Origin of the sequence: Novacetimonas cocois, from assembly GCF_003311635.1 — a bacterium.
Classification (GTDB): Bacteria; Pseudomonadota; Alphaproteobacteria; order Acetobacterales; family Acetobacteraceae; genus Novacetimonas; species Novacetimonas cocois.
In genome coordinates, this window is sequence record NZ_QEXL01000002.1 from 227,722 (window position 1) to 282,962 (window position 55,241).

The following is a 55,241-nucleotide window of genomic DNA, read 5'->3' on the forward strand; positions in this document are numbered from 1 at the left end:
CATCATCAGCCAGTCGGGAATGTTGTTGCCCAGCGGACAGTGCACCGAACAGAAGGGCACCCCGCACTGCGAACAGCGCGAGGACTGGGTCTGCGCCTGCGTGAGGGGCAGTTCGTCATAGATTTCATTGAAATCCCGGCGCCGTGCCTCGGCAGGCCGCTTTTCAGGCTGCTCCTGCGCAACAGAGACGAATTTCAGCATGCGCTCGGTCATCGGGCTGCCCCTCGGGTCTGGAAATCATGCGAACGCACCCCTGTGCGCCTTTTGTGCGTCACACCTACGCAAGGCGGGGGAGGAATAAAAGACAGTATTGCTGTCGTTTTTACGGAAAATACACAAAATGGCGCTGCATGGCTTCTGAAATATCCTCAACCCGACCGAAAACGCGCCAGATATTGCGCAGCCATCATTTCCAGTGACACGGGCGTGATCCCCAGCAGGTCGAAGCCGCGCATCCCCTCCGCCACCACATTGTCGGAACAGAGCATCGAAAGCTGATCGCGCGTCAGCACCCGGCCGGGCAGGCGTTCAAGGAACAGCGCCTGGATCCGCGCCAGCCACATCGGCACCGGCAGCACGGGACGCGGATGTCCTGCAGCGCCCGCGATCCATCGCACCATGTCCTCCATGCGCCATATGCGCGGGCCGCCAAGCTCGAAGATATCGCCCGCCGTGTGGCTGTCGCGCGCGATGCGGCGAATCGCCTCGGCCACGTCGCCCACGTACACCGGCTGGAAACGCGTCGCGGCGCCATAGACCGGCAGGACCGGAAGATAGCGCGCCATGCGCCCGAACATGTTGGTGAAATGATCCTCCGCCCCGAAGATGATGGAGGGACGCACGATCACGGCCTCTGCCATGTGGCGGACGACCTCCGCCTCCCCCAGTCCCTTGCTGCGGCCATAGGCGGAAACGGCCCCCGGCGCCGCGCCGATGGCCGACATGTGGATCAGCGCCCCCACCCCGGCGGACGCGCACAGGCGCGCGACGCGCCCGGCGCCCTCGACATGCACGGCGGTGAACGAGGCATGGCGCCCGGGGGCAAGGATACCGACCAGATTGACCACCAGATCGCTTCCCTCGATGGCTGCCACGCTCGAACGTTCCTCCAGCACGGAGGCATAGATGGGAACGATCTGCCCCACATCGCCCATCGGGCGCATCTGCGCCGCGCGGTCCGGGCGGCGCGACGCGACGCGCACCACGTAACCATCGCGCGCCAGCCGACCGACCAGATGCCGTCCCACAAATCCGGTCCCGCCAAAGACCGTTGCGACCCTGCGAATCCCCATCTGGCGCCTCTCCTACCTGTTTTCCGCCCCGGCGTTCCACTCCGGCTTTTCAGGCCGGATTTCCGTGCCGGTCCGCGATCATGACGCACCCGCGCCGTGCATGCACCTCATTCCGGCGGGATCGTCCGTCGTGCCGTAAAAAGGCCGTCCGCCGCGGGTGCGCAAAAAAAACGTCATCGAATTCAAAAAAATACACCAATCCCTGTTGACCGCGCGATGGGCTCAGACTAGAAACCGCTTCACACCACCCCGGCAACGGGGAGCCTCTGAGCCCAGATGGCGGAATTGGTAGACGCGCAGGTTTCAGGTACCTGTGGCCGCAAGGTCGTGGAAGTTCGAGTCTTCTTCTGGGCACCAGCTTTTTTCCAAAAAAGTCAGACTGAAAATCCTACCGGACTGTTGTCCGGCCGGATTTCCCGGTTCGCCGGATGGCCAATGCAGCCAAATAGTGGCGCATTCGCATCAATCCCCCCTGTTCCCGATACGAATTTGGTGTAAACCGCGACAATGTTCACACCGTCGGCATATCGCCGTCTGGATGCTGGCAAAGTGGCATGGTGCGCGCCCCGGTCTGGATTTCCCTGTCCCGACCGTGTGGAATCGTCTTTTGTATCCTGTCGCTCCATACCACATGCCACGGACCGACACCGTTACGGAGCATGACGCACGATGCCTGAGACCGCCGTACCCGACACAATCCATTTCCATCGCGGCGACCTGCCCGCCGATGTGAGCTTTTCGGGCATGGTGGCCGTCGATACGGAGACAATGGGCCTCAACCCGCATCGCGACCGCCTGTGCCTGGTGCAGCTGTCGGGCGGTGACGGGCATGCCCATCTGGTACAGATCCCCGCAGGGGCGAAAGCGGCGGATTTCCCCAACCTGATCCGCGTGCTGTGCGATGCGACGGTGCCGAAACTGATGCATTTCGCCCGCTTTGACGTCGGCATCCTGCAATATACCTTCAACATCACGGTCGCACCCGTCATCTGCACCAAGATCGCCTCGAAGCTCGTGCGGACCTATACCGACCGTCACGGGCTTGCGAACCTGTGCCGGGAACTTCTGGGCATCGAACTGAGCAAGCAGCAGCAGAGTTCCGACTGGGGCGCGCCGTGCCTGACCCCGCAGCAGCAGATCTATGCCGCCTCCGACGTGCTGTACCTGCATGCGCTGTGGGCGAAGCTGGAGGCACTGCTTGTGCGCGAGGGACGCCGCGAACTGGCGCAGGCGTGCTATGACTTCATGCCCACGCGCGCGCGTCTGGATATCCTTGGCTACGATGAACCGGACCTGTTCGCCCATCGGGCGGCGTGACCCCTCCTTGTCCCACCCGTTTCCCGGCATGCGCGGGAACACTTTCATAACGATACAGAAAAAACCGGCATGACCCACAGCCTTCCGTCCCTTTCAAACGCGTGTCCCGTCACCGCGGATCAGGCTGCCATGATCGAAGGCGCCTGCAAGGTGCTGCAGACCGAACGCAACGGCCTGACGCTGCTGATGGAGGCGCTGCGCCAGGCGCTGGGGAACACGGGGGATGCCGCTGTCGCGGCCTCGGGGCTGGGGGATGCCTTCATCCGCACGATAGAGGTCCTTTCCACCCCGGCGCGGCGCGTCGTCGTGACGGGAATGGGGAAATCGGGCCATATCGGGCGCAAGATCCAGTCCACGCTGGCCTCGACCGGCACGCCGTCGATTTTCGTGCATCCCGCCGAGGCCTCGCATGGGGATCTGGGCATGCTCCAGCCCGGGGATGCGATCCTTGCGCTATCGAATTCGGGCGAGACGTCGGAACTGGCGGACATCGTCTCGCACGCGCGGCGCTTCGGGCTGCTGCTGATCGCCATGACCGCGCATGCCGAATCGACGCTGGCGCGCGCCGCCGACATCTCTCTGGTCCTTCCCCACGCGCCAGAGGCCTGCCCCATGGGGCTGGCGCCGACCACCAGTTCGACCATGCAGCTTGCGCTGGGCGACGCGCTGGCCATCGTGCTGCTGACGCGCCGTGGTTTCGGGGCGGACGATTTCGGCGTCTTTCACCCCGGCGGCCGGCTGGGCGCGCAACTGCGCAGCGTGCGTGAACTGATGCATACCGGACCGGGCATGCCCCTGGGCGCGCCCGACCTGCCGCTGCGTCAGGTCATCATGGAAATGACGCGCAAGGCCTTTGGCTGCATGGGGGTGGTGGGGCCCGATGGCGCGCTGGTGGGCCTGATTACCGATGGCGACCTGCGCCGCGCGCTGGAACAGGATATCGACGGGACCCGCGCTGCCGACATCATGAATACGAATCCGCAGACCATCCGCCCCGACGCGCTGGCCGTAGATGCGCTGCGGATCATGAATGATCGTCCGCGCCCCATCACAAGCCTGTTTGTCCTTGATGCGGAACACCATCCCATCGGCATCCTGCATATCCATGACCTGCTGCGTGCCGGGGTTGCATGACCGGAATAGCGCCAGACGATCCGGCCTTCCCCCCTTCGGATGACGACGATCAGCGCGACCGGCCCGTACAGCGCGAGGATTATGCCCGTTCGGCCGAGGATGTCGCACGTCAGCGCAGCATCTTTAACAACCGCACCATCCGGCAGCGGCTGCTGCCCAATGAAAACGACCTGGCGCGACGGCGCGCGATCATGCGGTCGGCCAAATGGGCGCTTCCGCTGACGGCGCTGGTCCTGCTGGGCTCCATCGCCGCATGGCCCGCGGTGGAACGCGCGGTCATCATGCATCGCGGCACGATGGCGCAGATGTCGCGCGTACACGTCAAGAGCGGCAGCATGCTCAACGCGACCTATCGCGGGCTGGACGATCACGGCCATCCCTTCATGGTCACCGCCGATGAGGCCCGCCAGATTTCCCCCGAACGCATCGACCTGACCACGCCACAGGCCGACAGCCTGCTGGGACCGGGCAACTGGGTCTATGTCACCGCCCGCAATGGCGTCTATATCCAGCACAGCCAGCTTCTGGACCTGACACAGGACGTGATGCTTTATCGTAGTGACGGAACCACCATGTACAGCCCAACCGCGGATATCGACATGAAACACGGCATCATCGTGTCGGACAGCTGGATCCATTCCGAAGGTCCGTTCGGCGTACTGGACGCGCAGGGCACGATGCTGCTGATCCGTGACGGCATCATGCAGTTCCGGGGACCGGGGCGGATGCTCCTCAATACCGGCCATGATGGACAGACGGGCGCGCCATCGCCTTCCCCCGCCGCCATGTCGGGGGGGAAACGCTGATGCGCAGGCATGTATCCGCCCTCCTGCTGCTGACGGGGGGGATAACCGGCGTTACCTGTCACCACGATGCCCGCGCGCAGGGGCTGGACATGTCGCAGGGCGGTCAGGTGAGCGTGACGGCGGCAGGCGGTTTCGACTGGGACCAGAACAGCCAGACCGTCACGGCCTATGACCGGGCGCAGGCCGTGCGCGGGAATGTCACGGTCCGCGCGGACAGGCTGATCGCCTATTACCGCAAGAAAAATCCCACGACGCACCCCGCGCCATCCGCCCCGCCATCCGCCTCCGGGAATGCCCCCGCCGCGCCGCAGGCTGCGGCACGGCAGGGGGCGGCCGCTCCGGTCGCGGCTTCCACCGCGACGCCTGCGCCCCCGCCTGCCACACAGTCACAGGCCGCCGACACGGTCCCGGATGCCTCGATACAGGCGCCACGCACGCCACCTGCAAAAGCGGGGGGAGCTTCCACGCCGTCGTCCCAGCCTGTTGCCCAATCCACCGTCCAGTCCACTACGCAGGCCGCCACGGGCAAGCCCGCGCCTTCCCCTGTCGCGACGACCCCTCCGCCAGTTCCCACTCCGGCGGCCGCCCCTTCCGCACCGTCATCCCCGCCTGCCAAAGCGCCGGCCACACCGACGGTGACAGCAGCAGCCGGGGGCGATCCGGACGTGGATACAAGCCTTGCGACCCATTCAGATACCCTGCCCGAGGATCTGCCGCCGCCTGACCGGCCCATGCCGCAGTCATCGGGCCATGCGGCCGGACCGGGCGGCGAGGGATCTGGGGGCAATGGCGGAAGCGAGGTCTATCGGCTCGAAGCGGTGGGTCATGTCCACATCTTCACCAACACCGATCAAGCATGGGGGGACCGTGCCGTTTACGACATGGACCAGGCCGTCCTTGTGATGACCGGCACGAACATGAAGATGACCACCCCGCAGGACATCCTGACAGCGCGTGACACCATGGAGTACCATTCGCGCGAACACATGTCCGTCAGCCGGGGCAATGCCACCCTGACCACCAATGATGGACGCCAGATGCGCGCGGATATCCTGGTGGGATACGACAGGCCGAAGAATTCCCGCACGCCCCGGTCCGCGGCCGGGCATGACGCCAGTCCCGGCGCGGGGGCGATCGATCGCGTCGATGCCTTTGGCCACATCCTGATCCGCACACAAAGCGAGGCCGTAACAGGTGATCGTGGCGTATATGTTCCCGACAGCGCGATCGCGCGGATTGTGGGCAATGTCCACATTTCGCGTGGCCTGAACCAGATCAGCGGCGCCGCCGCGATCGTGAACATGCGCACGGGAATCGCCACCCTGACCGATACGCCGGGATCGCGCGTCAGTGGGCTTGTCGTGCCCAACCAGGCCGGAAACGGCAACAAGGGAACCACGAAATGAATACGTCTGCCGTCCCAACGGACGCATCCGTGCAAAAGCCCCCCGCAGCCGGACCGGCAACGGGCGGCCTGATCGCCAGCGGCATCGGCAAGAGCTATCGCAAGCGCTCGGTCGTGCGTGATGTCTCGCTTCAGGTGCAGCGGGGCGAGGCCGTGGGCCTGCTGGGCCCCAATGGCGCGGGCAAGACCACCAGCTTTTACATGATCGTGGGGCTGGTGCGGCCCGACATCGGCACCATCACCCTGGATGGCGCGGATATCACGCAGTTGCCGATGTATCGCCGCGCGCGCATGGGCATCGGTTACCTGCCGCAGGAATCCAGTATTTTCCGTGGCCTCAATGTCGAACAGAACATCATGGCCGCGCTGGAAATCGTGGAACCGGACGCGGACCGCCGCCAGACGATGCTTGACGGGCTTTTGGGGGAATTCGGGATTACGCGGCTGCGCCATTCCCCCTCCCTCGCCCTGTCGGGCGGTGAGCGGCGACGCCTTGAAATCGCGCGCGCACTGGCCAGCCAGCCGCATTACATCCTGCTCGACGAACCGCTGGCGGGGATCGATCCCATCGCGGTGGGCGAAATCCGCGACCTTGTCGCCCATCTCAAGGATCGTGGCATCGGGGTGCTGATCACCGACCATAACGTGCGTGAGACGCTGGAGGTGATCGACCGCGCCTACATCATGCACAGCGGGCAGGTCCTGACGGAGGGACGGCCCGAGGAAATCGTCGCCAACGAGGACGTGCGCCGCGTCTATCTGGGTGAGAAATTCACCCTCTGACGCCCCCTTCCGCCACATGCGGAAGGTTGCATGGAAAATGCTGATGCCCTTCATGCAAAGAAGGAATGGACAGAAGCGGCCCAAGCATGTCCAATGGTCTTTCCGGCTTCCCGTGGGGGGCCGGAACTGGTGCAACAGAGTGAACCTGAAGCCACAGCAGGCCGTGCATGCGGAACGGGGCAATTCCTGACCTCAGACGATAATGGCCCATCGCTTCCGTCATTGCGCACGGCTCCTTTGGCGATAAGAAGGAGTGGTCCCTTATGCACATCAGCGTTTCCGGCAAGCAGCTTGACCTGTCCGATGCCCTGAAATACCGCGTGACCGATCATCTGGACCGCATTTCGGAAAAATATTTCGGACAGGCGATGGAGGCACGCGTCACCTTTGGACGCGCACGTTCCTTTTTTACCTGTGACATCAACCTCCATGCCTCACGCGGGCTGACCCTGCGTGGCGAGGGCGAGGCTGCCGATGCCCACGGCGCGTTCGACGATGCCGCCGAACATATCGCCAAGCGGCTGCGCCGCTATCACCGCAAGGCCACCAACCACGGCCATCTGCGCGGCGCCCGCGCCGTCCCGACCGAAACCGGCCGCAGCTATGTCCTGCGCCCCGGAAGCGACATGCCGGAACGCGATACCGCGCCGTCCCCGTCACAGGCGGCCGCCACCGACGGAATGGACGAGGATGCGGACCCCGCCATACCGGAGGCCGGTCCCTATGCCACCGTCATTGCCGAACGTCCCGCGGATATCGCGACACTGAGCGTGAGCGAGGCCGTCATGCGGCTTGACCTGGCGAATACGGCGCTGATGATGTTCCGCAACAGCTGCAATGACGAAATCAACGTCATCTATCGCCGCGACGACGGCAATATCGGGTGGCTTGACCCGTCGCCACGGCCCTGAAAACACGCCCCCGGAAAAACCGGAAAACAGAGACACCAGATAAAAAAACCGCCCCGTCAACAAACGGGGCGGCCATCAGGTGGGGCGGAACGGCCTTGCGCGCGTTCCTGTTCAGCAAAACAGGGTTCAGTGGGCCAAGGTTCAGTGGACCAAGGCCGGCACCATTTCATGTTCCAGCACGGCGGTGATCGCCATGTCACGATCCGGTGTCAGGGCCATGGGCGTGCCATCGGCGGCATGGATGGCGAATGCCTCCTCCCCATCGACCACGACCTCCTTGATATAGGCCACATATTCCATTCCCAGCGCACGCATCTGGCTGTCGCTCAGCGCGTGCACATCCATCGGCAGGCTGTTGCCCGGCTCGCATGGCACAATCCGACCGTTACGGAGTGTTGTCCTCAATTGCATGCCCTCCAGCAGCCGGGAGATGCGCCCACAGGGACGTCTCCCGCATTCGTATGATAACATGGGTGGGCGGCATTCCCCCTATTCGTCATCGATGACCCTGACGACATGCTGCTTGCGCATGCCGGGAACATCGACGACCGGGGCCGCGCGATCGCGGATCGACGGTCCTTTCGTAATCTCGATCTTGCGCACGCGCACTTCGGGCTGGGGCCGGTGCAGTTCTATGTGCAGCAGGCCGTTATCCATCCATGCGCCGCCAATCTCGATCCCTTCGGCCATGACAAAGGCCTTCTGGAACTGTCGCGCGGCGATACCGCGATGCAGGAACACCCGTCCCTGTCCGTCGTCGTTCTGGCGACCCCGGATCACAAGCTGGTTGTCCTCCTGCGTGATATGCAGGTCTTCCATCATGAACCCTGCCACCGCCAGCGTGATGCGCAGTGTCGTGGGGCTGACCTGTTCTATGTTGTATGGCGGATACCCGTCGGACGCATTCTTTGATGCGCGTTCCAGCATCTGTTCCAGATGATCAAAACCAAGAAACATGGGGGATCCGAACACTCTTCCCGACACTCAGGCCTCCTCAATTCTCGAGCGAGACGACAATGAAAGGCGGACCCGTCATGGCATCCGCCCCCGTTGACGATATGGGACATTGGCCGCAATACGCAAGGGAACCCCTGTCCGCCCGCATGGCGCAGCGATCGCCAGAAGCAGGGAAAATGGCACGCGGAAGGTAAAAAACACGTACCCCGACGCACGGAACCTCTGGCATCCGGGGCGCAGGATCGCTAAATCGCGAACATGATTGATCAAGACGTCATTTCCACGGCCACCCCGCTGCCGATCCTTGTCGCCCCGCAGGCGATCCTGCGTCAGAAAACGCGCCTTGTCCGTCCCGAGGATGTCGCCGGACTGCGTGAAACCATCCCGCGCATGTTCGCGGCGATGTACAAGGCCCCCGGAATCGGGCTGGCCGCGCCGCAGGTGGGTCTTGGCCTGCGTTTCGCCATCATCGATGTCGCCGACAAGGACGAGGCCCGCAACCCGATGGTGCTGATCAATCCCGACGTCATCGCGGAAACGGAGACCATGTCCGTAAGGGAGGAAGGCTGCCTGTCGCTTCCCAACCAGTATGCCGAGGTCGTGCGCCCTGAAAGCGTCCGGGTGCGTTATCAGGACCTTGAGGGCAAGCGTCACGAGATCGAGGTCGATGGCCTGCTGGCGACCTGCATCCAGCATGAAATCGACCATCTGGAGGGGATTCTCTTCGTCGATCACCTCTCCGCGCTCAAGCGCAACATGATCATGCGCCGGCTGGCCAAGGAACAGCGCCAGAAACACTGATCTGCAGCCACACCTGTCCCTGCCGTCCATGAAGCCCGCGGGGACAGGAGGCACGCTCCTCCCCCAATGCCATCGCGCGCCCGTGGGCTGTTTCCGTGCCCGGCGCGCCCCATTCCCGACGGACCGACATCATGCGCCTTGCCTTCATGGGAACGCCCGACTTTTCCGTACCGGCCCTTCATGCCCTGCATGAAGCGGGGCATGAGATCGCCGTCGTCTATACACAGCCCCCGCGTCCTGCCGGACGGGGCAAGGCCCTGCGTCTCTCCCCCGTGCAGGTCGCGGCGCAGGAACTGGGGATCGAGGTCCGCACCCCGCTTTCCCTGCGTCGCAACACGGCGGAACATGAATATTTCGCGGGCCTGAAACTCGATGCCGCGGTGGTCGCCGCCTATGGGCTGATCCTGCCTTCGGCCATGCTCGATGCCCCGGCGCATGGCTGCCTGAACATCCATGCCAGCCTGCTGCCACGCTGGCGCGGCGCGGCGCCGATCCAGGCCGCGATACTGGCGGGCGACAGCGAAAGCGGCGTGACCATCATGCAGATGGATGCGGGGCTGGACACAGGCGCGATGCTGACGCGCGATCGTGTCGCCATCACGCCCCGCACCACGGCATCAAGCCTGCATGACGACCTTGCCGCCATGGGCGCGCGCCTGATTGTCGAAACCCTGCGTGACATCCCGCCCCCCCGTCCACAGCCAGAGGAGGGGGTGACCTATGCCGCGCGCCTGACGCGGGAGGACGGACGTCTGGACTGGAACCGGACGGCCGACGCGCTCGACCGGCAGGTACGCGCCATGACGCCATGGCCCGGCACGTTCACCATGCTTGGCGGGCAGACGATCAAGGTCGGGGCGGTCGCGGTGGAGGCCGCAGGCAGCGCCGCCGTGGCTGGCAGCATGCTGGATGACCGTCTGCTTGTGGCATGCGGGAACGGCACGGCGCTGCGCATCATCCGCCTGCAGCGTCCCGGTCGCGGAATGATGGAGGCCGAAGCCTTCCTGCGGGGCCAGCCCGTGCCGGCCGGAACCCGATTCGACGTGGCCGGGGCATGATCGGCGGCCTGCCCCCCGGCGTGGTGCCCCCACATGCCGAAGCCCCGAAAAACATACGTCGCTGGGCCGTCAGGATCGAATATGACGGGCGCGGCTTTGTCGGCTGGCAACGTCAGGCGACGGGCCTGGTCTCGGTCCAGAGCGTGCTGGAGGCCGCGGCGACACGCCTGACGGGTGGCCGCCCCGTCAGCAGCATCACCGCCGGACGCACCGATTCCGGCGTGCATGCGACCGGACAGGTCGCCCACCTTGATTTCCCCGATGACATTCCGCTCAGCAGTTCGGCCGTCCGCGATGCGCTGAATTACCATATGAAGCCACATCGGGTGGCGATCCTGATCGCGCGGCCCGTCCTGCCGACATGGAGCGCGCGCTTTTCCGCCGTTCGCCGGTCCTACCGCTACCGCATCCTGAACCGTCCCGCGCGCCCGACACTCGACGAGGGACGCGTGTGGCATGTCCGCCAGCCGCTGGATGTCGAGCTGATGCAGAAGGCCGCGCAATGCCTGCTGGGACGCCACGACTTCACCACCTTCCGTGCCTCCGCCTGTCAGGCCAGAAGCCCTGTCCGCACGCTCGACCGGCTGGATATCCATCGGGAGGGCGATGAAATCGTGCTTGTCACCGAAGCCCGCGCCTTCCTGCACCATCAGGTGCGCAACATGACCGGAACACTGAAGATGGTCGGGGAAGGCAGCTGGTCCGTCGAACGGGTGGCGCAGGCGCTGGCGGCATGCGACCGCCGCGCCGGTGGCCCCACCGCCCCGTCGGAAGGCCTTTACCTGACGGGCGTCGGCTATAACGAGGACCCGTTCATCAAATAAAGGGCGGCTTGACCTGGCCAGCCTTCAGAAAGAGCTGAAAAATCAGGAAATTTCAGGAAAGGCCGCCTTTTTTCAAAAAGGCGGCCCCCGGAAACTTCTGTCATTTTTATCACGGGGCAGTTTTCAGATACTCCCCTGCGCGTCCTGCCCGGCATGACAGGACGCGGGGATCAATGTTTTGCCGCGGGTCCTGATCCCGGCAGGGACATGAAATCGTGCCATGCCACGTAATGCGGCGGCAGAAGGGCGGTGATTTCCGCCATGAGCGCGAGGCTGGCCAGCACCGCGCCAACCAGTATCAGCGCACGTCCCGACCGCAGCCCCAGCCCGATGCGTGCGATGAACCACGTCATCCACAGGCTGTAGGCAAAGCCGACCACATTGACGATCAGGCCGCCATAAAACGTTTCAAGCAGCGCGGGCGATCCCAGCGCCATCAGCAGCGCCACCCCCAGCATGACGAAAGGCGAAAGCCAGTCCGTCCACCAGGCCGCCGTGATATAGCGGTACCACAATGCCGCGCGCTCCCACCGTTTCGCCAGCGCATAGGTCACCGCCGCGGGCAGCAGGATCATGCACAGCGAAAACAGCAGGCGTGTCACGCTGGTGGTATCGGGCGCATGCAGGCAGGTCAGAAGCCCCCCCACCAGCCACAGCGCGATACGCGGCGCCAGCGCCGTAAGGACCGCATCGCGCGTATTGCCGAAACAGGCGATCCCTTCGGCCCGCCCCCGTCCCAGCAACAGCATCCCGCGAATGATATTGCCGAACCCGGCGGGCGAGGATCGGGGCGTCATGCCGTTATCCGCCATCAGCCCATCAGCCTTTCCAGAAATGAGTCATAAATCCGCGTCAGCTGCATCAGATCCGCAACCGCCACATGTTCGTCCACCTTGTGCATGCTGGCCCCCACCAGACCGAATTCCGCAACCGGGCAATAGCGGCTGATGAAACGGGCGTCGGACGTGCCGCCCCCCGTATCCAGCCGTGGCACATGTCCCGTCACGTCGGCAACCGCCTGACGCAGTGCCTCCACCCCCGCCGTGGGCTGCGTCAGGAAGGATTCGCCACTGATATTGACGCTGACCTCCGCCCCCGGGGCATGCCGGGCGCACACGGTGCGTATCCAGCCCGCCAGATCGGCACCCGAATGCAGGTCGTTGAAGCGGATGTTCAGCCGCGCCCGGGCCGTTGCGGGGATGACGTTCGTCGCCATGTTCCCCACGTCGATGCTGGTGACCTGAAGGCTGGAGGGTTCGAACCAGTCGCTGCCCGCATCCAGCGGACTGGCGGTCAGTTCATGCAGGATCGCCAGCAGGCGATGCACCGGATTGTCGGCCCGGTGGGGATAGGCCACATGTCCCTGCACCCCGTTGACCGAAATCGTGGCATTCAGGCTGCCGCGCCGCCCGATCTTGATGACCTCGCCCATCGTCTGGGGATTCGTCGGCTCCCCCACCACGCAGAAATCGGGGATCTGCGCGTGTTCGTGCATCCATTGCAGCACGCGCACCGTGCCGTTCGTCGCCGGGCCTTCCTCGTCGCCTGTAATCAGCAGGCTGATCGATCCCCCGGGCGCGCCCTGATGACGCGCGAGATGGGAACGGACCGCCGCGACAAAGGCGGCAATCCCCCCCTTCATGTCACACGCCCCGCGTCCGTACAGAATTCCCTCACGCACCTGCGCGGCAAAGGGATCGCTGCTCCACGCGCCCTCGCCCACCGGCACGACATCGGTATGGCCGGCGAAACAGACATGCGGATGCGTCGTGCCCAGACGCGCGAACAGGTTCGGGGTGCGGGTGCTCCCCTCCCCGAACGGCAGGGGTGTGACCGTAAACCCCATCCGCCGCAGCACGTCCGCCAGCACGTCGATCGCACAGCCATCATCGGGCGTGACCGAAGGACAGCGGATCAGGTCCCGCGCCAGTGCTACGGCCCCCCCGGCATCATCCTGCCCCCCGAGGGTTGCGTCGCCGTGGGGTGCGTCAGTCATGTCCCCGCGCCTCAGCCGCGCAGCAGGTCGTTGATGGAGGTCTTGGAACGCGTGCGCTCGTCCACGCGCTTGACGATCACGGCGCAGTCCAGCGACGGCAGCGGCCGTCCCTCTGCCGAGGTCGCCTGACGCGGCGGCAGCGTGCCGGGCACCACGACGGAATAGGCGGGAACGCGGCCCATGAACACCTCGCCGGTCGCGCGGTCCACGATCTTGGTCGAGGCGCCAAGGAAGACGCCCATCGACAGCACGCTGCCGCGTTCGACCACGACGCCTTCAGCCACTTCGGAACGCGCGCCGATGAAACAGCCGTCCTCGATAATGACGGGCGCGGCCTGCAACGGCTCAAGCACGCCGCCGATGCCGACGCCACCGCTGATATGGCAGTTCTTGCCAATCTGCGCACAGCTGCCGATCGTGACCCACGTATCGACCATCGTGCCGCTGTCGACATACGCGCCCGCGTTGACGAAGCTCGGCATCAGGACCACGCCCGACGCGATATGGGCGGAACGGCGCACGATGGCGCCCGGGACCGCGCGGAAGCCCGCCTGCGTGAAGGCGGCTTCGTCCCAGCCGGAGAATTTCAGGGGCACCTTGTCAAAGGCCGGTGCGCCCGCACCGCCGCCAGGGACGATGCGATTGTCATTGAGGCGGAAGGACAGCAGGACCGCCTTCTTCAGCCATTCATTGACCACCCATCCATCCGCGCCCGGCGTCGCCACGCGCAGGCGACCGGCATCGAGTTCGGACAGTGCGGCATCAACCGGCGCGCGCTCGGCCGCGCCGGACGCGGGGGACAGCGTATCGCGCCGTTCCCACAGGGCCTCGATCTGGCTCTGGAGGGTTGTATCAGTCATGAATTCCAAATCCTGTTGCGGATCACGTCATCGCCCCGGCATCCGGGGACGGCGACAGCACGAAAGGGGGACGATCGCGGACCATGCGGGGGATGCTCGCCCATGTCAACGCATCCCCTCAACGCATCCCCGATCCCTACCCGTTCGGGCAGGACGCCTCATTCTCCGCGGATCAGCGTGCCCAGCCCGGCCTCGGTAAACAGTTCCAGCAGGCAGGCATGCGGCACGCGGCCATCCAGGATGACGGCGGCCTTAGCACCCGCCTTCACCGCCGCAAGGCAGGTTTCCACCTTCGGGATCATGCCGCCCGAGATCATACCACTTGCGATGCCGCGACGCGCGTCTTCCGCCGTCAGTTCGGGGATAAGGTTGCCGTTTTCATCCAGCACCCCCGGCACGTCCGTCAGCATCAGCAGGCGACTGGCATTGACCGCGCCCGCGATCGCGCCCGCCGCCGTATCGGCGTTGATGTTATAGGTCTCGCCATGTTCGCCACTGCCCACCGGGGCGATGACCGGGATCAGGCCCGATCCCGACAGGGCATAAATCACGCGCGCGTCGATGCGCGTGGGCTCCCCGACGAAGCCCAGATCCAGAAGGCGGTCGGTCTCCACCCCGTTTTCACGGGCGCGACGCTCCAGCCGCCGGGCGGAAATCAGGCCGCCATCCATGCCCGAAATCCCGACCGCCAGCGCGCCGGCGCGGTTGATCAGGCCCGCGACCTGCTTGTTCACCTTGCCCGCCAGCACCATCTCGATCACGTCGATCATGGCGGCATCGGTCACGCGTAGCCCGTCGATGAAGGTCGATTCGATCTGCAGGCGCCGCAGCATCGCGCTGATCTGCGGACCGCCGCCATGCACGACAACGGGGTTGATCCCAACCTGCTTGAGCAGGGCGATGTCATGGCCGAAGGCATCCGAGAGCGAGGCATCCACCATCGCGCTGCCGCCATATTTCACGACAAGCGTATCGCCCGCATAACGTCGCAGGTACGGCAACGCCCGCGCCAGAACATCCGCCTGTTCACCGGCATCCTGACTGCCTGGTCCTGTTAACGTCATCCGATCGTGCCTCAATCCATCAAACACAATATGGCCATGCCCATCGTCATGGCCCGCCCCTTCATGCCCGTGCGGGGGGCGGATTTGCAAGTCGGGCAAGTTCCGCGCGAAGCTCGACAATCCCCTCGCCATCCGCGCTGCTGGTCGCAAGGACGGTGGGATAGGCGGCGGCATGCCTGCCCGCGATCTCACGCGCCTCACGCAGTTTTGCCGCAAGCGCCGGCGGCTTGGGGACATCACATTTTGTCAGCACAATCTGGAACGTCACCGCCGCGCGGTCGAGCATCTGCATGATCTGGCGGTCGTTCTCCTTGACCTCCACCCGCGAATCCAGAAGCAGCACCACTCGCTTCAGGGTGGGGCGACCGCGCAGGAACGAAAACATCATCCCCTGCCAGTCTTCCTTGACCGCCTTTGCCGCCTTGGCAAAGCCATAGCCCGGCATGTCCACCAGCGTCAGGCGATTCGCAAGCTCGAAGAAATTGAGCTGCTTGGTCCGTCCCGGCTCCGAAGAGGCCCGCGCCAGCGTGCGGCGTCCCGTCAGGGCGTTGACCAGGCTGGACTTCCCCACATTCGAACGTCCCGCGAACGCAACCTCCGGCAGATGCGGATCAGGCAGATGGCCCAGCTTCTGCGCGCCGAAGACGAAATTGCATTCGCCCGCGAACAGGAGGCGCCCTGCCTCCCGGTCGCGTTCGATTTCCTCCGTCGTGGGGGTGTGGGGTGTGAAATCGACCATCGCCGCCTGTCTTACTTGTTCTTCTTCGGGTTCTTTTTCGTCGGCGGGATCACGACGGGGGCCTTGGCCTCCGCATTGACGCGACGCTGGATCAGGCTCTGCTGCGCCATCGTCAGCAGGTTGTTCCAGCAATAGTAGATCACCAGTCCCGAAGGCTGCCGCGCCATGAAGAAGGTGAACAGGATCGGCATCAGCTGGAACATCCTCTGCTGGGCCGGGTCCGCCGCCGGGGCGGGATTGATCTTCTGCTGCGCGAACATGGTCAGGCCAAAGGCGATCGGCCACAGCCCGAGCTGGAAGAAGGTCGAGATATGGGTGGGATCCCACGGGATCAGCCCGAACAGGGTGAATATGTTCGTCGGGTCCGCCGCCGACAGGTCATGGATCCAGCCAAAGAACGGCGCATGACGCATTTCGATCGTCACATACAGCACCTTGTACAGGCACCAGAAGACCGGGATCTGCAACAGCATCGGCAGGCAGCCGCTGGCGGGATTGACGCCCTCCTGCTTGTACAGCGCGATCATCTGCTGGTTCAGCGCCATCTGATCGTCCTTGTAGCGTTCACGCAGCGCTTTGATCTTGGGCTGAAGCTGGCGCATCTTGCCCATGGAGCGGAACTGCTTGGTCGCAAGCGGGAAGAACAGCCCCTTGACCACAAGGGTAAAGGCCATGAGCGCCAGGCCGAAATTGCCCAGCAGCGTGTTCAGCCAGTCCAGCACCGTAAAGATCGGATGCGTCAGGAACGCGAACCACCCGAAATCCACCGCCTTCCAGAAGGAGGGGATATGCAGGCTGGATTCATACTTCTCCAGCAGCGGCACTTCCTTCGCGCCGGCGAAGACGTGGCTTTCGGTCACGCCTTCCCCGCCCGCGGCGATCACTTCGGGCACGCGCGCGGTAAAGCCGACCTGATACACGCCGTCATGACCGGGAACCGGCACGTAACCATAGCTGCCCGTTACCTGCGAATCCTGCTGCGGGATCACGGCCGTCAGCCAATACTTGTCGGTGATGCCAGCCCAGCCACCCGTGCCCGGCTTGTTCCATGACAGGTTGGCAGGGGGCACCGCGCCATTGCGCAGCGATTTGTAGGAGCTTTCGTCAAGGCGTCCGTCAATGACGGAAATCGGCCCCTCATGCACCAGATAGCCGCCGGTTTCCGTGGGCGTGTAACCGCGATCGACACGCGAATACGGATAAAGCGACACGGGCGCCCCGGACTGGTTGCGCACCTTCTGCGTGACGGAGAACATGTAGTTCTGGTCAATCGCGACCACGATCTGGAACGTCTGTCCCTGTCCGTTATCCCACGACAGGGTGACCGGATGGTCCTGCGTCAGGGTGGGCTGGTCCGCCGTCCAGACCGTACTGGCATCAGGCACGGCCACCTTGCCGCCCGCCACGTTAAGCCAGCCGACCTCCACCAGGTTGGACTGCGGATCATGCTGGGGATCGAGGATACGGACCAGCGGGCTGCCGGGCTGGACCGTCTCGTGATAATTCTTGAGCACGAGATCGTCGAGGCGCGCGCCACGCAGGTCAAGCGATCCGCTGACACGTCCCGCATCGATCTGCAGGCGCGGGTCATCCCTGGTTTCGGTCGCGGGCTGTGCCTCGCCCCCCACCGCGGGGGTGGGCGAAGCCGCGGCAGGCGCATCCTGCCCGGCACTGGCCGCAGACTGCGTGGCCGTCTTGTGATCCGGATGCGGCATGAAATATTCAAAACCGACCAGAACCACGGTAGACATCACCGTTGCCACCATAAAACGCTTGATATCCATCAGCGACCAGCCAGACTCTCGTTATTCAGGGTTATGGATGCAGCGGCAGGAGCGATCGCCACGGCGCGTTGCGGGCACCGGATCATATCCCCCCGCATTCCAGGGATTGCAGCGCAGGATGCGCCATGCCGACATGATCCCGCCATGCCACGCGCCATGACGGGCCAGCGCATCGCGGGCATAATGACTGCATGAGGGAGTAAAGCGGCAGTTCGCGCCGATCACCGGCCGGATGACCAGTTGATAGGCACGGATCATGCCGCGCAGCACGGCAACGGCCGGACCATGGGAAGGAGTGTTCACGCGTCCCCCACGACCCCGGCCCTGTTCAATGCCTTGCGATAATCGGCCAGCAGCAACGCAAACTTACGATCGATTGTGGCGCTGCGGCCAATAACCACAAGATCAACGCCTGTCAGCGGCATTTCCCGCCCGACCTGGCGGACCACTTCGCGCAGGCGCCTGCGCACGCGGTTGCGAACCACCGAATTTCCGACCTTTTTCGTCACGGTAAACCCATGACGCGCCGCGCCATCGTCACCGCGCTGCAACGCCTGCAAAACCATTCCGGACACCGGGGCCTTGCGCCCTTTTGACGCGACCTTCAGGAATTCCGCACGTTTCTTGAGACGTATTGACTGGTCGGCCACGTTCAGCAGCCCCTGTTGATGCAGAGTGTCATTCCGGAACGCATGGTTCCGGAACGTGAACCAGGACGCAATTAAGCGGAAAGACGCTTGCGGCCCTTGGTGCGACGGTTCGCAATCACCTTGCGGCCACCGACGGTTTCCATGCGGGAACGAAAGCCGTGACGGCGCTTGCGGACCAGCTTCGAGGGTTGATACGTGCGCTTCACGACAGCACTCCCAGATTGACTATGACAGGTTACGGATGAATATCAGGGGCACAGGCAATTCACATGCACATCCCCAAGGCGGGCCTTATACTGCCCGTTATTCCCAGCGTCAATGCGCAACGCACGACACACGCATCGGGCATTGCCCCGTGACCGCCGCACCACAGCATGGAACCATGATGCCCGATACGCCAGACATCACGCCCGCCTCCCCCGACATTGCCGCGCTACGCGGGCAGCTGCACGATATCCGTGGCATCCTGTCGCCCGCCCTGATGAAGGCGGACCAGCTTGCCGCCCATCCGGACGAGAAGGTGCGCGCCGGCGCGGAACTCATCATAAAAGCCATAGAGGCCACGGTCGGCAGGCTCGATGACATGCGCCGCACCTGCCTTCCCGCGATCCGGGGGGACTGAACGGCCGGCGCCGCCTAGCGCCGTTCGATCAGTTCGATCTTGTAGCCGTCGGGATCCTCGACAAACGCGATGACGGTGGTGCCGAACTTGACCGGCCCCGCCTCCCGCGTGACCTTGCCCCCGCCGGCCCGGACGGTTTCCACGACGGCCGCGACGTCTTCCACCCCGACGGCAAAGTGACCGAATCCGGTACCGACCTCGTATCCGTCATCCTTGCCCCAGTTATAGGTCAGCTCGATTTCGGCCTGTCCCGCCGCATTGTCCGCATACCCGATGAAGACAAGGGTATATTTGCCCTCGGGGACTTCCCGGCGGCGAAGTTCGTGCATGCCCAGCAATTTGTAGAACGCAATGCTGGCGTCCAGATTACGGACACGGACCATTGTATGCAGATAGGTGCCCATGACGTTTCACTCCTTTTTTTATGGGTGGGATTCCACTATCCCGTCCGCCGAGATTCCCACCAGAAAGATGCCCGCCTCATCCGCCTGCGCGATGCAGCCTTCCGGGTCGGTCATCAGGGTGGCCCCGGCTTCGAACGCAATGCCACGCAGGCCCGCGCGAACGACACGACGGACGGTTTCCGGCCCGATGGTCGGCAGGTCGGCCCGACGCTCCTGCCCGGGCTTCACCATCTTGACCAGAACCCCGCCGGGACGACCATCCTGACGGTATCGTCCGACACGTTCAAGCATCTCGTCCGTGCCCTCGATCGCCTCGACCCCGAGGACAAGCCCGTCCTGCACCACGCAGCCCTGACCGATATCAAGCGCGCCCAGCGCATGGACCACGCGACGTCCCCGCGCGATATCCGACACCGCGACCCGGTCGGGATGGATACGCCCCATCACCCCGCGCCGTCCGACCGAGGCATGGAGGTATTCATGCGCGCCACGCACGACGAATCCCTCCTCACCCAGCACGCGGACAATCGCACCCAGCAGTCCGTCGTCGCCTGAAAACAGGGCACGGCCAACCCGCGCGAGAATCCGCGCCCCGACGGCATCAGGACGCAGCGTGGCAAAGGAAGGACGGCGGACCGGCCCGATCAGGACCAGTTCGCGGCATCCATGCTGGCGAAGGGTCGCAAGGATATCCCCCGCCGCGGCCAGACGGATGAAACGGTGGGGCCACGGGGCGATGACAGCGGGGTCGGCAAACCCCTCGAATCCGATAATGAAAACACTGCCGCCCGCAGCAGTAATGGAACGCGCCACCTGCGCGGGAAGCGGACCGCCCCCGGCAAGGATACCTATGCAGGGCGGGGAGGCACGGGAATGGGACGGCGGCTGATCCGTAACGGGATCAGGCGCCATCGGACTCGATCATTTCAGAGGAGCTTCTCTGCACGCGCACCAACCCGCGATGGGTGGGCGCGGCAATGAAATCAAGGATTTCCGCCACCCGCGCGTCATCACCATAATGCACGCGCACATAGGCCAGGCGTTCCTGGAACACGGCGTCGCTGGCATGCGCGGCCTTGGGATACAGTGCGCGGAACGCCAGCCGCATGCGGCGGATGTCATCGGGGGCCACGCCATTGCGACGCAGCCAGATCCAGTGCAGCCCGACAAGGCGCGCCCGGTTTCCCAGCACGCTGCCATAGGGAATGACGTCGGCCTCCACCCCGCAGACGCCCCCGACCAGGGCGGCATGGCCGATCCGCACGAACTGGTGCAGCGCGGCCGAGCCCATGATCCGGGCATTGTCGCCAATCATGACGTGGCCACCCATGACGACATTGTTGACGATGATGACGCCCTTGCCCAGCGTACAGTCATGCGCCACATGGGAATTCGCCATGATGAGGCAGTTTTCCCCAATGCGGGTGATCCCCACCCCCGTGGCGGTCCCGCGATGGATGGTGACGTTTTCGCGGATAATGGTTCCCGCCCCCACGACGCAGCGGGTGGGCTCGCCCTTGTATTTGAGGTCCTGCGGCTCCATCCCCACCGTGGTGAAGGGATAGCAGACAACCCCCGCGCCGATATGCGTGTGCCCGTCAATCACGACATGGGAAATCAGCCGCACGCCATCATCGATCACCACATCCGGACCGATGGTGCACCATGGACCGATGGACACGCCCCGGCCAATCCGCGCGCCAGGGGCAACAATGGACGAGGGATGGATCTCAGCGGCGCCCAAAGGTTCCGCATCCCTCGTCGCGCCGGTAGATGCGCTCTGTGCCAGAACAGCCTCCATTTCGACGGCCTTCCGGCAGACAGCCACCGGAGATAAAGCCTTGAACACAACGCCGCATGCCCTCTGCGGGTGCTGCCGGCGCCGGTCGATCATTTCCGTTGCACGGGACGGGCCTCAGCCCATGATCATCGCGCTGAACGTAGCTTCGGCAACCGAAACGCCATCCACCCGCGCGATTCCCTTGAACTTCCACACATTCGCGCGGCTGCGTTCCTTTTCAACGGAAATCCGCAGCTGGTCGCCCGGTCCCACGGGACGGCGGAATTTCGCGCCGTCAATCGTCATGAAATAGACCAGCTTCCCCTCGAACGCCTCACCCAGCGTCAGGACCACAAGGGTCGCCGCCGTCTGGGCCATCGCCTCGATGATAAGCACGCCGGGCATCACGGGCCGCGCGGGGAAATGCCCCTGGAAGTGCGGTTCGTTGACGGACACATTCTTGATGCCGACCGCCGACTGTCCCCGAACGATATCAACCATCCTGTCAATCAGCAGGAAGGGATAACGATGGGGAATCGCCTCCATGATGCGCATGATATCGATTGCCTCGACACTCTGCGGCGTCTGTGCTGTCGGTAATGCCTCTACTTCTTTATCCACGTCGTCCAACCATCTATTCGGCACGGGCGGCAGCTGCGAACTGACTGGGCAGCCATGCCCCCTGCCGGTTGAATGTTCCTTGCCGCGCCCGGGCGCCGTCGCCTAGTCGTCTTTCTCACGGCCCCGGTCCTGCGCCGGCTTCTTCGCCAGACGACGCAGGAACGCCACGTTTCGGAAAAACTCCCTGAACGGCATCGCCGGACTTCCGATGACATCGGCCCCGGCCTCGACATCGGACATGACGCCACACTGTGCGCCGATCCGTGCCTTGTCACCGATCTTGATATGCCCGATCAGCCCGGCCTGCGCCGCGACCGTGACAAAATCACCCAGTTCCGTCGAACCCGAAATACCGGCCTGGGACACCACGATGCAGCACCGCCCCAGACGCGCATTATGGCCGATCTGCACCAGATTGTCGAGGCGCGAACCCGCGCCGATCAGGGTATCGCGAATCGAACCGCGATCGATGGTCGAATTGGCCCCGACCTCGACCCCGTCCTCCAGGATCACGCGGCCAAGCTGCGGCACGGTCTCGAACCCGTCCGGCCCGACGGCAAAGCCGAAGCCCTCCTGCCCGATCCGCACGCCCGGCAGCAGCGTCACGCGTTCACCCAGCAGGGCGTGCGACAGGCAGACATGGCTGCCGATGCGGCTGCGCGCGCCGATTTCCACGCCATCACCAACCGTGACATGCGTCCCGATACACACGCCCGCCCCGATGCGCGCGCGCGCGCCGATCACGCTGAAGGCGCCGATGGCGGCGGACGGATCGATCACCGCGCCATCCCCGACGATCGCGGTGGGATGGATGCCGGGATTGACCGGCGGCGCGGGATAGAAACGCGACGCCACCCGCGCCCACGCGAGATAGGGGGTCTTTGACACCAGCGCGATGGCATGGGCCGGAACCTTGTCCACAAAGGCGGGCGCGACGATCACCGCCCCCGCCCCCGTCTTTTCCAGCAGTGGAAGATAGCGCCGGTTATCAAGGAAGCTGACCTGCTCCGCCCCTGCGGACTGAAGCGGCGCTATGCCTGAAAAACGCGCCGCGCCATCCAGCGCGGCATCTGATCCCCGCAGCTCCGCCCCGGCGCAGCGCGCAAGTTCGGCGGCGTCAAACGGACCGGCCGAGACAAAGAAACGCGTATCGCCCGGCCCGCTCTGCTCCTGCACATGCATGGATTTGTCCAAGTCCCCGATTTTACCGCTTCGCCTTCGCAGCGGCGGCAGCCGGAGCGGCCGGGGCGGCACCACCGCCCTGTTCGGCGTCGGCCGTGGTGGGCATGGTACCCGACTTCGCCAGCACTTCCGGATCGACATTCGCGGCGGGGATGAAGACGCTCGGCAGGACCGAGTTCAGCTGCGTCGCGACCTGCTGGGTGATATCCAGGCTATCCTGGCTCAGCGCCACCTGCTCGCGGTGCAGGACAAGGTTCATGCTGCGGCTTGCCGCCACCTGACGGATGATCTGCACCAGTTCACGCTCGATCTGCCCCAGCGAAACCTGGGCCGCTTCCTGAATGATGCGGTTGCGGTTGCGGAAGTTCTTCTGCGCCGCGATCACGCGCTCCTGCAGCTTGCGCTCGTTCGCCTGGATCTGGTCCGACGTCATGCTGCGCGCCTGACCCTGCAGCTTCTGCTGCTCGTCACGCCACGATGCCTGTTCCTTCTGCGCGTCGCGGGCCAGTTCGTCACGACGCGCGCCCAGCACGCGCTCCGCCTGCTGCGCCGCGGTGGACAGGCGCATCACGTCAGGAACGCTGATGACGCCAATGACCGGCGCGGGCGGCGGAGAACCCTTGGGCAGGTCGGGGGATGCGGGAATCTGCGGCAGCGGCAGGACCGGCGGCGTCTGGGACTGGGCCTCGTCGCTGTCGGCGGGCGGCGCGGGCAGGGGCACCGGCTGTGGCGCGGGCTGGGCCGCATGGCCGGCCGCGTGCTCCGGTTGCTGCTGGGATGCCTTGGGCACGAACCAGCCGGAATTGTTCTGCGCATGCGCAGCAGATCCGACCAGACTGCCGCACCCGAGCGCAACAGCGGCAGCAAATAGACGAACGCCGGAATAACGCAACATTATCACCTCAGAATTGTTGGCCGAAGCCGAAGCGGAGCAACTGGGTACGGTCATGCTTCTGTTTGATGATCGGCACACCCAGATCAATGTTAATCAGACCAAACGGGCTTTTCCAAGAGAAGCCGACACCGGTACTGACGCGCGGGGTCAGTGTATCTCCATATACCGGCGTGTATTTGTAACCATCATTGGGCGACGTATAGCGATTGCGCACACGCAGGCCATCCAGGCCGCCCACGTCAACGAAATACCGTCCCTTGATCCCCATGTCCGCCGCGAACGGCATCGGGAAGTCGACCTGCGCCGACGCCGTGTACAGGAACCGGCCACCCAGGAAATCTTCCTGTGAATGCATGGGATAGGTCACGCCATCGATCGTGCGCGAATGGATGCCCATCGAACGCGGTCCCGCGCCACCGTCGAGGAAGCCGCGCAGCGACGTGCCGCCAAGGTAGAAGTTATCGATGATGTCACTGCGCCCACCGCCCCAGTTGGCGATGTCACCGGCACCGGCCTTGAATTCGACGGTCCAGTCGTGATTGCCCATCAGATTGTCGAGCGGCAGGTAATAGGCCGCGTCAATCTTGCCACGGACATAGCGTTCATTGCCGCCGATACCCGCGAAATCGCCGCCGATGCGCACGACGTAACCGCTATGCGGCTGTGAACGGCGATCACGCGTGTCATAGGTCAGAGTGGTGCTGAGCTGCGACAGCAGCGACCAGCCCGCCTGATCCAGCACGTACCACGAGGAATCGGACCAGGTATCGCCAACGTCACGATCCGTCAGCGTATAGCTCCACGACTGCGACAGATGGTTGTTATACGAATACCCCATGCGCAGCGTCATGCCGTACCGGCCTTCGGAGTAGTTCTGGTACGTCATGTAACGGTTCTGGATGCCGTAGATGTCGATGCCGGCCACCAGGTTGCGGTTGAGGAAATACGGATCCGTTACCGAAATATCCGCCTGATCTTCGTAATACGCCGCCGTGCCCGAGAAACCGGCATCAATGCCCGTTCCCAGCAGGTTATGCTGTTTCAGGCCGATATTGCCCAGTACGCCCGCGTCGGTCGAATACCCGCCGCCCAGCGAAAATTCGCCCGTCGGCTTTTCCACCACGTCGGCGGAGATATTGACCTTGTCGGGCGAGGACCCCGGCGTCTGATCGATCGAGACGGTCTTGAAGAAGCCCAGATCCTCCAGAATCGCCTTGGAATACTTGCGGTCCATCGGGGTGTACGGATCGCCTTCGGACATCGGCAGCTGCCGCCGGATGACCTTGTCTTCCGTGATGGTGTTGCCGTTGATGTCGACGCGCTCGACATACATGCGTGGACCTTCGCTGACATCGAACAGAAGGTTGACCGTCCGCTTTTCCGGGTTACGCGCGATTTCGGGGTGGACCATCGCGAACGGGTACCCCTTCGCCTGCAGGATTTCCTGCATCGACGTGGCGTTATGCTGGATCGCGCTGCCGTCATACCACTGGTTGTGGAACAGCGAGATGTACTTGTGCAGGGACGCCGCGCTGACATGCCGCAGCGAGGAGCGGATATCCATCTTGTTCAGACGGTACCGTGGCCCCTCTTCCATCGTATAGGTGATATAGAACGTCTTGCGGTCGGGCGAGAGTTCGCCGGTCGCGTTCTTGACCTGAAAATCGACAAAACCGTTTTTCAGATAAAACCGGTGCAGCAGTTCCGCGTCATACTTTATGCGTTCTGGGTTGTACTGATCGCTGGAGGAGAAAAAGCGGTACCACGCCGTTTCCTTCGAGGACACGATGCCGGCAAGCCGCGTGCTGCTGAAGGTGCGGTTCCCCACGAAGGTCACCTTGCGGATTAGTGTCTTCTGCCCCTCGTTGATGCGGAAGATGACATCGACGCGGTTATGGGCCAGCCGGATGACCTGTGGCGTGACGGTCGCGGCGTATCGCGCCTTTTCCGCATAGACGCCCAGTATCTTCTGCCGGTCGGCGGCGATCGTCTTGGCGGAAAACACCGCGCGCGGACGCAGCGATATGACCTTCGTAAGGTCTTCGTCCTTGGCGGTATGGTTCCCCTCGAACACGATTCGGTTGACGATGGGGTTTTCAACGACATGCACGACAAGCACGTTGCCGGAACGCTGCATGCTCACGTCCTTGAACAGGCCGGTGGCATAAAGCGTCTTGAGCGAACGGTCGAGGAGATCCTGGTCAAAGCGGTCGCCGGGCTGCACCACCATGTAGGACAGGACGGTACTGGTCTCGATACGGTCATTGCCCTTGATGTCCACCGCCTCGATCGGATCGGCCAGCGGCGGGGGCTTGATGGCTTCGACTTCGGGCTGCTGCTCCGGCATCATTTCCGGCGAGGGCGCCATGCCGGTGGCCGGGGGAGCATCCGGGGCAGCTTCCTGCCCTGCGTCCTGTGCGCGGGCTCCTGCCGTCCAGAACAGCGGCACAACACAAACGGATGCAAGCAGCGCTGAACGTTTACTCGACAAAATCGGCATTCCTCACCATTCGGTAGGCGGACTGGCTCCACTGCCAGCCATGCAGAGAAGTGATCTCCGTGCTGTCATGCATTATCCGCATGGGCGGACGTATCCGATATCGCCCCTGTCGCGCAAGCACTTGTCTCATGCCGTCATTCTTACGTCATCCGACATGTGACGCCAGCCATTGAAACAGGCCGAAATGCGAAAGATCGTTAAATGTCGAAAATAAAAACAGACTGGCGATCAGCGCGAACCCCGCCTGGAAGCTGATCTGCTGGACCCGGCGCGACACCGGGCGGCCCATTATTCCTTCGAGGATATAGAACATCAGCCGCCCCCCATCGAGAATCGGTATGGGAAACAGGTTTATCAGCCCCAGATTAATCGACAATAGCGCCATGAACGAAACGATACTGGACACGCCATATTGCGCCACCTGTCCGGACATCTGCGCGATGCGCAGCGGACCGCCCAGATCCTTCGTGCTGTGCTGTCCCGTCAGCATCTGCCACAACCCTGCAAGGGTCTGGACCGAAACGTTCCACGTTTCCTTCACGGCGGAGACGAAGGCATGCGGCAGGGACTGCGGCGCGCCCATTTCCGCAAGGAAGGAAACCCCGAGTTGCCCATGCGGGGCCTGCCCCTTGGCCCCCGCCACGCTGCCGACCGTCAGGGGAAGGGTCAGGTCCCTGCCATCGCGACGCACCGTGACATCGATATGCGCGCCGGGTTCTGCGGCCACCCGCGCCTGCAGGTCCGCCACGTCGGAAATGGCATGATCGCCCAGCCGCACGATGGCGTCATGCGGGACGATGCCCGCGACTGCCGCAGCGCTGTTGGGCATGACATCGGCCACGACATTGCGGATATGTGGCTGCCCCGCAAAGGCGAACAGGCCGGTGAACAGGATGATCGCCAGCAGGAAATTGAAAACCGGCCCCGCGACGATCACGATCGCCCGCGACAGCACGGGCTTGTCATGGAACGTCCGGCCCGGCTGCCACGCCGCCATCTGTTCCGGGGTGGCGTCTTCCGGTCCCTCGAACCCGTGCGGCTTGACATAACCGCCCAAGGGAACGGGACACAGCCGCCATTCCGTGCCGACACTGTCATGCCAGCGCAGAAGCGGCTTGCCGAAACCGATGGAGAACACCTCCACATGCACGCCCCGCCAGCGCGCGGCCAGGTAATGGCCAAGTTCATGGATGAAGACCAGCACGCCCAGCACCAGGGCGAATGCCAGCACGGTCCGCAGCAGATCATGCATGATGATTATGTATTCTCCTGATGATCACGCGCGGTCGTCCTCCTGCCCGGCTGGGCCTTACGCGGCCCGTGCGGTTATCCGGGCCAGTGCGAGGCGTCGCGCCTCCCGGTCCCAGTGCAGTACCTGCTCCAGCGTATCCGCGCTCTGGTTCCCCAGTGATTGCATCACATCCTCGACAACCCGCGCAATATCCCGGAAGCCGATTTCACGATTCAGAAAGGCCTCCACCGCGATTTCATTGGCGCCGGACAGGATCGTGGAGGCCGCCCCGCCCGCGCGCAGCGATTCCCGCGCCAGGCGCAACGCGGGGAAACGTTCCTCATCCGGGGCCTCGAAATCCAGCCGCGACAGCGCGGCAAGGTCGAGGCGCGGCGAATTGGTCGCCATCCGCCTGGGCCACGCCAGGGTATGGGCGATGGGAATGCGCATGTCGGCGGACCCAAGCTGCGCGATGATGCTGCCATCGGTGTACTGCACCATGCTGTGCACCACGGACTGGGGATGGATGATGACATCGATCCGGTCCTCCGTCATGTCAAACAGGCGGGCCGCCTCGATCAGTTCCAGCCCCTTGTTGAACATCGTCGCGGAATCAATGGTGATCTTGGCGCCCATGCTCCATGTCGGGTGCTTCAGCGCGGCTTCCAGTGGGGCATTTTCCATCTCCTCGATGGTGGCGCGGCGGAACGGGCCGCCTGACGCGGTCAGTACGATCTTTTCAACCTGATCGACCTGACCGTCGGCCATCGACTGGAAAATGGCATTATGTTCCGAATCGACCGGCAGCAGCGTCGCGCCCGCATCGCGCACGGCACGCAGCATGACATCGCCGGCACAGACCAGCGCTTCCTTGTTCGCCAGCGCCACGGCGCGCCCGTTGCGGACCGCCGCAAGGGTGGGTTCCAGCCCGATGGCCCCGGTAATCGCCGCCATGGTCCAGTCCACGGGCACGCCCGCCGCCCGGATCACCGCCTCCCGGCCGCCGGAAACGCGCGTGCTGGTTCCCGCCAGAAGAGTTTCCAGTTCCCCCACCAGGGATTCGTCGGCAATGACCGCATATTCCGCGTCCAGGGCGCGTGCCTGTTCCGCCAGCCGGGCGACATTGCGTCCCCCCACCAGGGCCACGACACGGAACCGCTCCGGCGCCTGCAACAGCAGATCCACAGTGGAACAGCCGATACTGCCGGTACTGCCCAGAACGGAAACTGTCTTCATCCTACCGATTTCCCCAATTTGCTTTTCATCGCGACCGTCCTTGCGGTCAGTGCAGGCCGACATACCAGAAAGCAGCGCCCGCCGCTGCCCCCAGTGAAATCAGTGCCGCCAGGGGCGCCGCCACCAGCAGGCCGTCAAAACGGTCCAGAAGTCCGCCATGCCCCGGAATCAGCGCCCCCGAATCCTTGACGCCGCGCGCCCGCTTGAGCGTGCTTTCGGCCAGGTCGCCCGCCTGCGCCGCGATCGCCATCACCCCGCCCATCACGGCGCCGCGCCATGCACTGCCGGGCAGCGCGTCAGGCAGCAGTGCTGCGATCACGGCCCCGCCCGCCACCGCGCACAGCAGACCGCCACATGATCCCGACCATGTCTTGGCCGGTGAAATGCGCGGCGCCAGCTTCGGTCCGCCCACGGCGCGGCCGGTCAGGTAGGCCCCCGTATCGCTCAGCGCGACGCAGGCCACGACAAACAGCACGACCCCCGCGCCGGGATGGGTCATGAAACGCAGCCACAGCAGGGAGACACCCGCGCACCCCACCGCGACCTGTCCCGCCCACAGCGCGGGACCGAACACGAACGCCACGCCCATCACCAGGAAGGCGCCGCCCCACTGCCCCGTCAGGGCGCAGGCTGCGCACGCCAGCGGCCAGAGCAGGTAAAGGATCCCCCGCCAGCTGCGCGCGGACAGGGAAAACAGGCGTCCCCATTCGGACGCCATTCCCACCATCGCCAGCACGATCATCACGGCATAGGCAATCCCGCCCGCCCACACGCACAGGGCCGCCAGCGGTATGATCACCGCAGCCGACAGCACGCGCGCGCGCAGGTCCTTCCACCCCCGGCCGGAATTCTTTCCCGGCGGGGGCCGCGTGGCGGAAGAAGGAAACGGGACCACGGTTTGCGTGGGATCAGACCGGTCTTGCACCGAAGCGCCTTTCGCGCCGGGAAAAGATTTCGAGCACGGCATTGAAATGCCCCGCGTCGAAATCAGGCCACGGCGTCTCTATGAATATCAGTTCGGCATAGGCCGACTGCCACAACAGGAAATTGGACAGACGGCTTTCACCGCTGGTCCGCACCACGATATCAGGGTCAGGCATGTCCGCCGTCATCAAGAAGCCGCCAAAGACGTCCTCATCAACCTGATCGACCGCCAGCGTTCCATTCCCGATGTCCGCCGCCATCCGCAGGGCCGCCTGCACGATGTCGGCACGGCCGCCATAGGACAGCGCAAGGACCACCGTCAGGACCGTATTGGACGCGGTTTCAAGTTCGGCGCGGCGGGCTTCGGCCCGGACGTCGGGGGCAAAGCGCGACAGGTCGCCAATGATGCGGATGCGCACGCCCTTCGCCGCCAGTTCCGCGACCTTGTAGCGCAGGTAATAGCGCAGGAGGCTGGTAAGGTCGGCCACCTCCTGCGGGGTGCGCCGCCAGTTTTCCGAGGAAAAGGCATAAAGCGTCAGCCATTTCACGCCCGCCGCGACAGCCGCGCGGATGCAGCGCTGCACCGCCTCCGCCCCGGCCCGGTGGCCGGCAAGCAGCGGTAGCCCGCGCGCCGCGGCCCACCGCCCGTTGCCATCCATGATGATCGCCACATGGACCGGCACGCCCCCGGCTCGTCGTTCCCCGACAACTGGGTACATGCGGGGGTCAGACCTGCTTGATCTCGCGTTCTTTTTCCGCGAGCAGTTCGTCAACACGCTTCACATACTGGTCCGTCAGCTTCTGGATCGCATCCGACCAGACCTTGACGTCATCCTGGCTGATTTCGCCCTTCTTTTCCTGCCCGCGGGTCTGCTCCATGCCGTCGCGACGCACGCCGCGCACCGCGATCTTGCCATTTTCCGCGTACTTGCCCGCCGCGCGCGCCAGTTCGTTGCGGCGTTCCTCGGTCAGCTGGGGGATGGGCACGCGCACGGTCTGGCCATCCGCCGCCGGGTTCAGGCCCAGCCCGCTGTCGCGGATGGCACGTTCGACCGCACCGACCAGCGAACGGTCCCATACCTGCACCGTCAGCATCCGTGCCTCCGGCACCGCGATTGAACCCACCTGTGTCAACGGCACCTCGCCGCCATATGCCTCCACGCGTACCGGCTCCAGCAGGGCGGGGCTGGCGCGGCCCGAACGCAGGCCGGCAAAATCACGACGCAGGCTTTCCAGCGCCCCCTCCATGCGGCGAGTTATATCCGCCAGCAAACTTTTCTGATCGACAGACACCTTGGCCCTCCCAACATTCCTGAGACGGCCGTGTCCGACCGCCATGCGACTCTCTAGTGCGGGGCGTGGACCTCAGTCCGAGGCCACGATGGTGGTAAAGCGTCCCTCACCCCGCATAACGCGCGAAAACGCGTCTTTTTCATGGATATTGAACACCACGATCGGCAGCCTGTTCTCACGCGCCAGGCTGATGGCGGCCGCGTCCATGACATTGAGGTCATTGGCCAGCACATCACGATAGGTCAGCGTATCGTAACGACGCGCGTCAGGCACCTTACGCGGGTCGGCGGAATAGACGCCATCGACCTGCGTTCCCTTGAACAGGGCGCTGCATTCCATTTCTGCCGCCCGCAGCGCAGCCCCCGTATCGGTGGTAAAGAACGGGTTGCCGGTACCGGCGGCGAAAATCACCACGCGTCCCTTTTCCATATGCCGCACGGCGCGGCGACGGATATAGGGTTCCGCGATGGAGGACATCTGGATCGCCGTCATCACGCGGGTCGGGATTCCCTGACGTTCCAGGGAATTCTGCATCAGCAGGGCATTGATGACCGTAGCCAGCATCCCGGCGTAATCGCCCTGGGCACGGTCCATGCCGCGCGCCGCGGCCGCAACGCCGCGAAAGATGTTGCCACCCCCGACAACCAGACACACCTCGACACCCGTGCGCGCGACAGCGGCCACATCGGCCGCGATGCCATCGACGGTCGCGGGATCGATCCCATAGGACCCGGCGCCCATCAGGGCCTCGCCCGAAACCTTCAGCAGGACCCGGCGATAGGTGGGGGTATTGTCTGGGGCATGATCTGTTAGCGGATTTGTCATTGGCCCTCGAACACAGCAGGAATAAAGACACAGCCGCAGACCGCCGCCCGCCAGTGACCGCGCGCCCACGCAGCACATGTCATATAGGGGGTTCGCCCCCCTCACAAGCACACGATGTTGATAATACGGCGATGGGATCGCGGCCCGCACCGCGCCCGCGCCATGCGGGCCATCGCCCGCGCAGGGGACGAATCCTCAGGAAGCGTCGTCCAGCCCGATGGCCCGCAGGCGGGCGCGTTCCTCATCCCAGCCGGAACGTTCCTTCACATTCAGGAACAGGTGGCACGGACGTTCCAGCAGGCGCGACAGCTCCATGCGCGCGCGTTCCCCGATGCTGCGAATCCGCGACCCGCGTTCACCGATCAGGATCGCCTTGTGCGACGCCCGCGTCACATAGATCGTCACCTCGATCCGCACGGACCCGTCGGGACGTTCCTGAAAGCTTTCCGTCTCCGCCGTGGCGGAATAGGGCACTTCCTCATGCGTCTGCAGGAAAATCTGCTCGCGCACCAGTTCGGCGGCCAGCAACCGGTCGGGCAGGTCCGTCAGGTCGTCCTCGGGATACAGGTACGGCCCCGCGGGCAGTTCCGCCGCGATACGGTCCAGCAGGTCCTCGACCCCCTGCCCCGAGCGCGCGCTGATCATGAAGACGTGTTCGACCGGCAGCAGCCCCGACAGTTCCGCCGTCAGCGGCAGCAGCACCTCGCGCCGCACGAGGTCGGTCTTGTTCAGCACCAGCCACACCCGGCGCTTGCGCTGCGCGAGTTCCGTGATGATTTCACGCACCGAATCCGTCAGGCCCGCGCGCGCATCGACGATCAGCAGCGTGATGTCCGCATCCTCCGCCCCGGTCCACGCGGCCGCGACCATCGCACGGTCCAGCATCCGGCGCGGGCGGAAGATGCCCGGCGTGTCCACCAGCAGGATCTGCGCATGATGACGCATCAGGATCCCCAGCACCCTGAAACGTGTCGTCTGCGCCTTGGGGCTGACGATCGACAGCTTGGTGCCCGCCATGCGGTTCAGCAGCGTGGACTTGCCCGCGTTGGGCGCGCCCACGATGGCGACGAAACCACAGCGGGTCGTCATGTCTTCATGTTCCGGCATTTTTCATTCCCACGGCCGCGACAGCCGCCCCGATTGTTCCGATTCCGTGCCCGTCGCGCCAACCGCCGCCCGGCAATCTGTCACCTGGCAATCAGCCGTCAGCCAAACTGGCTGAGCAGCCGGGCCGCCGCCTCGCTTTCGGCCGCGCGCTTGCTTCCGGCGACGCCTTCGCCGCGCCGTCCCGATGCCTCCACCGAAATCACGAAACGGGGCGCATGCGACGGTCCGTCGGTGGACACCACCTTATATACCGGCAGCGGCAGCCCGCGTGCCAGCACCCATTCCTGCAACGCCGTCTTGGGGTCCTTGGGCGGTCGGGCCTGTGCCACGATGGCGTCGTTCCATGCCCGCCGCACAAAGGCCCGCGCAGGTTCAAGACCACCGTCGAGATAGATCGCCCCCAGGATGGCCTCCACCGCGTCCGCCAGCACGTTGGCCATCTGCCGCACGCCGGCCCGGGCTTCATGCTCCGCCACGTCAAGGGCGGATGGCAGGGCCATTTCCTCGGCGATCTGCGCCAGCACCGTGCGCGACACCAGATGCGCGTGACGCGGACCCAGCGCGCCTTCCTGCTCGTCGGGGAAACGTTCGAGCAGCCATTCCGCCATCAGCAGCCCCAGCACGCGATCGCCAATGAACTCCAGCCGTTCGTTGGATCCCGCGCCACGCCGCGCCACCGACTGGCGCGTGCGCCGTCCGCCCGCGCTGCTGCGCTGGTGTGCTGCGGAACGATGCGTCAGCGCCTCGCGCAGCAGCGCGGGATTACGGAAGGAATAGCCGACATAGGCCTCGATCCGTTCGGATTCAGGGGCCGCGCTGCCGGATGTGGCGTTACCGGGGACCTGCATGATCAGTGCACTCCCATGAACAGGCGCCCCCAGCGGATTTCCGTGGGCCAGCGCCAGAATTCCCATGTCGGATACTGCGAGTCCACGGACAGGAATATCCACTTGGCCTGCCCGATCAGGTTTTCCATCGGCACGAAGCCAAGGTCCTGCGGCGCATCGCCCATGAACCGGCTGTCCGCGCTGTCATCGCGGTTGTCGCCCATGACGAAGAAATATCCCGGCGGCACGACGTATTCGGGGGTGTCGTTCTTGTCCCCCTCGTCCGTCAGCTTCAGGATGTCATGCGGCACGGACGGGCGCCCCCCGCTTCCCGGCAGGTCCTCGCGATAGCGTTCGCCTTCCATGCGGGTATGATGTTCGTCGATGGCGACATACTCGCCTTCAGGCGTGCGGGGCACGAGTTCCCCGTTCAGGTAAAGCTGTCCCTCGCGCATCTGGATGCGGTCGCCCGGCAGGCCGACGACCCGCTTGATGTAGTCAATCGACGTATCCTTGGTAAAGCGGAAGACGGCGACATCGCCGCGATGTGGTTCGCTGCCGAAAATACGGCCGCTGAACAGGTTGGGCGACAGCGGCAGGGAGAAATGCGAATAGCCGTAGCTGTATTTGGCGACCCATACGTAATCCCCCACCTGCAGGGTCGGGATCATGGAGCCGGACGGGATGTTGAAGGGCTCGAACAGGGCCGTGCGGACGAAAACCGCGATCGCGCCGGCAACCACGACCGTGCGCAGAAGTTCCAGCATGCCACGCGTTCCCGTGGCCGGGGCGGTCGTCAGGGTAGATGGCGTATGGGGATCATCGCTCGACATGTTATCCATAAATCCGGCTTCGTGCTCGACCGGGCGCAGTAATGGACCGGACGCATATTCTGGCGATCAAGCCCACGGGGCCACCCCCTGTCAAGCATGGTCGGCCATGCGCGCGGGTCTGAATGGATCAGGCCGGCGGTGCCTCATCCGCCACGATGGTGACCTGGGCAAAGGCATAGGGGTATTCATCCGTCATCGTCACCATGATGCGCGGGCGGTATCCCGACGGCACGATTTCATGCAGGCGCAGGCGCGCGCCACCCGACAGGACCATGACCGGCTGCCCCCCCGGCAGGTTTTCCACCCCCAGATCGCCATGATACACGCCGCGCGCGAATCCCGTGCCCAGCGCCTTGGCGCAGGCTTCCTTCGCGGCCCAGCGCTTGGCATAAGTGCCCAGCCGCGCCTGTCCTGAACGCCTGTCAGCCGCCTGACGTTCCCGCGCGGTAAAGACGCGGGCCTCGAACCGGGGGCCGTGACGTTGCAGGACGCGTTCGATCCGGCGGATATCGCACAGGTCGGACCCGATCCCGATAATCATGCAATCAGCGCCTCATCCCTTGGCGCGCTCGACCTGGACCACGCCGGTTTCCGCCCGCAGCGCCGCCATGATCGATGACAGGTGCCGCAGGTCACGGACCTCGATATCGGCAAGGATCTCCATGAATTCCAGCTGCCGGTTGACGATGCGCAGGTTGACCATCACGCCTTCATGCTTGGTCGCGATATTGGTCAGCGTCGCAAGGACGGACGGTTCGTTGGCCGTCACGACGCTCAGCCGCCCGACATGGGTACCCGCCGCGTTGCGCGCGATCAGGTCATAATCCCAGTTCAGGTCCATGAAGCGTTCAGGCGTGGCGGCGAACGTTTCCAGCGTCTGGCACCCCTGCGCATGGACCGTAATGCCCTTGCCGGTGGACACGATGCCCACGATGCGGTCACCCGGCAGCGGATGGCAGCAGCCGGCGAAATGCACCGCCATGCCTGCGCCGACGCCCGCCAGCGCCATGCCCGCCGCGTTCTTGTGCCGCGAGGCGGAAAATGACGTGGTGCTTTCGGTCGAACGCATCGAAAGGCCCGGCACCATGCGCGGCGCGCGCGGCGCACGGCGCAGTTCGGGATAGGCGGTCTGCACCACCTCACGCGCGGACAGGTTGCCATTGCCCACCGCCACGTACAGATCCGCCACCGAGGACAGGCGCAGTTCCTTGAGCAGGCTTTCCAGCACCTTTTCCGAACCATCCACCCCTTCCTGACGGAAGGATTTGGCCAGCGCGACGCGACCGCTGTCGAGATGCGATTCACGCTGCTGGAGCGCCACGTGCCGACGGATGCGCGCCCGCGCCTTCCCCGTGACGACAAACCGCTCCCACGAGGGCGAGGGCGTGCCCCCGCGCGCGGTCATGATCTCCACCTGGTCGCCGTTCTGCAGCTCATGACGAAGCGGCATCAGGCGGCCATTGATCCGCGCGCCGACGCAGCTGTCGCCCACCTGGCTGTGCACGGCATAGGCGAAATCGATCGGTGTCGCGCCACGCGGCAGGGAAATCAGCTGCCCCTTCGGCGTGAAGCAGAATACCTGATCCTGATAGAGTTCCAGCTTGGTATTTTCGAGGAATTCGTCCGGGGCCGCCGAATCCTCCAGGATATCGAGCAGGTCCTGAACCCATGGCAGGCCGGAGACGACCTGCGACGCGTCACCGATCTTTCCATCGCCGCCCTGCTTGTACAGCCAGTGCGAGGCGACGCCGTTTTCCGCGACATCGTGCATTTCCGACGTGCGGATCTGCACCTCGATCTTCTGGTTGCGCGGATGGCGCAGGGTCACGCCGGTATGAAGGCTCTGGTATCCGTTGACCTTGGGGGTGGAGATATAATCCTTGAACCGCCCCGCGATGACCGGATAGGCCGCATGCACCGCGCCAAGCGTGACGTAACATCCCTCCCGCGTGGGCACGATGATGCGGAACGCCATGATGTCCGAAAGCTGTTCGAACGCCACGTTGCGGCGCTGCATCTTTTCCCAGATGGAATAGGGCGTCTTTTCCCGGCCGGTGACCTCGACGCCATGCAGCCCGGCCTCGGTGCACAGGTTCTGCAGTTCGTGGCGGATTTCCTCGATCACGTCCGCGCCCTGGCCGCGCAGGTAATTGAGGCGGGCGCGGATGGTGGCCATCGCCTCGGGCTCAAGCTCAGCGAAGGAAAGGTTCTGCAGCTCGACCTTGACCTTCTCCATGCCGATGCGATCAGCCAGCGGCGCATAGATTTCCATGGTCTCGCGCGCGATGCGCTGCCTGCGGTCAAGGCGCTGCACGTAATGCAGGGTGCGCATGTTGTGCAGGCGGTCCGCCAGCTTGACGATCAGGACGCGGATGTCCTTCGACATCGCCAGGACCAGCTTGCGGAAATTCTCGGCCTGCTTGGTGCGGTCGGACTGCAGTTCCAGCCGCGTCAGCTTGGTCACGCCATCGACCAGTTCCGCGATGGTCGGGCCGAACTGCGCGCGCAGCTGGGCCTGCGTTACGCCCGTATCCTCGATCGTGTCATGCAAAAGCGCGGTGGCGATGGACGCCGTATCCAGACGGAACCCCGCCAGGATATTCGCCACCGCCAGCGGATGGGTGATGTAGGGATCGCCGTTGTCGCGGGCCTGTCCCTCATGCGCGCGGTTCGCGACGTCGAACGCGCGGCGGATCAGGTCGATGTCGGCATTCGGATCATAGGCCTGTATGCGCCGGATCAGCCCGTCACATGAAATGACGCGTCCGGGGTGGCCATCAGGCGCCTCCTGCCCCATGACGGGGGCAAGGGCTTTCCCGTCTGGTGGAGGGACCTGTGCGGGGGACGTGGTGGGGGAAGCCGCCGTTTGTGTGCCAACCCGATCCGTCACATCCGTCCCCTATCGCCAGAAGAAGTCTATCGCGAACCCCGACCGCCGAGTTCCGCCTCGATGGTGGCCTCAAGTTCCTCCGCCGTCATGCCAGCGGTGTGGCGGGCCTCTTCCTCGGCCGAGACATCCTGAAGGCCGAAGATGTTCTGTTCCGTCGGGATGAGGTCGACGACCTCCTCGTCGGCGGGTTCGGGCTCGGGGGCGCGGGCCAGCGAACGCAGCAGATCGCTCTTGACCTGATCCAGACTGATTGTCTGGTCCGCGATTTCACGCAGGGCGACAACAGGATTCTTGTCGTTGTCGCGATCGATCGTCAGTTCCTCACCGCGCGACAGGGCGCGGGCGCGCTGGGCCGCCAGCAGCACCAGTTCAAAACGGTTGGGAACCCGCTCAACGCAGTCCTCGACAGTGACGCGTGCCATCAGGCCAGACTCCGGTTTTCTATGAAACAATATATCGGTTGAACCACATCAGATACCCCCACCCGCCCTGCAAAGCAAGCACGCTGTTGCATCATGTCAGTCCGGCAGGCGGGCGATCCGCTGGTCCGCGACACGGGCAAGCAGGGTGCCGAGCGCATCCCCGCTGACGGGATCGCGCCAGTCCGGCGCGACATCACGCAGCGGCAGCAGCACGAAGGCACGCTGGCATGCGCGGGGATGCGGAAGGATGGGATCGGGCCCGGCGCGGACCATGTCGCCCATCGCGATGATATCAAGATCCAGCGGCCGCGCGGCGTTGACATATGTACGTACGCGCCCGGCCCGTGCCTCGATCTCCTGCAGGGCCGACAGCAGTGCTTCGGGGCGGATGTCGCCATGCGCGCGCACGACGCCATTGACGTACGGGGGCTGCCCCGACGGCGGGACGGGCGCGCTTTCATACCAGTGGGAAACGGCATCGACATGGATGCCCTCAATCCGCCCTATTTCCGCCACAGCCCAGTGGCATGTCTGGAGTGGCCCCTCCCCCGTGCGGCGGGGCAGGTTCGCCCCTACCGCCACGAGGATGCCAGTTGACTCGCCACTGCAACCGGGCACCTTATCGTGCGTATCCATGTCGTGATTAATAACATGATTGGATGATTTGTTATCTCAAAGTTTATGACTAAATCGGTACGGATACCGTCGCGCCGGTCACCACCGCCATGACGCATCCCTGCGAACATCCGGCGAACCGGATCGCAGGGATCGGAAATCATGGAATTTTAATTGTCCGCCGCGCATGCCGGGTTACCTCTTTCAGGGACGCTTACTAATGTTCTTTCAGCCTCAGGAACGGCTTTGTCTTTTTATTGACGGAACCAGCCTGTATTCAGCCTCGCGCAACCTCGGGTTCGAGGTTGACTATCGTAAACTCCTGTCCTTTTTCAGATCGAAGTCGAACGTCCTGCGCGCCTATTATTATTCCGCCGTGCTGGAGACCGAGGAATATTCGCCGCTCAAGCCGCTAACGGACTGGCTTGTCTATAATGGCTATTTCCTGGTGACGAAGACGGCGCGTGAATATACCGACCATGCAGGACGTCGCCGTGTAAAGGGCAACATGGACATCGAACTTGCGGTGGACATGCTGGAAATGGCGCCGAAGATCGATCACGCCGTCCTCTTCAGCGGCGATGCGGATTTCCGTCGCCTGCTCGAGGCCGTGCAGCGTCAGGGCGTGCGCACGACGGTGATCGCATCCATCAAGACCTCGCCGCCGCTGATTGGCGACGAACTGCGACGTCAGGCCGATCAGTTTGTTGAACTGGCGGACATCGCATCGCACTTTACCCGACGCCAGATCGAAAGCCGCGCTTCGCGCCCGTCCGCCCCGGCGCCGGTCCGCCATCCGGCCGACCACCTGAGCGACCTGCCGGAAGAATAGGAAGAAGGATTAAAGCAGAAGGCAGGAAGTCCTTTCCATGGCCCTTTCCCGACCGGGAAGGGCCATGGAATTCATTCCGCTCAGCCTTCGAGCTGAAGAGTCTCGCGCGTCCAGTCGCGGGTTCTGGCGCACAGGTCGGGATTGTCCGACAGGCGCTTGCCATAGGACGGGATCATCTTGCGCAGGCGATCCTCCCACTGCGGCAGGCGGTCGGCAAAACAACGCTGGATGACCGACAGCATGATCGGTGCTGCGGTGGACGCCCCCGGCGATGCCCCAAGCAGGCCCGCGATCGAACCATTCGCCCCGGTCACGACCTCCGTCCCGAACTGCAGCACGCCCCCCTTGGCGGCGTCCTTCTTGATGACCTGGACACGCTGGCCCGCGGTGATCAGTTCCCAGTCGCTGCTGCGCGCATCCGGCACGAAATCGCGCAGCGCCTTCATCCGGTCCTCGTTCGACTGCATGACCTGCTGGATGAGGTATTTCGTCAGCGGCCAGTTGTCGCGGGCCACCGCCAGCATCGCGCCGATATTGTCCATGCGGATCGAACGCGGCAGGTCCAGCCACGACCCGTTCTTGAGGAACTTGGTCGAGAACCCGGCATACGGCCCGAACAGCAGCCCTTCGCGCCCGTCGATCACGCGGGTATCAAGGTGCGGGACCGACATTGGCGGCGCGCCCACCGATGCCTTGCCATAGACCTTGGCATGGTGACGGGCCACGATGTCGGGGTTGGTGCAGCGCAGGAACTGCCCGCTGACGGGGAAGCCACCGATGCCGCGCGCCTCCGGAATGCCGCTTTTCTGTAGCAACGGCAGCGCGCCGCCCCCCGCGCCGACGAACACAAAACGCGCCGACACGTCGCGCGCCGCCCCGTCATGCATGCCACGCACCGACACGGTCCATCCCGCCCCCGCCTGACGCAGGTTGGTCACTTCATGCGCGAGGTTGAGGTCAAATCCCGGACCGGCACACAGCACGTCCACCAGCTTGTGCGTCAGGGCCCCGAAATTGACGTCGGTTCCGGCCGGGTGATGCGTCGCGGCCAGCGGCGTGCCCGGCTTGCGCCCGTCCATCACCAGCGGCATCCATTGCGCCAGCTGCGCGGTGTCGGTCGAATACGCCATGCCCGCGAACAGCGGATGATCCTTCAGCGCGTTATAGCGCCGCTGGAGGAAATCGACATTCTCCGCCCCCCAGACGAAGCTCATGTGTGCGATGGGGTTGAGGAAATCGCGCGGGGAGGCAATCAGGCCGGCATCCACCAGATAGGACCAGAACTGCCGTGAAACCTGAAAGGCCTCGTTGACGTTGACCGCCTTGGAAATATCGATTTCGCCACCCGCGCCCATGGGGGTGTAATTCAGTTCGCACAGCGCGGAATGGCCCGTGCCGGCATTGTTCCAGCCGTTGGAGCTTTCGAGCGCGACGTCATCAAGACGCCCGAACAGCGCGATCGACAGTCCGGGCTCCAGTTGCTTGAGCATCACGCCGAGCGTGGCGCTCATGATACCGCCGCCGACAAGGACGACATCATAGGTGGAATCGGCAGTGGTAGGCTGAGAGGTCATGATATTCTCCGCTTCGGCGTCGGACAGTGATGTCATGGCTGCGATCGTGCGTTCCGGGCAGCCTGCCGGTGGCGCGGGACAGGCCGGTCCGGGGCGTCCCCGATTGGCCATGCCACGCCGGATTTCCTGCTTCCGCGTTCCGACATGTCCGGCGCGCGGATACCGTCCGGCCCATCCCGGCGTCCCGCGTGCATTTCCCCCGGATTACAGGGGGACAGGCACGCCGGACGCTGGCGGGCATGACAGCGATAGTCATTCCTCATGCCATTGGCGACGTCATTGTGGCGCATCATCTTTGTGCGAGGGAAAAGGATCGGGACGCATCCCTGCATTCCATGCATGGCATTCATGCGGCATCCACGCCCGGCCCCGCGATGCGATAGCCGTTGCGGATCATGGAGATGGCAACCATGCACGACAGAACGCGCGTGGACAGGGAATCCGCCCGGCTGGTCAGGATCACGGGCACCCGCGCGCCAAGGACGATGCCCGCCGCCTGCGCCCCGCCGAGGAAGGTCATCTGCTTGGCAAGGATGTTACCCGCCTCCAGATCAGGAACGATCAGGATGTCGGCCTGCCCCCCGATGGGGGAATGCACGCCCTTGCAACGCGCGGCCTCCGGGCTCAACGCGTTGTCGAACGCCAGCGGGCCATCAACGATGCCGCCGGTGATCTGTCCCCTGTCCGCCATCTTGCAGATGATCGCGGCGTCCAGCGTTGACTGGAGGCCGGGATTGACCGTTTCCACCGCCGACAGCAGCGCCACGCGCGGGCAGGCGATTCCCAGCATGTGCGCAAGGTCGATCGCGTTGCGCACGATATCGCGCCGCACATCGAGGTCGGGGGCGATGTTGACCGCCCCGTCGCTGACCAGCAGCGGCCGCCCCACCCCCGGCAGGTCGAGGATATAGACATGGCTCATCCACCTGTCGGTGCGCAGCCCGCTTTCGTGATGGCCGATTTCATGCAGATAGACACGCGAATGCAGCGCCCCCTTCATCAGGACGGCGACCTCCCCGTCGCGGGCCATCCTTACCCCGCGCTGCGCCGCCTGCGCGTCATCGATGGCCTCCACGATGCGGCAGGCCGTGATGTCGAGGGACTCTTCGCGCGCGATCTCGCGGATCCGGGCCGCCGGTCCGATCAGGACGGGCTGGGCCAGCCCACGGCGCAGCAGTTCGCACGCGGCACGCAGCGACACCGCGCTGCAGGGATAGATGATGCCGACCGGCAGCGGCGGCGCGCCATGCAGCGTGGCGGCAAGATCATCGAAAAAATGCAGCGAGGGCGTCGTGGCAGACGTCGTCATGGGACTTTCCAGCAGACAGACAGGAACAGGAATCGTCCCCTTCCTTGCCACACAGTGGGGGGGGCCTCGCGCATCATCTTTGCGCGACCACTCCGCCGCCCCGGCCTCCCCGCCGTGACATCCGCGGCCCCATTGGGCAAGCTTGTGACAACCTTCTGCCCGCATTGCGGGTTTTCACAAGATGCTTGAACAGTTCAGGAGCCCTGACATGTCTTCTCTGGTCGGTTTTATCGGTTTTGGCGCGATGGCCTGCCGCATGGGCGAGAACCTGCGCAAGGCGGGATACGACATCGTGGCCTATACCCCCTCGGGCAAGGGGGGCGACGGCAGCGTGCGCTTCCTTCCCACCCCCCGCGCGCTGGCGCAGGAGGCCGATATTGTCCTCGTCTCCGTCCCTGATGACGAGGCGCTGGACAAATCCATGTCCGGCCCCGACGGGGCGCTGGCGGGCATGAAATCCGGCGGCCTGCTGATCAACACCAGTTCCGTGGCGCCCGAAACCTCGGTCGCGCTGGCGAAACAGGGGGGCGCGTCGGGCATCACGGTGCTGGACGCCCCCGTCGCGGGCAGCACGCCCGAGGCCGAATCCGGCAATCTGGTGGTCCTGGTGGGCGGTGATGCGGCCGATGTCGCGCGCGCGCAGCCCATTTTCGACGCCATCGGGCGGCTGACCATCCATGCCGGCCCGTCGGGAAGCGGATCGAAGCTGAAGCTGGTCATCAACGGCATCATGGGTGCGACCCTGTCCGTCGTGGCCGAAGGCGTGGCCTATGGGCTGGCGTCCGGGCTGGAACGCGGCATGCTGTTTGACGCGCTGGATGCGGTGCCGGTCATCTCCCCCCATCACAAGCGCAAGCTCAAGGCGGCGAAGGCCGGCGATTTCAGCCCGCAGTTCCCCACACGCCTGATGCAGAAGGACATGCGCCTGCTGATGACCGACGCCGCGCGGCAGATGGCGCCGATGCCCGCGACGGCGGCCGCGACACAGTCACTGAGCCTGACGCGCCGCCGTTACCCGAACGAGGATTATTCCGCCCTGTTCGCGATCATGGAAAAGATGGTCGCCAACGACACGCCGTAAATCCCCGTCCCGTCACGCCCTGCGGATCATGTCAGATCCGCCCGCGCGCCACCGCCGCCATGACCGCCAGCCTGTCGCCGATGCCACGCGCGGCCACGGCGTCGGGGTCCCGCGCAACACCGGCCCGCAGGTCGCGCCGCCCCAGCACCGCGGGCAGGGCGGCCGGCAGCACGGCGCGCGACAGGCGGGGGGCCGCCTGCATGGCCTGCGCGTAAAACGCCTCCCCCTCGGTCCGCAGCGCGTCGTGCAGTTCCGCCAGCTGCCGGGGGGTTGCATGGCCTTCACGCGCGCCATCGCGGGTCAGGGAGACGGCCTCCAGCGCCGTATCCGGCAGGGGACAGCGCCCGGAGCGCAGCACCAGCGCCAGATGCCGCGCCAGCGCGCCCGCGCCGTAAACCGCCCCCATGTCCGCGACCGCAGCCCGGCATGCCGCATCATCGCAGCCGATCGCTTCGGCCATGGCGCGCTGCACCCCGCCCGCCCCCAGCCGCATGTTCGCGCGCCACGCATCCCAGTCCGGCAGGCCATCGAGTTCACATTCGCGCGCATCGACAATCCCGCGCGCGGTGTCCGCGTCCACCCTGCCGCGTGACAGCAGTTCCACAAGGGCGATCGCCACCGGATGGCGCTGCGGGTCGCCGCCATCGATCACGTCGCGCCACCACTGCAGCCGGATCATCCCCGCAATCGGCCCCGCCACCGCCCATGATGCAGGAGTCGACAGCGCGCGAACGCACTCGTGATTAAAGGCGATCAGGGTCATCGCCGCCTCGCGCGCGGGGGCGGGAACGAACAGGGCGCACAGGAAACGGTCCGGATCGAAACGCCGCGCGATCGCGCCACATTCGGACAGGCCATCGGTGGATTGTCCTGCATCCTGAACAGTGGTCATGACGTTAGGGATCCATGCGTTACGATGAAGCCACGCCCGCGTGCGTGACTTGACGCACCCGCCGTGCGCCCATAGCTGTTTAGGGGTAGCGGTGAGATACCGCCTTTTGCAATTGCCAGGAGAACGTTCATGGCCTTCGAATTGCCCTCCCTTCCCTTCGCCTACAATGCGCTTGCCGCGCGTGGCATGTGCCAGGAAACCCTGGAACTGCATCATGACAAGCATCATCAGGCTTATGTGACGGCGCTGAACGGATTTGTCGAATCCAAGCCTGCCCTGCAGGGCAAGTCGCTGGAAGAAATCATCCTGATGGTCAAGGGCGACCCGGCACAGGCCCCGGTGTTCAACAATGCGGGACAGCACTGGAACCACATCCTGTTCTGGCAGAACCTGTCGCCCAAGGGCGGCGCGATGCCTGATTCCGTGTCCAAGAAGCTGGTCGAGGATTTCGGCAGCATCGAAAAGTTCAAGGCCGACTTCAAGGCGGCAGCGGCCTCGCAGTTCGGTTCGGGCTGGGCGTGGCTGGTCCTTGGCCCCGATGGCAAGCTGGCGGTGACGAAGACGGCCAATGGCTCCAACCCGCTGGCCGAAGGCCAGGGCAAGGTGCTTCTGGGCCTCGACGTGTGGGAACATTCCTACTACCTCGATTTCCGCAACCGTCGTCCCGACTATATCGTCAACTACCTCGACAAGCTGGCGAACTACGAATTTGCCGAAGCGCAGCTCAAGGCCGCGTAAGGCATCGCCACGGCATTGCCGGGCGGCCCCGGGGTCGCCATGATGAAGCCCGGTCGCAAGCGCGGCCGGGTTTTTTGTTTTCCCCCTTCCCCGCATCCAGACGGGGCATGACAAAGGCATGCAGGATTCCGCGATGACCCTTCATTCATGGTGGCTGTTTTCCGTCGCCGTCTTTCTTCTCTGCGCCATTCCCGGTCCCAACATGCTTCATGTCCTGACACGCAGCGTCTATTTCGGCGTGCGGCGCACGACCGCGACGATGGCGGGCTGCCTGCTGGCGCTGCTGGTGGCGCTGGGCGCGTCCGTGGCGGGGCTGAGCGCCGCGCTGGCGGCCTCCCCCCGGCTGTTTGGCGCCCTGCGCGTGGTGGGGGCGTGTTACCTCGTCTATCTCGGGATCAGGGCATGGCGGGCGCATGACGGGTCCGACAATCCGGCGCAGGGGGATCTCGACACGGCACCCGACCCGACATCCGGCACGGCGTTCGCGCTGTTTCGCGGCGGCTTCCTGGTGGCGATCAGCAATCCGAAGCTGCTGCTGTTCGCGGCGGCGTTCTTTCCGCAGTTCATCAATCCCGCGGCCCCGCGCCTGCCGCAGTTTTCCATACTCGTCATAACGTTCGCGACCATCGAGACGGCATGGTACATGGTCTATGCGGTGGGCGGCCGCAAAATGGCGGCCTACCTGTCGCGACCGACGCTGAAGCGGACCTTCAACCGCCTGACCGGGGGGATTTTCATCGGCTTCGGCGCAATCCTGCTGCGCGCCCGCGCCTGATCCCTCCCCGATCCTTCCGGCTTCTGCCGCGTGACGTCAGCCCTTGGCGGGCGGCGTCATGTCATTGGCGGGCTTGGAGACGCTGGTGATGACGCTGGTGATGGTATCGCGCAGGACGGTCACACGCACATTGGGGGCGATTTCGACCTCGACCTCGTTCGATCCCTCGGCCACCTTCTGGACGACCGCGACGATGCCGCCCCCGGTCAGCACACGGTCCCCCCGGCGCAGGGAGGAAAGCTGGCTGCGCAGCTGCTTCTGCTTGAGCTGCTGCGGGCGGATCAGCAGGAAGTAGAAAATCCCGAACATGGCCACATAGGGCAGGATGGACACCAGGCCCTCGGCGCTGAATCCACCGCCGCCAGCGGACTGGGCATAGGCCGGGGTGGTCAGGAAATTATCAAAAAGAGAGCTCATCGGCAGGTTTCCGGCATGATACGGGTTTGAACGGGTTGCAGGGTTGCGATGCGGACCATAGTTTTCGCCTGTTTCCCGTCAAGGCGTCAGTTCGCCATTCAACATGGTCCGACGCGCTCCGGATATCAGTCAGCGTATGCTGTCGCCTTCATGTCCATGAATCAGGATCGACGATGGATTCCAATCTGCTCCCCGTTCTCGAACGCATTGCCTCCGCGCTGGAGCGCCTGTCCCCGCCCGCCCCCAGCCTGAAGGGCCTTGATGCGGCCGATGCCTTCATCTGGCACCCGTCGCTGGGGCGGCTGTCGCCCGTGGCACAGGTGGCGCATGTCGATATCGGCCTGCTGCGCGGGGTGGAACGCCAGCGTAACCTGCTTCTGGACAATACGCTGCACTTTGCCAAAGGGTTGCCTGCCAACAACGCCATGCTGTGGGGCGCGCGCGGGATGGGCAAGTCGTCGCTGGTCAAGGCCGCGCACGCGCAGGCGAACCTGATGGACGGACAGCCCGCAGCACCGGGCAGGGGCCGGCTGGCGCTGGTGGAAATCCAGCGCGAGGACCTTGCCACGCTGCCGGAACTTCTTGTCCTGCTGCGTGACAGCACGCGCCGCTTCATCGTCTTTTGCGACGACCTGTCGTTCGAGCGGGAGGACGCGGATTACAAGGCGCTGAAATCCGTTCTTGATGGCGGCATTGCCGGGCGTCCGGACAATGTGCTGTTCTATGCCACGTCGAACCGCCGTCACCTGATGCCGCGCGAGATGATCGAGAACGAGAGTTCGACCGCCATCAACACGGCCGAGGCGACGGAGGAGAAGGTCTCCCTCTCCGACCGGTTCGGACTGTGGATCGGTTTTCACAACTGTGCCCAGGATACCTTCATGGACATGGTGCGCGGATATGCCCGCGAACGTCACCTGCATATCGATGACGCGGAACTGGTGCGCCGGGCCAACGCGTGGTCACTGGCGCGGGGGGGACGTTCGGGCCGCGTGGCATTCCAGTTCATCGAGGATCTTACGGCAGAACTTTCCGCGCGGGAATGATCCATCACATGGTTCACGTCCGGGCGATGGTGCATAATGACGCGCCGGCAGGGGTGAAGGCACCCCGGCCGGGCGGATGTCGTTGCCACACGACAGGGACGGGAGAGATGTGACAAAGTATGATTGCGCGGAACCATTCATGCTTCCCGCGAAAAATATCCTTATATACCGTTGGGCCCTTACCCCGCCCGCGCATTCGACAGACGCAACGCCACACCATGTGATCCCTGGCACGTCCGATCGCCACGGCCATCTTCAAAACCAAGAGAGACAATGGACAAATTGCTTTCGTCAGACAGCGTGCCGCCCATGACCACAGGCCGACGCGACCTGCGTCGCATCCATGCGCACCCTGACAACTGGTATCCCGTTGCATGGTCACGTGAACTGCGCCCCGGGAAGACAATCGGAACACGTTACGCCGGGCTGCCGATCGCGCTGGTGCGCCCGCGCGAGGGAGGAAGCGTCTTTGCGCTGGAAGACCGCTGCGCCCACAGGCAGGTGCCCCTGAGCAAGGGAACAGTCAAGGGCGACTCGGTGCAATGCTGCTATCACGGCTGGGCCTATGGCCGGTCGGGCCGCTGCATCGACGTGCCCTATCTGGGCAAGGGCAAGCTGCCCAATGGCGTGCGCACCTATCCGTGCCGCGAACAGGATGGCCTGATCTTCATCTTCCCCGGAGACCCTGAAAAGGCGGAGGCACAGCCTCTGCCCGCGCTGGCGCAGGTGGCGAACCCCGCCTACAAGACGCGCCGCTTTGGCCGCACCATCAAGTGCCATTACAGTTTCATGCATGAGAACCTGATGGATATGAACCACCAGTTCATGCACATGAAACAGATGGGCGAGATGAAGCCGCGCTTCCTGGGCCAGGAACGCACGCCCAACATGGTGGAGGCGCGCTACAGCTTTGCCCGCACCGGCGGCAAGCAGCCGATCGGCGAGGCGCTGATTTTCGGGCAGAAGCGCGATAACAGCGAAAAATACGCCCATCGCGACGTGATGACGATCCGCACCGTCTATCCCCACCAGACGCTGTCGATTCGCACCGGCGACAACGATCCAGTCATGGACCTGTGGATTTCCTATGTCCCGCAGGATGCGAAACAGCTGACGAACCGGGTCTTCGGCCTGCTGTCGATCAAGCGTCCGGGCATACCGGGGCTGCTGGATCTGGCCTGGCCCTTCCTGACCGCCTTTACCGAGCGGATTTTCCGCGAGGACCGCGAAATCGTGGAAATGGAACAGGAAGCCTGGAACGAGCAGAACGGAGACCGCAACCAGGAAATCTTCCCCGTGATCTGCAACCTGCGCGAACTGCTGGCGGAATGCGGGCTGCCGGCGCGGTATGATACGCCCGTGGACGCCACCGCGGCGGAAGACATTCCCGCCGATGTCCCCGAACAGGCGAACATATGACAACGGACGGACAGTCACGGTTTTCAGGCACGGCGCTGGAGGCGGGCGAGTACCGCCTGCGTGAGGTCCGGGCCAGCGATGCGCCCGTCATGCATCGCCTGATCAATGACTGGAGCGTGGTACGCATGCTCAGCCGCGTGCCGTTTCCCTATCCGCGCGGGCTGACGGATGAATGGATCGCCTCCACCATCGAGCAGTCGCGCAATGGCGATGCCTATCACTTCGCCATCACCTGCCCGCAGGCGGCCAGCCCCGATGAACTGATCGGCTGCATCGGGCTGCGCATCGACCGCGCGGCCCGGACGGGAACGCTGGGATACTGGGTGGCGCGGACGCACTGGAACCGCAAGGTCGCCACCACCGCGGCGGGGCGGCTGGCGCGCTGGGCCATGGCCAACCTGCCGATCGAGCGGCTGACGGCGTCGGCCGCCCATGACAACCATGCCTCCATCGCCGTGCTGCGCCGCATCGGCTTTCGGGAGGTGGGGACCGGCCATCAGGAATTCGTCTCACGCGGGGGGGAATATCCCGTCCTGTGTTTCGAGGCGCGCCATGCCGACCTGTCCGGAACGGGCGCCCCCGCGCCGGGGGAGGAAAGCGACCTTCCCCGCCAGAAGAAAAGCGTGCTGGTCGCCGCCGTCGCCCTGATCGACACGGATGGCCGCATCCTGCTGGCCCGCCGCCCCGAAGGCAAATCCATGGCGGGGCTATGGGAATTTCCGGGCGGCAAGGTCGAACCCGGCGAAACGCCGGAAGCGGCCCTGATCCGCGAACTGGACGAGGAGCTTGGCATTGACGTCGCGCGTTCCTGTCTGGCGCCGTTTACCTTCGTCTCCCACGATTATGGGCATTTCCACCTTCTGATGCCGCTTTATGTCTGCCATCGGTGGAAAAACACCCCGACCCCGCGTGAGGGGCAGACCCTGGAATGGGTCGCGGCGAACCGGCTGCATGAATACGCCATGCCGGACGCCGACAGGCCGCTTGTGCCGCTGCTGCGCGACCTGATCTGAACCGACCCCGCGACAGGGCCGGTTCCCCATGGACCCGACCTCAGGACCGGGTATTCATTTCCCTGCCAAGCTCACGCACCTCCCGCGCGGGAAAGCGTGCCTGCACCTGGCCGGGCACATCGACACTGAACATGAAAAGCCCACCCGTCAGCGGCTGCTCCGCCAGGATTTCGGGCGTCAGTCCCTTGCGCGCGGTGGTCACGAACACGGTGCGGTAATCCGGCCCGCCAAAGGCGACCTTGGTCACGTTGCGCGCAGGCACCGGTACCGGGGCCAGACGTTGCGCATCGGGGGCGAAACGCTCGATCCGGCTGCCACCCCATACGCCAACCCACAGGCACCCCGCGCTGTCGACCACGACGCCATCGGGATACCCCTCCTCCAGCCGGGCAAAGACACGCCGGTTCTTCAGGGTGCCGTCATCATGCACATCGAAGGCGTAAATGCTCTGCCGATGCGAATCATTGTGATACAGCGTCCGCCCATCGGGGGAGAGCGCGGGTCCGTTGGTGACCACGTATCCCTCGTCATGACGGACGATGCGCAACGTGCCATCCCCCTCGCGCGTTACGGAATACAGCGCGCCCGATGGCGTGGCCTCCCCGTCATCCATGGTGCCGAACCACAACCGTCCCCGCGGATCGACATAACCGTCATTGATGCGGTTTCCGGGACGGTCGGGTTCGACGACCGCCTGCGCGGTGAACTGCCCGGTGGCGGGATCAAACCCATGCAGGCCGTCCTTCAGCCCGCACATGAACGTGCCGTCTGCAACCGGCACCAGAAAGCCGGGCCGACGCGGGGCGGTCCATGATTTCGTCTCCCCCGTTGCGGGAACATAGCGATGAATGGCCGAGCCAACGATATCCACGAAATAGAGCGCCTGTTCCGCCTCCGCCCAGACGGGGCCTTCGCCAAGCTGCGCCTTAAGGTCCCATACGCACCGTGGCGCTGGTGTCGTCGTATCCATGCGGTTTTCCTTTGCGGATATGTCTGATGGGGGGACTCTATCCCAAAAACGAGACGTCCCGCACCCCGCCTGCCGCCGGGCGATACGATGACACGCGCCGGGCCGGTACTGAATGGCCGGATGGTGGACCCGCGCCGCCATGGGCGAGACTTCCGCCCTGCTCTGCTGCTAGGCTGCGACCTGTCTTTTTCATTTCCAGACCTGATGGATGACGCCCCATGAATCCGACTGCCTGTATCCTGGTTATCGGTAACGAGATCCTGTCCGGCCGGACACAGGACGTAAACGTGCAGTATATCGCCCGCCGTCTGGCGGAAATGGGCATTTCCCTGCGGGAGGTCAGGATCATTCCCGACATCCGCCCTGTGATCGTAAACGTGGTGACCGAAACCCGCGCCGCCTATGACCATGTCTTCACCACCGGGGGAATCGGCCCGACGCATGATGACATAACATCATCGTGCGTGGCCGAGGCCTTCGGCGTGCCTTGGGCGCCGCACCCGGAAACGTTCCAGCTGCTGGAGAAGCATTTCGCGCCCGGGGAGTTCAATGCCGCGCGCCAGCGCATGGCGACCCTGCCGGTGGGGGCGACGCCCATTCGCAACCCCGTTTCCATCGCCCCCGGATTTACCATGGGCAACGTGCATGTCATGGCGGGCGTGCCCCGCATCATGCGCGCGATGTTCGAGGAAATCGCCCCCACCTTGCGCTGCGGCAGGCCGGTGACGTCACGTAGCTGGCACGCATTCGGCCTGTATGAAGGGGGACTGGCGGAAAAGCTGGAAAAGATCCAGGACCGGCATCCCGATGTGGATATCGGTTCCTACCCTTTCCACGACCATGACGGGCACGGTGGCGTGGCGCTGGTCAGCAAGGGACTGGATGCAGACGAAGTGGCGCAGGTCGCGCAGGATATCAGGCAGATGATCGAAAAGCTGGGCTTTACCCCCATAGAGGGCGAACCCGCGCACAAGGCCTGAAGACAGCTTCAAACCATCAGAAGTTTTTGGTGAAGCTTTTTTCAAAAAGCTTCGAAGAACGCCGCCTTTTTGAAAAAAGGCGGCACCCAAAAACTTCTGACATTTTCCATCAGCAGGTTGCCTTCAGACAACCTCCAGGGAAAAATCGAGTTTCAAAGCCTCTGGCAGGGGTTGAAACCATCCGGTTTCCCAGAACAGACAGCCCACTTTCCGTGAGAAAGGACTGCCTGTTCCCTTTTCCTCACGCGAGTTTCTCGCGCCCCATGGCAAGGAATTTTTCCCGCCGCTGCGCCTTGAGCAACGTGGCGTCCTTGGCCAGCAGGCCCGGCAGTTCAGCGGCGATGGCATCGCCCACCGCGCGGATCGTCGCCTTGGGATCACGCTGCGCGCCGCCCAGGGGTTCGGGAATGATGCGGTCGATCAGTTCAAGCTGCAGCAGGTCCTGCGCCGTAAGCTTGAGCGCATCCGCCGCCGTGCTGGCCTGCTTGGGATCGCGCCACAGGATCGACGCACAGGCTTCGGGCGAAATGACGGAATAGATCGCGTGTTCCAGCATCATCACGCGGTCGCCGGCACCCAGCGCCACCGCGCCGCCGGATCCCCCCTCGCCGATCACGGTGGCGATGACCGGCACCGGCGCGGACAAGCAGGTATCGATGGAACGCGCGATGGCTTCGGCCTGTCCCCGTGCCTCGGCATCGATGCCGGGCCATGCGCCCGACGTATCGATGAAGGTCAGGATCGGCAGGCCGAACTGTCCCGCCAGCTTCATCAGGCGTTGCGCCTTGCGATAGCCTTCGGGCCGGGCCATGCCGAAATTATGGTGCAGCCGGGTTTCGATTTCCGCCCCGCGCTCCGTCCCGATCACGACCACGGGCTGGCCGCCGAAACGCCCCAGCCCGCCGATGATGGCCTTGTCCTCACCAAACAGGCGATCACCCGCCAGCGGCGTGAATTCGCCAATCAGGCCGGCGATGTAATCGACCGTGTGCGGACGCTGCGCATGACGTGCGACCTGTACCTTCTGCCACGGCGTCAGCTTGGCATAGGCCGCGCGCAGCTGGCGGTCGGCCTTTTCATTCAGGCGCGCGATCTCGTCGGCGATGTTAATGCCGTCGGGACCGGACATCTTGCGAAGTTCGTCGATCTTGTTTTCAAGCTCGGCGACGGGCTTTTCGAAATCTAGAAACTGGCGCATGGCCTGCCGATAGCACAGCCCGTGACACAGCCAAACACATTCCGTCGCGATTTTTCACGGCCATGGCATTTTTTGCCCCGCCGCCCCTGCATGCCTCAGCCGACGGCATGCTCCGACAGGGGATGATGCTGCCGCAATGCCTGCTGCAGCCGTTCCGTCAGGACATGGGTGTAAATCTGGGTCGTGGCGATGTCGGCATGTCCCAGCAGCATCTGCAGCGCGCGCAGGTCGGCCCCGTGTGACAGCAGGTGCGTGGCAAAGGAATGACGCAGCACATGCGGCGACAGGCTCTGCGGGTCCAGCCCGGCCTTCAGCGCCACGTCATGCAGGATGCGGTCGAATCCCTGCCGCGTCATCGCGCGCTGCGGGTTGCGGCCGGGAAACAGGAACGGGCTGGACAGGGGACGGTCCATGCGCATCAGATCGTCCGCCGTGTCACGCGCGCGCGACGACAGGGGCACCATGCGTTCGCGCCCACCCTTGCCCCGCACCACCAGCATTCCGGACGCCCGTTGCAGCGACGCGCGCGGCAGGGACAGCAGTTCCGAAACGCGCAGGCCCGAGGCGTAGAGGATTTCCAGCGCGGTCCGCGCGACCAGCATGCGCCGCGTCTCCTGCTGTCCCGCATCGGCGCGCGCCACGCAGGCGGCCAGAAGGGATTCGACATCGCCTTCCGACAGGAAGCGGGGCAACGCCGCCGTCTGGCGCGGGGCCTCCAGCATGCTGGCGGGATTGTCGGGACGCCTGCCCTCACGCGCAAGGAACAGGTAATACTGCCGCATGCATGACAGGCGCCGCGCCTGCGTGCGGGCCGACAGCCCCGCGCGCGCCAGATCTGCCAGATAACCGCCCAGCTGTCCGGGCGATGCCTGCGCCAGCGTCGTGCCCTGATGCGCAAGGGCCGCCGCCAGGTCATCGAGATCGCGGCGATAGGCCTTCAGCGTATTGAGCGCGGCCCCACGTTCGGCCGCCAGCATTTCAAGAAAGGCCTCGATCCCGGCCGCGCTCATTGCGCGGCGGCGGGCTTTGCCATCGGCACGACCGGCAGCGCCGCAGGGGTGGCAAGGGCCGCTGGCGGCGCGGCGGGCGGAGTCGCCATCGACAGTTCCCGATGGACATCCTGCTGCACCAGTGCCGGCGGAAAGACGCCCAGCGACAGGAACCCGCCAACCATGCACAGCAGCAGGACCGCGGACACGGCGACAATGATACGGCCCATGACTTTTCCCCTTCCCGCGTCAGGAACGCGATGGATACGACATGACAGGACGGCGGGAAAACGCCCATCGCATGGCACCGCCACGCCGACAGGGATCCTTCCCCGCTATCCGTTTTTTTCCGCTCTATGTTAGGTTGGGCATCATGTCACGCCCGATTTCATCCGATACGCCCCCGACGGCGTCCCCGACGTCACCAAATGGCGACGCCCCGGCCCTGTTCATTCCCCTCGACCTGGACGCGCTGGGGCACGACCGTCGCCCCGACGTTCCCTTTCCGCAGGGACGCAGCATCGTGCTTGTCGGGCTGATGGGGGCGGGCAAGACGACCATCGGACGCATGCTCGCCGCACGGCTGAATCTGGCATTCGTGGATTCGGACGAGGAAATCGAACGCGCTGCCGGATGCTCCATCGCCGACCTGTTCCAGAAATACGGGGAGGCCGAATTCCGGCGCGGCGAACACATGGTGATGCGCCGCCTGCTGTCCGGGCCACCCGTGGTGCTGGCGACCGGTGGCGGGGCCTTCATGGATCCGCGCACCCGCGCATGCGTGCGCGAAAATGCGACGTCGGTCTGGCTGCGCTGTCCCCTGCCGGTATTGCTGCAGCGCGTGCAGGAGCGTACGCACCGTCCGCTGCTGAACGTCACATCGCCCGCGACGGTGCTGTCGGGCCTTATGCAGGTTCGCCATCCCGTGTATGCGGAGGCGGACATCATCGTCGATTGTGGAGATGACAACGTGGAGCACAGCGCCGAAAAGGTCTTCCGCACCATCAGTGCCACGCGGCCGCCCCTGCTGGTGCCGGTCCGCCTGCAGCGCGCGGGATATGATGTGCAGATCGGCGCGGGGCTGATCGGGCGCGCGGGCGCGCGTCTGGCGCATCTGCTGCCGCAGAAACGCGTCATGATCGTTACCGATGAAAATGTCGCGGCCCTGCACCTGCCTGCCCTGATCGCGGGGCTGGATGAAACGGGCATCCATCACCAGACCATAACCGTCCCCCCCGGCGAGGGATCCAAGACCCTCGCCCAGTACGGGCGCGTCACGAATGCCCTGCTGGAGGCCGGCGTGGAACGGGGCACCACCGTCGTGGCGCTGGGTGGTGGCGTGGTGGGCGACCTGGCCGGTTTCGCCGCCGCCACGACGCTGCGCGGCCTGCCCTTTGTCCAGATTCCCACCACGCTGCTG

60 protein-coding genes and 1 tRNA gene (2 of these 61 only partly in view) are annotated in these 55,241 nt (G+C 64.5%); 20 read left to right on the plus strand and 41 right to left on the minus strand.

Annotated elements, in window-relative coordinates; genetic code table 11:
* Together NJLHNGOC_RS02665 and NJLHNGOC_RS02670 are read right to left on the minus strand one after the other, a co-directional pair.
* Positions 1-213 carry the 5' portion of an NAD(P)-dependent oxidoreductase gene (locus tag NJLHNGOC_RS02665; protein ID WP_113594962.1) on the minus strand. 1,242 nt of this gene lie to the left of the window's left edge, so 213 of the gene's 1,455 nt are visible here — the first part of the coding sequence; the start codon lies at positions 211-213; its stop codon lies beyond the left edge, outside the window.
* A 155-nt stretch (positions 214-368) separates the two neighbouring features.
* Entirely contained in the window at positions 369-1,292 is a 924-nt protein-coding gene (locus NJLHNGOC_RS02670; protein WP_113594963.1) for a complex I NDUFA9 subunit family protein, read from the minus strand.
* A 270-nt stretch (positions 1,293-1,562) separates the two neighbouring features.
* Here NJLHNGOC_RS02670 and NJLHNGOC_RS02675 point away from each other — a divergent pair.
* From NJLHNGOC_RS02675 to hpf, 7 genes are all read left to right on the plus strand, one after another.
* Positions 1,563-1,649, plus strand: a tRNA-Leu gene (locus tag NJLHNGOC_RS02675).
* A gap of 312 nt (positions 1,650-1,961) precedes the next feature.
* The gene (locus tag NJLHNGOC_RS02680; RefSeq protein WP_113594964.1) at positions 1,962-2,609 is read left to right on the plus strand and encodes a ribonuclease D; all 648 of its coding nucleotides are present in this window, start codon (positions 1,962-1,964) and stop codon (positions 2,607-2,609) included.
* A gap of 129 nt (positions 2,610-2,738) precedes the next feature.
* Positions 2,739-3,743 carry a KpsF/GutQ family sugar-phosphate isomerase gene (locus tag NJLHNGOC_RS02685; protein WP_239021276.1) on the plus strand — a complete coding sequence of 335 codons (1,005 nt, stop codon included), beginning with the start codon at positions 2,739-2,741 and terminating at the stop codon, positions 3,741-3,743.
* Positions 3,740-4,549, plus strand: coding sequence for an LPS export ABC transporter periplasmic protein LptC (lptC, locus tag NJLHNGOC_RS02690; RefSeq protein ID WP_239021277.1), 810 nt, complete (start codon positions 3,740-3,742; stop codon positions 4,547-4,549). The genes NJLHNGOC_RS02685 and lptC overlap by 4 nt, the downstream gene beginning before the upstream one ends.
* Positions 4,549-5,955, plus strand: a complete 1,407-nt coding sequence (locus NJLHNGOC_RS02695; RefSeq protein WP_113594966.1) for a hypothetical protein — start codon at positions 4,549-4,551, stop codon at positions 5,953-5,955. Before lptC ends, NJLHNGOC_RS02695 begins: the two co-directional genes overlap by 1 nt.
* Positions 5,952-6,737, plus strand: coding sequence for an LPS export ABC transporter ATP-binding protein (gene lptB / locus NJLHNGOC_RS02700; RefSeq protein WP_113594967.1), 786 nt, complete (start codon positions 5,952-5,954; stop codon positions 6,735-6,737). Before NJLHNGOC_RS02695 ends, lptB begins: the two co-directional genes overlap by 4 nt.
* A gap of 263 nt (positions 6,738-7,000) precedes the next feature.
* Positions 7,001-7,648 (plus strand): ribosome hibernation-promoting factor, HPF/YfiA family, encoded by a 648-nt coding sequence (gene hpf, locus NJLHNGOC_RS02705; RefSeq protein ID WP_113594968.1) that lies wholly within the window; start codon positions 7,001-7,003, stop codon positions 7,646-7,648.
* 141 nt (positions 7,649-7,789) lie between these two features.
* Here hpf and NJLHNGOC_RS02710 read toward each other — a convergent pair whose 3' ends face one another.
* Both NJLHNGOC_RS02710 and NJLHNGOC_RS02715 read right to left on the minus strand, forming a co-directional pair.
* A complete protein-coding gene (locus NJLHNGOC_RS02710; RefSeq protein ID WP_456306354.1) occupies positions 7,790-8,053 on the minus strand; it encodes a DUF1150 family protein in 264 nt (87 codons plus the stop codon).
* An 84-nt stretch (positions 8,054-8,137) separates the two neighbouring features.
* The gene (locus NJLHNGOC_RS02715; RefSeq protein WP_206057848.1) at positions 8,138-8,605 is read right to left on the minus strand and encodes an Hsp20 family protein; all 468 of its coding nucleotides are present in this window, start codon (positions 8,603-8,605) and stop codon (positions 8,138-8,140) included.
* Positions 8,606-8,863: 258 nt separating this feature from the next.
* Here NJLHNGOC_RS02715 and def point away from each other — a divergent pair, with 258 nt between their 5' ends.
* The 3 genes from def to truA all read left to right on the plus strand — a co-directional run bounded on the left by def (position 8,864) and on the right by truA (position 11,288).
* Complete coding sequence (gene def / locus NJLHNGOC_RS02720; protein WP_113594969.1) at positions 8,864-9,406, plus strand: peptide deformylase; 543 nt, start codon at positions 8,864-8,866, stop codon at positions 9,404-9,406.
* A 131-nt stretch (positions 9,407-9,537) separates the two neighbouring features.
* A complete protein-coding gene (gene fmt, locus NJLHNGOC_RS02725) occupies positions 9,538-10,464 on the plus strand; it encodes a methionyl-tRNA formyltransferase (RefSeq protein WP_113595033.1) in 927 nt (308 codons plus the stop codon).
* Positions 10,461-11,288 (plus strand): tRNA pseudouridine(38-40) synthase TruA, encoded by an 828-nt coding sequence (truA, locus tag NJLHNGOC_RS02730; RefSeq protein WP_113594970.1) that lies wholly within the window; start codon positions 10,461-10,463, stop codon positions 11,286-11,288. Before fmt ends, truA begins: the two co-directional genes overlap by 4 nt.
* Positions 11,289-11,458: 170 nt before the next feature.
* On the opposite strand, the gene NJLHNGOC_RS02735 is transcribed toward truA, so the two are convergent.
* The 9 genes from NJLHNGOC_RS02735 to rpmH form a co-directional block, all read right to left on the minus strand.
* Positions 11,459-12,085: a hypothetical protein gene (locus NJLHNGOC_RS02735; protein ID WP_239021278.1), complete on the minus strand. Its 627-nt coding sequence runs from the start codon at positions 12,083-12,085 to the stop codon at positions 11,459-11,461.
* A gap of 14 nt (positions 12,086-12,099) precedes the next feature.
* Positions 12,100-13,284, minus strand: coding sequence for a succinyl-diaminopimelate desuccinylase (dapE, locus tag NJLHNGOC_RS02740; protein WP_113594971.1), 1,185 nt, complete (start codon positions 13,282-13,284; stop codon positions 12,100-12,102).
* Between the two features lie 11 nt (positions 13,285-13,295).
* Complete coding sequence (gene dapD, locus NJLHNGOC_RS02745; protein ID WP_113594972.1) at positions 13,296-14,144, minus strand: 2,3,4,5-tetrahydropyridine-2,6-dicarboxylate N-succinyltransferase; 849 nt, start codon at positions 14,142-14,144, stop codon at positions 13,296-13,298.
* Between the two features lie 158 nt (positions 14,145-14,302).
* Complete coding sequence (gene argB, locus NJLHNGOC_RS02750) at positions 14,303-15,208, minus strand: acetylglutamate kinase (protein WP_113594973.1); 906 nt, start codon at positions 15,206-15,208, stop codon at positions 14,303-14,305.
* Between the two features lie 61 nt (positions 15,209-15,269).
* Complete coding sequence (yihA, locus tag NJLHNGOC_RS02755; RefSeq protein WP_113594974.1) at positions 15,270-15,947, minus strand: ribosome biogenesis GTP-binding protein YihA/YsxC; 678 nt, start codon at positions 15,945-15,947, stop codon at positions 15,270-15,272.
* An 11-nt stretch (positions 15,948-15,958) separates the two neighbouring features.
* The gene (gene yidC, locus NJLHNGOC_RS02760; RefSeq protein ID WP_113594975.1) at positions 15,959-17,731 is read right to left on the minus strand and encodes a membrane protein insertase YidC; all 1,773 of its coding nucleotides are present in this window, start codon (positions 17,729-17,731) and stop codon (positions 15,959-15,961) included.
* 21 nt (positions 17,732-17,752) lie between these two features.
* Positions 17,753-17,989 (minus strand): membrane protein insertion efficiency factor YidD, encoded by a 237-nt coding sequence (yidD, locus tag NJLHNGOC_RS02765; RefSeq protein WP_206059691.1) that lies wholly within the window; start codon positions 17,987-17,989, stop codon positions 17,753-17,755.
* Positions 17,990-18,030: 41 nt separating this feature from the next.
* Positions 18,031-18,381: a ribonuclease P protein component gene (gene rnpA / locus NJLHNGOC_RS02770; protein WP_113594977.1), complete on the minus strand. Its 351-nt coding sequence runs from the start codon at positions 18,379-18,381 to the stop codon at positions 18,031-18,033.
* Between the two features lie 71 nt (positions 18,382-18,452).
* The gene (gene rpmH, locus NJLHNGOC_RS02775; protein ID WP_003618086.1) at positions 18,453-18,587 is read right to left on the minus strand and encodes a 50S ribosomal protein L34; all 135 of its coding nucleotides are present in this window, start codon (positions 18,585-18,587) and stop codon (positions 18,453-18,455) included.
* Positions 18,588-18,736: 149 nt separating this feature from the next.
* Between rpmH and NJLHNGOC_RS02780 the strand changes: the two genes are divergently transcribed.
* Complete coding sequence (locus NJLHNGOC_RS02780; RefSeq protein ID WP_239021279.1) at positions 18,737-19,003, plus strand: hypothetical protein; 267 nt, start codon at positions 18,737-18,739, stop codon at positions 19,001-19,003.
* Positions 19,004-19,017: 14 nt separating this feature from the next.
* Here NJLHNGOC_RS02780 and gloA read toward each other — a convergent pair whose 3' ends face one another.
* From gloA to folK, 20 genes are all read right to left on the minus strand, one after another.
* Positions 19,018-19,407: a lactoylglutathione lyase gene (gene gloA, locus NJLHNGOC_RS02785; protein WP_110526915.1), complete on the minus strand. Its 390-nt coding sequence runs from the start codon at positions 19,405-19,407 to the stop codon at positions 19,018-19,020.
* An 18-nt stretch (positions 19,408-19,425) separates the two neighbouring features.
* Positions 19,426-20,319 carry an LpxI family protein gene (locus NJLHNGOC_RS02790; RefSeq protein WP_113594978.1) on the minus strand — a complete coding sequence of 298 codons (894 nt, stop codon included), beginning with the start codon at positions 20,317-20,319 and terminating at the stop codon, positions 19,426-19,428.
* On the minus strand, positions 20,309-21,208 hold the full coding sequence (lpxA, locus tag NJLHNGOC_RS02795; protein ID WP_110559432.1) for an acyl-ACP--UDP-N-acetylglucosamine O-acyltransferase: 900 nt from the start codon (positions 21,206-21,208) through the stop codon (positions 20,309-20,311). Before lpxA ends, NJLHNGOC_RS02790 begins: the two co-directional genes overlap by 11 nt.
* Positions 21,209-21,322: 114 nt before the next feature.
* Positions 21,323-21,808 (minus strand): 3-hydroxyacyl-ACP dehydratase FabZ, encoded by a 486-nt coding sequence (gene fabZ, locus NJLHNGOC_RS02800; protein ID WP_113595036.1) that lies wholly within the window; start codon positions 21,806-21,808, stop codon positions 21,323-21,325.
* 102 nt (positions 21,809-21,910) lie between these two features.
* The gene (gene lpxD, locus NJLHNGOC_RS02805; protein ID WP_113594979.1) at positions 21,911-22,990 is read right to left on the minus strand and encodes a UDP-3-O-(3-hydroxymyristoyl)glucosamine N-acyltransferase; all 1,080 of its coding nucleotides are present in this window, start codon (positions 22,988-22,990) and stop codon (positions 21,911-21,913) included.
* A gap of 22 nt (positions 22,991-23,012) precedes the next feature.
* Positions 23,013-23,885, minus strand: coding sequence for an OmpH family outer membrane protein (locus tag NJLHNGOC_RS02810; RefSeq protein ID WP_113594980.1), 873 nt, complete (start codon positions 23,883-23,885; stop codon positions 23,013-23,015).
* Between the two features lie 7 nt (positions 23,886-23,892).
* Positions 23,893-26,385 carry an outer membrane protein assembly factor BamA gene (bamA, locus tag NJLHNGOC_RS02815; RefSeq protein WP_165837823.1) on the minus strand — a complete coding sequence of 831 codons (2,493 nt, stop codon included), beginning with the start codon at positions 26,383-26,385 and terminating at the stop codon, positions 23,893-23,895.
* A gap of 145 nt (positions 26,386-26,530) precedes the next feature.
* Positions 26,531-27,637 carry an RIP metalloprotease RseP gene (gene rseP, locus NJLHNGOC_RS02820; protein WP_113594982.1) on the minus strand — a complete coding sequence of 369 codons (1,107 nt, stop codon included), beginning with the start codon at positions 27,635-27,637 and terminating at the stop codon, positions 26,531-26,533.
* Between the two features lie 57 nt (positions 27,638-27,694).
* Positions 27,695-28,852 carry a 1-deoxy-D-xylulose-5-phosphate reductoisomerase gene (gene dxr, locus NJLHNGOC_RS02825; RefSeq protein WP_113594983.1) on the minus strand — a complete coding sequence of 386 codons (1,158 nt, stop codon included), beginning with the start codon at positions 28,850-28,852 and terminating at the stop codon, positions 27,695-27,697.
* A gap of 46 nt (positions 28,853-28,898) precedes the next feature.
* The gene (locus NJLHNGOC_RS02830) at positions 28,899-29,777 is read right to left on the minus strand and encodes a phosphatidate cytidylyltransferase (protein ID WP_408890456.1); all 879 of its coding nucleotides are present in this window, start codon (positions 29,775-29,777) and stop codon (positions 28,899-28,901) included.
* Positions 29,761-30,495 carry a polyprenyl diphosphate synthase gene (gene uppS / locus NJLHNGOC_RS02835; protein ID WP_113594985.1) on the minus strand — a complete coding sequence of 245 codons (735 nt, stop codon included), beginning with the start codon at positions 30,493-30,495 and terminating at the stop codon, positions 29,761-29,763. Before uppS ends, NJLHNGOC_RS02830 begins: the two co-directional genes overlap by 17 nt.
* A 7-nt stretch (positions 30,496-30,502) precedes the next feature.
* Complete coding sequence (frr, locus tag NJLHNGOC_RS02840; protein ID WP_113594986.1) at positions 30,503-31,069, minus strand: ribosome recycling factor; 567 nt, start codon at positions 31,067-31,069, stop codon at positions 30,503-30,505.
* 72 nt (positions 31,070-31,141) lie between these two features.
* Positions 31,142-31,894 carry a UMP kinase gene (gene pyrH / locus NJLHNGOC_RS02845; protein ID WP_113594987.1) on the minus strand — a complete coding sequence of 251 codons (753 nt, stop codon included), beginning with the start codon at positions 31,892-31,894 and terminating at the stop codon, positions 31,142-31,144.
* Positions 31,895-32,089: 195 nt separating this feature from the next.
* Positions 32,090-33,001, minus strand: a complete 912-nt coding sequence (gene era / locus NJLHNGOC_RS02850) for a GTPase Era (RefSeq protein WP_113594988.1) — start codon at positions 32,999-33,001, stop codon at positions 32,090-32,092.
* A 98-nt stretch (positions 33,002-33,099) separates the two neighbouring features.
* Positions 33,100-33,849 (minus strand): ribonuclease III, encoded by a 750-nt coding sequence (rnc, locus tag NJLHNGOC_RS02855; protein WP_113594989.1) that lies wholly within the window; start codon positions 33,847-33,849, stop codon positions 33,100-33,102.
* A gap of 2 nt (positions 33,850-33,851) precedes the next feature.
* Positions 33,852-34,595, minus strand: coding sequence for a signal peptidase I (gene lepB / locus NJLHNGOC_RS02860; RefSeq protein WP_408890468.1), 744 nt, complete (start codon positions 34,593-34,595; stop codon positions 33,852-33,854).
* Between the two features lie 193 nt (positions 34,596-34,788).
* Positions 34,789-35,202 (minus strand): holo-ACP synthase, encoded by a 414-nt coding sequence (gene acpS / locus NJLHNGOC_RS02865; protein ID WP_113594990.1) that lies wholly within the window; start codon positions 35,200-35,202, stop codon positions 34,789-34,791.
* Positions 35,203-35,214: 12 nt separating this feature from the next.
* Entirely contained in the window at positions 35,215-37,458 is a 2,244-nt protein-coding gene (locus NJLHNGOC_RS02870; RefSeq protein WP_113594991.1) for a RelA/SpoT family protein, read from the minus strand.
* A 119-nt stretch (positions 37,459-37,577) separates the two neighbouring features.
* Positions 37,578-37,973: a DNA-directed RNA polymerase subunit omega gene (gene rpoZ, locus NJLHNGOC_RS02875; protein ID WP_110095458.1), complete on the minus strand. Its 396-nt coding sequence runs from the start codon at positions 37,971-37,973 to the stop codon at positions 37,578-37,580.
* 96 nt (positions 37,974-38,069) lie between these two features.
* Complete coding sequence (gene folK / locus NJLHNGOC_RS02880) at positions 38,070-38,609, minus strand: 2-amino-4-hydroxy-6-hydroxymethyldihydropteridine diphosphokinase (RefSeq protein ID WP_113594992.1); 540 nt, start codon at positions 38,607-38,609, stop codon at positions 38,070-38,072.
* 199 nt (positions 38,610-38,808) lie between these two features.
* On the opposite strand from folK, the gene NJLHNGOC_RS02885 reads away from it, so the two are divergent.
* Positions 38,809-39,420 (plus strand): LabA-like NYN domain-containing protein, encoded by a 612-nt coding sequence (locus NJLHNGOC_RS02885; protein ID WP_113594993.1) that lies wholly within the window; start codon positions 38,809-38,811, stop codon positions 39,418-39,420.
* A gap of 80 nt (positions 39,421-39,500) precedes the next feature.
* Here NJLHNGOC_RS02885 and NJLHNGOC_RS02890 read toward each other — a convergent pair whose 3' ends face one another.
* Complete coding sequence (locus NJLHNGOC_RS02890; protein ID WP_113595038.1) at positions 39,501-40,994, minus strand: malate:quinone oxidoreductase; 1,494 nt, start codon at positions 40,992-40,994, stop codon at positions 39,501-39,503.
* 346 nt (positions 40,995-41,340) lie between these two features.
* Entirely contained in the window at positions 41,341-42,303 is a 963-nt protein-coding gene (locus tag NJLHNGOC_RS02900) for a bifunctional enoyl-CoA hydratase/phosphate acetyltransferase (protein ID WP_113594995.1), read from the minus strand.
* Positions 42,304-42,511: 208 nt separating this feature from the next.
* On the opposite strand from NJLHNGOC_RS02900, the gene NJLHNGOC_RS02905 reads away from it, so the two are divergent.
* Positions 42,512-43,384 (plus strand): NAD(P)-dependent oxidoreductase, encoded by an 873-nt coding sequence (locus NJLHNGOC_RS02905; RefSeq protein ID WP_113594996.1) that lies wholly within the window; start codon positions 42,512-42,514, stop codon positions 43,382-43,384.
* Between the two features lie 31 nt (positions 43,385-43,415).
* Here the strand turns inward: NJLHNGOC_RS02905 and NJLHNGOC_RS02910 are convergent, their stop codons facing one another.
* The gene (locus NJLHNGOC_RS02910) at positions 43,416-44,276 is read right to left on the minus strand and encodes a phytoene/squalene synthase family protein (protein WP_113594997.1); all 861 of its coding nucleotides are present in this window, start codon (positions 44,274-44,276) and stop codon (positions 43,416-43,418) included.
* A gap of 129 nt (positions 44,277-44,405) precedes the next feature.
* On the opposite strand from NJLHNGOC_RS02910, the gene NJLHNGOC_RS02915 reads away from it, so the two are divergent.
* Positions 44,406-45,014 (plus strand): superoxide dismutase, encoded by a 609-nt coding sequence (locus tag NJLHNGOC_RS02915; RefSeq protein ID WP_113594998.1) that lies wholly within the window; start codon positions 44,406-44,408, stop codon positions 45,012-45,014.
* Between the two features lie 133 nt (positions 45,015-45,147).
* On the plus strand, positions 45,148-45,789 hold the full coding sequence (locus tag NJLHNGOC_RS02920; RefSeq protein ID WP_113595039.1) for a LysE family translocator: 642 nt from the start codon (positions 45,148-45,150) through the stop codon (positions 45,787-45,789).
* Between the two features lie 36 nt (positions 45,790-45,825).
* On the opposite strand, the gene yajC is transcribed toward NJLHNGOC_RS02920, so the two are convergent.
* The gene (gene yajC, locus NJLHNGOC_RS02925; protein ID WP_113594999.1) at positions 45,826-46,206 is read right to left on the minus strand and encodes a preprotein translocase subunit YajC; all 381 of its coding nucleotides are present in this window, start codon (positions 46,204-46,206) and stop codon (positions 45,826-45,828) included.
* Positions 46,207-46,379: 173 nt separating this feature from the next.
* Here yajC and NJLHNGOC_RS02930 point away from each other — a divergent pair, with 173 nt between their 5' ends.
* From NJLHNGOC_RS02930 to mutT, 3 genes are all read left to right on the plus strand, one after another.
* Positions 46,380-47,252 (plus strand): ATP-binding protein, encoded by an 873-nt coding sequence (locus NJLHNGOC_RS02930; RefSeq protein ID WP_113595000.1) that lies wholly within the window; start codon positions 46,380-46,382, stop codon positions 47,250-47,252.
* 273 nt (positions 47,253-47,525) lie between these two features.
* Positions 47,526-48,671: an aromatic ring-hydroxylating oxygenase subunit alpha gene (locus NJLHNGOC_RS02935; RefSeq protein WP_113595001.1), complete on the plus strand. Its 1,146-nt coding sequence runs from the start codon at positions 47,526-47,528 to the stop codon at positions 48,669-48,671.
* The gene (mutT, locus tag NJLHNGOC_RS16565; protein WP_113595002.1) at positions 48,668-49,684 is read left to right on the plus strand and encodes an 8-oxo-dGTP diphosphatase MutT; all 1,017 of its coding nucleotides are present in this window, start codon (positions 48,668-48,670) and stop codon (positions 49,682-49,684) included. The genes NJLHNGOC_RS02935 and mutT overlap by 4 nt, the downstream gene beginning before the upstream one ends.
* Before the next feature lie 40 nt (positions 49,685-49,724).
* On the opposite strand, the gene NJLHNGOC_RS02945 is transcribed toward mutT, so the two are convergent.
* A complete protein-coding gene (locus NJLHNGOC_RS02945) occupies positions 49,725-50,654 on the minus strand; it encodes an SMP-30/gluconolactonase/LRE family protein (protein ID WP_113595003.1) in 930 nt (309 codons plus the stop codon).
* A gap of 218 nt (positions 50,655-50,872) precedes the next feature.
* On the opposite strand from NJLHNGOC_RS02945, the gene NJLHNGOC_RS02950 reads away from it, so the two are divergent.
* On the plus strand, positions 50,873-51,634 hold the full coding sequence (locus NJLHNGOC_RS02950) for a competence/damage-inducible protein A (protein WP_113595004.1): 762 nt from the start codon (positions 50,873-50,875) through the stop codon (positions 51,632-51,634).
* A 241-nt stretch (positions 51,635-51,875) separates the two neighbouring features.
* On the opposite strand, the gene NJLHNGOC_RS02955 is transcribed toward NJLHNGOC_RS02950, so the two are convergent.
* The 3 genes from NJLHNGOC_RS02955 to NJLHNGOC_RS02965 all read right to left on the minus strand — a co-directional run bounded on the left by NJLHNGOC_RS02955 (position 51,876) and on the right by NJLHNGOC_RS02965 (position 54,051).
* Entirely contained in the window at positions 51,876-52,832 is a 957-nt protein-coding gene (locus tag NJLHNGOC_RS02955; RefSeq protein WP_113595005.1) for an acetyl-CoA carboxylase carboxyltransferase subunit alpha, read from the minus strand.
* Between the two features lie 95 nt (positions 52,833-52,927).
* Positions 52,928-53,842 carry a tyrosine recombinase gene (locus NJLHNGOC_RS02960; protein ID WP_113595006.1) on the minus strand — a complete coding sequence of 305 codons (915 nt, stop codon included), beginning with the start codon at positions 53,840-53,842 and terminating at the stop codon, positions 52,928-52,930.
* Positions 53,839-54,051 (minus strand): hypothetical protein, encoded by a 213-nt coding sequence (locus tag NJLHNGOC_RS02965; RefSeq protein WP_165837824.1) that lies wholly within the window; start codon positions 54,049-54,051, stop codon positions 53,839-53,841. The genes NJLHNGOC_RS02960 and NJLHNGOC_RS02965 overlap by 4 nt, the downstream gene beginning before the upstream one ends.
* Positions 54,052-54,194: 143 nt before the next feature.
* On the opposite strand from NJLHNGOC_RS02965, the gene aroB reads away from it, so the two are divergent.
* Positions 54,195-55,241 carry the 5' portion of a 3-dehydroquinate synthase gene (gene aroB, locus NJLHNGOC_RS02970; RefSeq protein ID WP_113595007.1) on the plus strand. Its footprint extends 717 nt past the window's final position, so 1,047 of the gene's 1,764 nt are visible here — the first part of the coding sequence; its start codon is at positions 54,195-54,197; its stop codon lies off the right edge, out of view.

Bases quoted from the DNA above. Each gene is read 5' to 3' on its own strand.
- NJLHNGOC_RS02670 (WP_113594963.1), bottom strand. From the start codon at position 1,292: ATGGGGATTCGCAGGGTCGCAACGGTCTTTGGCGGGACCGGATTTGTG.
- NJLHNGOC_RS02680 (WP_113594964.1), top strand. From the start codon at position 1,962: ATGCCTGAGACCGCCGTACCCGACACAATCCATTTCCATCGCGGCGAC.
- NJLHNGOC_RS02685 (WP_239021276.1), top strand. From the start codon at position 2,739: ATGATCGAAGGCGCCTGCAAGGTGCTGCAGACCGAACGCAACGGCCTG.
- lptC (WP_239021277.1), top strand. From the start codon at position 3,740: ATGACCGGAATAGCGCCAGACGATCCGGCCTTCCCCCCTTCGGATGAC.
- NJLHNGOC_RS02695 (WP_113594966.1), top strand. From the start codon at position 4,549: ATGCGCAGGCATGTATCCGCCCTCCTGCTGCTGACGGGGGGGATAACC.
- lptB (WP_113594967.1), top strand. From the start codon at position 5,952: ATGAATACGTCTGCCGTCCCAACGGACGCATCCGTGCAAAAGCCCCCC.
- hpf (WP_113594968.1), top strand. From the start codon at position 7,001: ATGCACATCAGCGTTTCCGGCAAGCAGCTTGACCTGTCCGATGCCCTG.
- NJLHNGOC_RS02715 (WP_206057848.1), bottom strand. From the start codon at position 8,605: ATGTTTCTTGGTTTTGATCATCTGGAACAGATGCTGGAACGCGCATCA.
- def (WP_113594969.1), top strand. From the start codon at position 8,864: ATGATTGATCAAGACGTCATTTCCACGGCCACCCCGCTGCCGATCCTT.
- fmt (WP_113595033.1), top strand. From the start codon at position 9,538: ATGCGCCTTGCCTTCATGGGAACGCCCGACTTTTCCGTACCGGCCCTT.
- truA (WP_113594970.1), top strand. From the start codon at position 10,461: ATGATCGGCGGCCTGCCCCCCGGCGTGGTGCCCCCACATGCCGAAGCC.
- NJLHNGOC_RS02735 (WP_239021278.1), bottom strand. From the start codon at position 12,085: ATGACGCCCCGATCCTCGCCCGCCGGGTTCGGCAATATCATTCGCGGG.
- dapE (WP_113594971.1), bottom strand. From the start codon at position 13,284: ATGACTGACGCACCCCACGGCGACGCAACCCTCGGGGGGCAGGATGAT.
- dapD (WP_113594972.1), bottom strand. From the start codon at position 14,144: ATGACTGATACAACCCTCCAGAGCCAGATCGAGGCCCTGTGGGAACGG.
- argB (WP_113594973.1), bottom strand. From the start codon at position 15,208: ATGACGTTAACAGGACCAGGCAGTCAGGATGCCGGTGAACAGGCGGAT.
- yihA (WP_113594974.1), bottom strand. From the start codon at position 15,947: ATGGTCGATTTCACACCCCACACCCCCACGACGGAGGAAATCGAACGC.
- yidC (WP_113594975.1), bottom strand. From the start codon at position 17,731: ATGGATATCAAGCGTTTTATGGTGGCAACGGTGATGTCTACCGTGGTT.
- yidD (WP_206059691.1), bottom strand. From the start codon at position 17,989: ATGATCCGTGCCTATCAACTGGTCATCCGGCCGGTGATCGGCGCGAAC.
- gloA (WP_110526915.1), bottom strand. From the start codon at position 19,407: ATGGGCACCTATCTGCATACAATGGTCCGTGTCCGTAATCTGGACGCC.
- NJLHNGOC_RS02790 (WP_113594978.1), bottom strand. From the start codon at position 20,319: ATGGCGCCTGATCCCGTTACGGATCAGCCGCCGTCCCATTCCCGTGCC.
- lpxA (WP_110559432.1), bottom strand. From the start codon at position 21,208: ATGGAGGCTGTTCTGGCACAGAGCGCATCTACCGGCGCGACGAGGGAT.
- lpxD (WP_113594979.1), bottom strand. From the start codon at position 22,990: ATGCATGTGCAGGAGCAGAGCGGGCCGGGCGATACGCGTTTCTTTGTC.
- NJLHNGOC_RS02810 (WP_113594980.1), bottom strand. From the start codon at position 23,885: ATGTTGCGTTATTCCGGCGTTCGTCTATTTGCTGCCGCTGTTGCGCTC.
- bamA (WP_165837823.1), bottom strand. From the start codon at position 26,385: ATGCCGATTTTGTCGAGTAAACGTTCAGCGCTGCTTGCATCCGTTTGT.
- rseP (WP_113594982.1), bottom strand. From the start codon at position 27,637: ATGCATGATCTGCTGCGGACCGTGCTGGCATTCGCCCTGGTGCTGGGC.
- dxr (WP_113594983.1), bottom strand. From the start codon at position 28,852: ATGAAGACAGTTTCCGTTCTGGGCAGTACCGGCAGTATCGGCTGTTCC.
- uppS (WP_113594985.1), bottom strand. From the start codon at position 30,495: ATGTACCCAGTTGTCGGGGAACGACGAGCCGGGGGCGTGCCGGTCCAT.
- pyrH (WP_113594987.1), bottom strand. From the start codon at position 31,894: ATGACAAATCCGCTAACAGATCATGCCCCAGACAATACCCCCACCTAT.
- era (WP_113594988.1), bottom strand. From the start codon at position 33,001: ATGCCGGAACATGAAGACATGACGACCCGCTGTGGTTTCGTCGCCATC.
- rnc (WP_113594989.1), bottom strand. From the start codon at position 33,849: ATGCAGGTCCCCGGTAACGCCACATCCGGCAGCGCGGCCCCTGAATCC.
- lepB (WP_408890468.1), bottom strand. From the start codon at position 34,595: ATGCTGGAACTTCTGCGCACGGTCGTGGTTGCCGGCGCGATCGCGGTT.
- acpS (WP_113594990.1), bottom strand. From the start codon at position 35,202: ATGATTATCGGGATCGGGTCCGACCTGTGCGATATCCGCCGGATCGAA.
- NJLHNGOC_RS02870 (WP_113594991.1), bottom strand. From the start codon at position 37,458: ATGGGGCAGGAGGCGCCTGATGGCCACCCCGGACGCGTCATTTCATGT.
- rpoZ (WP_110095458.1), bottom strand. From the start codon at position 37,973: ATGGCACGCGTCACTGTCGAGGACTGCGTTGAGCGGGTTCCCAACCGT.
- folK (WP_113594992.1), bottom strand. From the start codon at position 38,609: ATGGATACGCACGATAAGGTGCCCGGTTGCAGTGGCGAGTCAACTGGC.
- NJLHNGOC_RS02885 (WP_113594993.1), top strand. From the start codon at position 38,809: ATGTTCTTTCAGCCTCAGGAACGGCTTTGTCTTTTTATTGACGGAACC.
- NJLHNGOC_RS02890 (WP_113595038.1), bottom strand. From the start codon at position 40,994: ATGACCTCTCAGCCTACCACTGCCGATTCCACCTATGATGTCGTCCTT.
- NJLHNGOC_RS02900 (WP_113594995.1), bottom strand. From the start codon at position 42,303: ATGACGACGTCTGCCACGACGCCCTCGCTGCATTTTTTCGATGATCTT.
- NJLHNGOC_RS02905 (WP_113594996.1), top strand. From the start codon at position 42,512: ATGTCTTCTCTGGTCGGTTTTATCGGTTTTGGCGCGATGGCCTGCCGC.
- NJLHNGOC_RS02910 (WP_113594997.1), bottom strand. From the start codon at position 44,276: ATGACCACTGTTCAGGATGCAGGACAATCCACCGATGGCCTGTCCGAA.
- NJLHNGOC_RS02915 (WP_113594998.1), top strand. From the start codon at position 44,406: ATGGCCTTCGAATTGCCCTCCCTTCCCTTCGCCTACAATGCGCTTGCC.
- NJLHNGOC_RS02920 (WP_113595039.1), top strand. From the start codon at position 45,148: ATGACCCTTCATTCATGGTGGCTGTTTTCCGTCGCCGTCTTTCTTCTC.
- yajC (WP_113594999.1), bottom strand. From the start codon at position 46,206: ATGAGCTCTCTTTTTGATAATTTCCTGACCACCCCGGCCTATGCCCAG.
- NJLHNGOC_RS02930 (WP_113595000.1), top strand. From the start codon at position 46,380: ATGGATTCCAATCTGCTCCCCGTTCTCGAACGCATTGCCTCCGCGCTG.
- NJLHNGOC_RS02935 (WP_113595001.1), top strand. From the start codon at position 47,526: ATGGACAAATTGCTTTCGTCAGACAGCGTGCCGCCCATGACCACAGGC.
- mutT (WP_113595002.1), top strand. From the start codon at position 48,668: ATGACAACGGACGGACAGTCACGGTTTTCAGGCACGGCGCTGGAGGCG.
- NJLHNGOC_RS02945 (WP_113595003.1), bottom strand. From the start codon at position 50,654: ATGGATACGACGACACCAGCGCCACGGTGCGTATGGGACCTTAAGGCG.
- NJLHNGOC_RS02950 (WP_113595004.1), top strand. From the start codon at position 50,873: ATGAATCCGACTGCCTGTATCCTGGTTATCGGTAACGAGATCCTGTCC.
- NJLHNGOC_RS02955 (WP_113595005.1), bottom strand. From the start codon at position 52,832: ATGCGCCAGTTTCTAGATTTCGAAAAGCCCGTCGCCGAGCTTGAAAAC.
- NJLHNGOC_RS02960 (WP_113595006.1), bottom strand. From the start codon at position 53,842: ATGAGCGCGGCCGGGATCGAGGCCTTTCTTGAAATGCTGGCGGCCGAA.
- NJLHNGOC_RS02965 (WP_165837824.1), bottom strand. From the start codon at position 54,051: ATGGGCCGTATCATTGTCGCCGTGTCCGCGGTCCTGCTGCTGTGCATG.